Origin of the sequence: Stutzerimonas decontaminans, from assembly GCF_000661915.1 — a bacterium.
Lineage (GTDB): Bacteria > Pseudomonadota > Gammaproteobacteria > Pseudomonadales > Pseudomonadaceae > Stutzerimonas > Stutzerimonas decontaminans.
Genome location: NZ_CP007509.1, coordinates 3,216,716 through 3,271,956, shown reverse-complemented (window position 1 = coordinate 3,271,956; position 55,241 = coordinate 3,216,716). Strand labels below are relative to the sequence as shown.

General features: G+C 59.9%; 57 protein-coding genes, 4 tRNA genes and 3 pseudogenes (2 of these 64 running past the window's edge). 41 read left to right on the top strand and 23 right to left on the bottom strand.

Annotated features, from left to right (window positions below; all coding sequences use genetic code 11):
- Positions 1-373, bottom strand: partial view of a molybdate ABC transporter permease subunit gene (modB, locus tag UIB01_RS14950; RefSeq protein ID WP_038662114.1) — the 5' portion only. Its footprint begins 308 nt before the window's first position; only the first 373 of its 681 coding nucleotides appear in the window; its start codon is at positions 371-373; its stop codon lies beyond the left edge, outside the window.
- Positions 374-377: 4 nt separating this feature from the next.
- Positions 378-1,136: a molybdate ABC transporter substrate-binding protein gene (gene modA / locus UIB01_RS14945; protein WP_038662111.1), complete on the bottom strand. Its 759-nt coding sequence runs from the start codon at positions 1,134-1,136 to the stop codon at positions 378-380.
- Between the two features lie 147 nt (positions 1,137-1,283).
- Between modA and UIB01_RS14940 the strand changes: the two genes are divergently transcribed.
- Positions 1,284-1,832: a glutathione peroxidase gene (locus UIB01_RS14940; protein WP_038662108.1), complete on the top strand. Its 549-nt coding sequence runs from the start codon at positions 1,284-1,286 to the stop codon at positions 1,830-1,832.
- A gap of 45 nt (positions 1,833-1,877) precedes the next feature.
- On the opposite strand, the gene UIB01_RS14935 is transcribed toward UIB01_RS14940, so the two are convergent.
- A complete protein-coding gene (locus UIB01_RS14935) occupies positions 1,878-3,200 on the bottom strand; it encodes an OmpP1/FadL family transporter (RefSeq protein ID WP_038662105.1) in 1,323 nt (440 codons plus the stop codon).
- Positions 3,201-3,395: 195 nt separating this feature from the next.
- Complete coding sequence (locus tag UIB01_RS14930; protein WP_038662101.1) at positions 3,396-4,241, bottom strand: sulfurtransferase; 846 nt, start codon at positions 4,239-4,241, stop codon at positions 3,396-3,398.
- A gap of 140 nt (positions 4,242-4,381) precedes the next feature.
- On the opposite strand from UIB01_RS14930, the gene rnd reads away from it, so the two are divergent.
- The 12 genes from rnd (at position 4,382) to UIB01_RS14870 (ending at position 14,221) form a co-directional block, all read left to right on the top strand.
- Positions 4,382-5,506 carry a ribonuclease D gene (rnd, locus tag UIB01_RS14925; RefSeq protein ID WP_038662098.1) on the top strand — a complete coding sequence of 375 codons (1,125 nt, stop codon included), beginning with the start codon at positions 4,382-4,384 and terminating at the stop codon, positions 5,504-5,506.
- Positions 5,503-5,796: a YcgL domain-containing protein gene (locus tag UIB01_RS14920; protein WP_015277738.1), complete on the top strand. Its 294-nt coding sequence runs from the start codon at positions 5,503-5,505 to the stop codon at positions 5,794-5,796. The genes rnd and UIB01_RS14920 overlap by 4 nt, the downstream gene beginning before the upstream one ends.
- A 90-nt stretch (positions 5,797-5,886) precedes the next feature.
- Positions 5,887-6,294, top strand: a complete 408-nt coding sequence (locus tag UIB01_RS14915) for a hypothetical protein (RefSeq protein ID WP_038662096.1) — start codon at positions 5,887-5,889, stop codon at positions 6,292-6,294.
- Between the two features lie 113 nt (positions 6,295-6,407).
- The gene (locus UIB01_RS14910) at positions 6,408-6,857 is read left to right on the top strand and encodes a YcgN family cysteine cluster protein (RefSeq protein WP_038662093.1); all 450 of its coding nucleotides are present in this window, start codon (positions 6,408-6,410) and stop codon (positions 6,855-6,857) included.
- A gap of 71 nt (positions 6,858-6,928) precedes the next feature.
- A complete protein-coding gene (locus UIB01_RS14905; protein WP_038662090.1) occupies positions 6,929-8,149 on the top strand; it encodes a M61 metallopeptidase family protein in 1,221 nt (406 codons plus the stop codon).
- 53 nt (positions 8,150-8,202) lie between these two features.
- Positions 8,203-9,219, top strand: a complete 1,017-nt coding sequence (gene ltaE, locus UIB01_RS14900) for a low-specificity L-threonine aldolase (protein ID WP_038662087.1) — start codon at positions 8,203-8,205, stop codon at positions 9,217-9,219.
- 171 nt (positions 9,220-9,390) lie between these two features.
- The gene (alaS, locus tag UIB01_RS14895) at positions 9,391-12,015 is read left to right on the top strand and encodes an alanine--tRNA ligase (RefSeq protein WP_038662084.1); all 2,625 of its coding nucleotides are present in this window, start codon (positions 9,391-9,393) and stop codon (positions 12,013-12,015) included.
- Between the two features lie 115 nt (positions 12,016-12,130).
- Entirely contained in the window at positions 12,131-13,369 is a 1,239-nt protein-coding gene (locus UIB01_RS14890) for an aspartate kinase (RefSeq protein ID WP_038662081.1), read from the top strand.
- A 180-nt stretch (positions 13,370-13,549) separates the two neighbouring features.
- The gene (gene csrA, locus UIB01_RS14885) at positions 13,550-13,735 is read left to right on the top strand and encodes a carbon storage regulator CsrA (RefSeq protein ID WP_003283978.1); all 186 of its coding nucleotides are present in this window, start codon (positions 13,550-13,552) and stop codon (positions 13,733-13,735) included.
- Between the two features lie 61 nt (positions 13,736-13,796).
- Positions 13,797-13,887: transfer RNA gene (locus UIB01_RS14880), tRNA-Ser, on the top strand.
- Between the two features lie 109 nt (positions 13,888-13,996).
- Positions 13,997-14,073 (top strand) — tRNA-Arg (locus tag UIB01_RS14875).
- Between the two features lie 71 nt (positions 14,074-14,144).
- Positions 14,145-14,221, top strand: a tRNA-Arg gene (locus UIB01_RS14870).
- A gap of 50 nt (positions 14,222-14,271) precedes the next feature.
- On the opposite strand, the gene UIB01_RS14865 is transcribed toward UIB01_RS14870, so the two are convergent.
- Entirely contained in the window at positions 14,272-14,754 is a 483-nt protein-coding gene (locus UIB01_RS14865) for a DUF4124 domain-containing protein (RefSeq protein ID WP_038662078.1), read from the bottom strand.
- A gap of 333 nt (positions 14,755-15,087) precedes the next feature.
- Here UIB01_RS14865 and mgtE point away from each other — a divergent pair, with 333 nt between their 5' ends.
- From mgtE to UIB01_RS14845, 4 genes are all read left to right on the top strand, one after another.
- Complete coding sequence (gene mgtE, locus UIB01_RS14860) at positions 15,088-16,530, top strand: magnesium transporter (protein ID WP_038662075.1); 1,443 nt, start codon at positions 15,088-15,090, stop codon at positions 16,528-16,530.
- A gap of 141 nt (positions 16,531-16,671) precedes the next feature.
- Positions 16,672-16,914, top strand: coding sequence for an OadG family protein (locus UIB01_RS14855; RefSeq protein WP_038662072.1), 243 nt, complete (start codon positions 16,672-16,674; stop codon positions 16,912-16,914).
- 22 nt (positions 16,915-16,936) lie between these two features.
- On the top strand, positions 16,937-18,715 hold the full coding sequence (gene oadA, locus UIB01_RS14850) for a sodium-extruding oxaloacetate decarboxylase subunit alpha (protein WP_038662069.1): 1,779 nt from the start codon (positions 16,937-16,939) through the stop codon (positions 18,713-18,715).
- A gap of 10 nt (positions 18,716-18,725) precedes the next feature.
- Entirely contained in the window at positions 18,726-19,862 is a 1,137-nt protein-coding gene (locus UIB01_RS14845; RefSeq protein ID WP_038662066.1) for a sodium ion-translocating decarboxylase subunit beta, read from the top strand.
- Between the two features lie 335 nt (positions 19,863-20,197).
- On the opposite strand, the gene UIB01_RS14840 is transcribed toward UIB01_RS14845, so the two are convergent.
- The gene (locus UIB01_RS14840) at positions 20,198-20,524 is read right to left on the bottom strand and encodes an Arc family DNA-binding protein (RefSeq protein WP_038665818.1); all 327 of its coding nucleotides are present in this window, start codon (positions 20,522-20,524) and stop codon (positions 20,198-20,200) included.
- Between the two features lie 216 nt (positions 20,525-20,740).
- Positions 20,741-20,926, bottom strand: coding sequence for a PA3371 family protein (locus UIB01_RS23575; protein ID WP_038662065.1), 186 nt, complete (start codon positions 20,924-20,926; stop codon positions 20,741-20,743).
- 535 nt (positions 20,927-21,461) lie between these two features.
- Between UIB01_RS23575 and UIB01_RS14825 the strand changes: the two genes are divergently transcribed.
- A tRNA-Arg gene (locus UIB01_RS14825) sits at positions 21,462-21,538 on the top strand.
- A gap of 87 nt (positions 21,539-21,625) precedes the next feature.
- Here the strand turns inward: UIB01_RS14825 and UIB01_RS14820 are convergent.
- The 4 genes from UIB01_RS14820 to flgA form a co-directional block, all read right to left on the bottom strand.
- Complete coding sequence (locus UIB01_RS14820) at positions 21,626-22,372, bottom strand: flagellar brake protein (RefSeq protein WP_038662059.1); 747 nt, start codon at positions 22,370-22,372, stop codon at positions 21,626-21,628.
- 59 nt (positions 22,373-22,431) lie between these two features.
- Complete coding sequence (locus tag UIB01_RS14815; protein ID WP_038662056.1) at positions 22,432-22,902, bottom strand: flagella synthesis protein FlgN; 471 nt, start codon at positions 22,900-22,902, stop codon at positions 22,432-22,434.
- Between the two features lie 37 nt (positions 22,903-22,939).
- On the bottom strand, positions 22,940-23,269 hold the full coding sequence (gene flgM / locus UIB01_RS14810; RefSeq protein ID WP_038662053.1) for a flagellar biosynthesis anti-sigma factor FlgM: 330 nt from the start codon (positions 23,267-23,269) through the stop codon (positions 22,940-22,942).
- Positions 23,270-23,384: 115 nt separating this feature from the next.
- Complete coding sequence (gene flgA, locus UIB01_RS14805) at positions 23,385-24,125, bottom strand: flagellar basal body P-ring formation chaperone FlgA (protein ID WP_038662047.1); 741 nt, start codon at positions 24,123-24,125, stop codon at positions 23,385-23,387.
- An 88-nt stretch (positions 24,126-24,213) separates the two neighbouring features.
- On the opposite strand from flgA, the gene UIB01_RS14800 reads away from it, so the two are divergent.
- The 18 genes from UIB01_RS14800 (at position 24,214) to UIB01_RS14715 (ending at position 40,040) form a co-directional block, all read left to right on the top strand.
- The gene (locus UIB01_RS14800) at positions 24,214-25,146 is read left to right on the top strand and encodes a chemotaxis protein CheV (RefSeq protein WP_038662044.1); all 933 of its coding nucleotides are present in this window, start codon (positions 24,214-24,216) and stop codon (positions 25,144-25,146) included.
- Positions 25,136-26,005: a protein-glutamate O-methyltransferase CheR gene (gene cheR / locus UIB01_RS14795; RefSeq protein ID WP_373278828.1), complete on the top strand. Its 870-nt coding sequence runs from the start codon at positions 25,136-25,138 to the stop codon at positions 26,003-26,005. The genes UIB01_RS14800 and cheR overlap by 11 nt, the downstream gene beginning before the upstream one ends.
- A gap of 198 nt (positions 26,006-26,203) precedes the next feature.
- Positions 26,204-26,608: a flagellar basal body rod protein FlgB gene (flgB, locus tag UIB01_RS14790; RefSeq protein ID WP_038665812.1), complete on the top strand. Its 405-nt coding sequence runs from the start codon at positions 26,204-26,206 to the stop codon at positions 26,606-26,608.
- A gap of 10 nt (positions 26,609-26,618) precedes the next feature.
- Positions 26,619-27,062, top strand: a complete 444-nt coding sequence (flgC, locus tag UIB01_RS14785; RefSeq protein ID WP_013982229.1) for a flagellar basal body rod protein FlgC — start codon at positions 26,619-26,621, stop codon at positions 27,060-27,062.
- Positions 27,063-27,081: 19 nt separating this feature from the next.
- Positions 27,082-27,765, top strand: a complete 684-nt coding sequence (gene flgD / locus UIB01_RS14780; RefSeq protein ID WP_038662040.1) for a flagellar hook assembly protein FlgD — start codon at positions 27,082-27,084, stop codon at positions 27,763-27,765.
- A 32-nt stretch (positions 27,766-27,797) separates the two neighbouring features.
- A complete protein-coding gene (locus UIB01_RS14775) occupies positions 27,798-29,384 on the top strand; it encodes a flagellar hook protein FlgE (protein WP_038662037.1) in 1,587 nt (528 codons plus the stop codon).
- A 198-nt stretch (positions 29,385-29,582) separates the two neighbouring features.
- The gene (gene flgF / locus UIB01_RS14770; RefSeq protein WP_038662034.1) at positions 29,583-30,323 is read left to right on the top strand and encodes a flagellar basal-body rod protein FlgF; all 741 of its coding nucleotides are present in this window, start codon (positions 29,583-29,585) and stop codon (positions 30,321-30,323) included.
- 35 nt (positions 30,324-30,358) lie between these two features.
- Entirely contained in the window at positions 30,359-31,144 is a 786-nt protein-coding gene (gene flgG / locus UIB01_RS14765) for a flagellar basal-body rod protein FlgG (protein WP_038662032.1), read from the top strand.
- Positions 31,145-31,228: 84 nt separating this feature from the next.
- A complete protein-coding gene (gene flgH, locus UIB01_RS14760; protein WP_038662029.1) occupies positions 31,229-31,924 on the top strand; it encodes a flagellar basal body L-ring protein FlgH in 696 nt (231 codons plus the stop codon).
- Positions 31,925-31,938: 14 nt separating this feature from the next.
- Positions 31,939-33,039: a flagellar basal body P-ring protein FlgI gene (locus tag UIB01_RS14755; protein ID WP_015277711.1), complete on the top strand. Its 1,101-nt coding sequence runs from the start codon at positions 31,939-31,941 to the stop codon at positions 33,037-33,039.
- Between the two features lie 10 nt (positions 33,040-33,049).
- A complete protein-coding gene (flgJ, locus tag UIB01_RS14750; protein WP_038662026.1) occupies positions 33,050-34,222 on the top strand; it encodes a flagellar assembly peptidoglycan hydrolase FlgJ in 1,173 nt (390 codons plus the stop codon).
- Between the two features lie 3 nt (positions 34,223-34,225).
- The gene (gene flgK, locus UIB01_RS14745; protein WP_038662024.1) at positions 34,226-36,241 is read left to right on the top strand and encodes a flagellar hook-associated protein FlgK; all 2,016 of its coding nucleotides are present in this window, start codon (positions 34,226-34,228) and stop codon (positions 36,239-36,241) included.
- A gap of 12 nt (positions 36,242-36,253) precedes the next feature.
- Positions 36,254-37,483: a flagellar hook-associated protein FlgL gene (gene flgL / locus UIB01_RS14740; RefSeq protein WP_038662021.1), complete on the top strand. Its 1,230-nt coding sequence runs from the start codon at positions 36,254-36,256 to the stop codon at positions 37,481-37,483.
- A gap of 122 nt (positions 37,484-37,605) precedes the next feature.
- Complete coding sequence (locus UIB01_RS14735; protein WP_038662018.1) at positions 37,606-37,920, top strand: ComEA family DNA-binding protein; 315 nt, start codon at positions 37,606-37,608, stop codon at positions 37,918-37,920.
- 355 nt (positions 37,921-38,275) lie between these two features.
- Positions 38,276-38,716: a YkvA family protein gene (locus tag UIB01_RS14730; RefSeq protein ID WP_038662015.1), complete on the top strand. Its 441-nt coding sequence runs from the start codon at positions 38,276-38,278 to the stop codon at positions 38,714-38,716.
- Positions 38,717-38,881: 165 nt separating this feature from the next.
- Complete coding sequence (locus UIB01_RS14725) at positions 38,882-39,208, top strand: helix-turn-helix domain-containing protein (protein WP_038662011.1); 327 nt, start codon at positions 38,882-38,884, stop codon at positions 39,206-39,208.
- Complete coding sequence (locus UIB01_RS14720) at positions 39,205-39,573, top strand: hypothetical protein (RefSeq protein WP_038662008.1); 369 nt, start codon at positions 39,205-39,207, stop codon at positions 39,571-39,573. Before UIB01_RS14725 ends, UIB01_RS14720 begins: the two co-directional genes overlap by 4 nt.
- Positions 39,573-40,040 carry an SEL1-like repeat protein gene (locus UIB01_RS14715; protein ID WP_038662005.1) on the top strand — a complete coding sequence of 156 codons (468 nt, stop codon included), beginning with the start codon at positions 39,573-39,575 and terminating at the stop codon, positions 40,038-40,040. The genes UIB01_RS14720 and UIB01_RS14715 overlap by 1 nt, the downstream gene beginning before the upstream one ends.
- On the opposite strand, the pseudogene UIB01_RS23670 reads toward UIB01_RS14715, so the two are convergent.
- Positions 40,007-40,573, bottom strand: a pseudogene (locus UIB01_RS23670) (GGDEF domain-containing protein); the annotation flags it as partial. The gene UIB01_RS14715 and the pseudogene UIB01_RS23670 sit on opposite strands and share 34 nt — an antisense overlap.
- On the opposite strand from UIB01_RS23670, the pseudogene UIB01_RS23665 reads away from it, so the two are divergent.
- Positions 40,454-40,696, top strand: a pseudogene (locus tag UIB01_RS23665) (hypothetical protein); the annotation flags it as partial. The pseudogenes UIB01_RS23670 and UIB01_RS23665 sit on opposite strands and share 120 nt — an antisense overlap.
- Before the next feature lie 150 nt (positions 40,697-40,846).
- Here UIB01_RS23665 and UIB01_RS23660 read toward each other — a convergent pair.
- Positions 40,847-41,800: pseudogene (locus UIB01_RS23660) on the bottom strand (EAL domain-containing protein); the annotation flags it as partial.
- Between the two features lie 99 nt (positions 41,801-41,899).
- Positions 41,900-43,984 carry a carboxy terminal-processing peptidase gene (locus tag UIB01_RS14705; protein ID WP_038661999.1) on the bottom strand — a complete coding sequence of 695 codons (2,085 nt, stop codon included), beginning with the start codon at positions 43,982-43,984 and terminating at the stop codon, positions 41,900-41,902.
- Between the two features lie 173 nt (positions 43,985-44,157).
- On the opposite strand from UIB01_RS14705, the gene UIB01_RS14700 reads away from it, so the two are divergent.
- A complete protein-coding gene (locus UIB01_RS14700) occupies positions 44,158-45,120 on the top strand; it encodes an NAD(P)H-quinone oxidoreductase (RefSeq protein ID WP_038661997.1) in 963 nt (320 codons plus the stop codon).
- Between the two features lie 67 nt (positions 45,121-45,187).
- Here UIB01_RS14700 and UIB01_RS14695 read toward each other — a convergent pair whose 3' ends face one another.
- The 5 genes from UIB01_RS14695 to minC form a co-directional block, all read right to left on the bottom strand.
- The gene (locus UIB01_RS14695; protein WP_038661994.1) at positions 45,188-46,477 is read right to left on the bottom strand and encodes a M18 family aminopeptidase; all 1,290 of its coding nucleotides are present in this window, start codon (positions 46,475-46,477) and stop codon (positions 45,188-45,190) included.
- 122 nt (positions 46,478-46,599) lie between these two features.
- Positions 46,600-47,235, bottom strand: a complete 636-nt coding sequence (locus tag UIB01_RS14690) for an RluA family pseudouridine synthase (protein WP_038661991.1) — start codon at positions 47,233-47,235, stop codon at positions 46,600-46,602.
- Between the two features lie 62 nt (positions 47,236-47,297).
- A complete protein-coding gene (minE, locus tag UIB01_RS14685; RefSeq protein ID WP_003301267.1) occupies positions 47,298-47,555 on the bottom strand; it encodes a cell division topological specificity factor MinE in 258 nt (85 codons plus the stop codon).
- The gene (gene minD, locus UIB01_RS14680) at positions 47,552-48,367 is read right to left on the bottom strand and encodes a septum site-determining protein MinD (protein WP_038661986.1); all 816 of its coding nucleotides are present in this window, start codon (positions 48,365-48,367) and stop codon (positions 47,552-47,554) included. The genes minE and minD overlap by 4 nt, the downstream gene beginning before the upstream one ends.
- Positions 48,368-48,463: 96 nt before the next feature.
- A complete protein-coding gene (gene minC, locus UIB01_RS14675) occupies positions 48,464-49,189 on the bottom strand; it encodes a septum site-determining protein MinC (RefSeq protein WP_038661983.1) in 726 nt (241 codons plus the stop codon).
- 158 nt (positions 49,190-49,347) lie between these two features.
- On the opposite strand from minC, the gene UIB01_RS14670 reads away from it, so the two are divergent.
- Positions 49,348-50,295, top strand: coding sequence for a lipid A biosynthesis lauroyl acyltransferase (locus tag UIB01_RS14670; RefSeq protein ID WP_038661981.1), 948 nt, complete (start codon positions 49,348-49,350; stop codon positions 50,293-50,295).
- A 39-nt stretch (positions 50,296-50,334) separates the two neighbouring features.
- On the opposite strand, the gene UIB01_RS14665 is transcribed toward UIB01_RS14670, so the two are convergent.
- The 4 genes from UIB01_RS14665 to UIB01_RS14650 form a co-directional block, all read right to left on the bottom strand.
- Positions 50,335-51,177, bottom strand: a complete 843-nt coding sequence (locus UIB01_RS14665; RefSeq protein ID WP_038661978.1) for a pirin family protein — start codon at positions 51,175-51,177, stop codon at positions 50,335-50,337.
- A 94-nt stretch (positions 51,178-51,271) separates the two neighbouring features.
- A complete protein-coding gene (locus UIB01_RS14660) occupies positions 51,272-52,027 on the bottom strand; it encodes an MlaA family lipoprotein (RefSeq protein ID WP_038661975.1) in 756 nt (251 codons plus the stop codon).
- 4 nt (positions 52,028-52,031) lie between these two features.
- The gene (locus UIB01_RS14655) at positions 52,032-53,324 is read right to left on the bottom strand and encodes an alpha/beta fold hydrolase (RefSeq protein WP_038661972.1); all 1,293 of its coding nucleotides are present in this window, start codon (positions 53,322-53,324) and stop codon (positions 52,032-52,034) included.
- Positions 53,325-53,529: 205 nt separating this feature from the next.
- Positions 53,530-53,754, bottom strand: coding sequence for a DUF2061 domain-containing protein (locus UIB01_RS14650; protein ID WP_038661969.1), 225 nt, complete (start codon positions 53,752-53,754; stop codon positions 53,530-53,532).
- A 279-nt stretch (positions 53,755-54,033) separates the two neighbouring features.
- Between UIB01_RS14650 and UIB01_RS14645 the strand changes: the two genes are divergently transcribed.
- Together UIB01_RS14645 and UIB01_RS14640 are read left to right on the top strand one after the other, a co-directional pair.
- On the top strand, positions 54,034-54,348 hold the full coding sequence (locus UIB01_RS14645; RefSeq protein ID WP_015277690.1) for a DUF485 domain-containing protein: 315 nt from the start codon (positions 54,034-54,036) through the stop codon (positions 54,346-54,348).
- Positions 54,348-55,241 carry the 5' portion of a cation acetate symporter gene (locus UIB01_RS14640; RefSeq protein WP_038661964.1) on the top strand. The gene runs 762 nt beyond the window's last position, so the window shows 894 of its 1,656 coding nt (coding positions 1-894); its start codon is at positions 54,348-54,350; its stop codon lies off the right edge, out of view. Before UIB01_RS14645 ends, UIB01_RS14640 begins: the two co-directional genes overlap by 1 nt.

The window sequence follows — 55,241 nt, the reverse complement described above, 5'->3', positions numbered from 1 at the left end:
CTTCCAGGGGCCGCTCGCCAATGGCTTCGAAGGCATTTTGCAAGGGCTGCACCACGAACGGCAGCGAGTAGAACACCGAGCCGACCACCAATCCGGCAAAGGTGAAGGGCAGGGTGCCCAGACCAAGGCTCTGGGTGAACTGGCCGATGAAACCGTTGGGCCCCATGGCCACCAGCAGGTAGAAGCCGAGCACCGTCGGCGGCAGCACCAGCGGCAGCGCGACCACGGCCCCGATTGGGCCCTTCATGCGCGAAGGGGTGCGCGCCAGCCACCAGGCGATGGGTGTGCCGATCAGCAGCAGGATCAGCGTGGTCACGCTGGCCAGTTTGAAGGTCAGCCAGATTGCTGCCAGGTCGACGCTGTCCAGCGGCATGCGGCTACTCCAGCCCGTAGCCGTAGGACTGGATCAGCTCGCGGATCTGCGGCTGGGCCAGGTAAACCATCAAAGCCTTGGCAGCCGGATTGTCCTTGCCCTTGGTCAGCAGTACGGCGTCCTGACGAATCGGCGCGTGATAGTCGGTGGGCACGATCCAGCCGGAACCGGTGGTGATCTCGCCATCCTTCGCCACCTGAGACAGCGCAACGAACCCCAGTTGTGCGTTGCCGCTGGCGACGAACTGGTAGGTCTGGGCGATGTTTTCACCCTGCACCAATCGACCGCGGAGCGTTTCGGCAAGGCCGAGCTGCTCCAGTGTGGCCACGGCGGCAGCGCCATAGGGCGCGGTCTTCGGGTTGGCCACGGCGAGGTGACGGAAATCGCCGGCCTTCAGTTGCGCAGGGCCATCCTTGACCCACCTGGATACCGGCGACCACAGCACTAGCCGCCCTACGGCATAGGTGAAGCGGCTGCCGCGTACGGCCGCGCCTTCCTGCTCAAGCCGTTGCGGCGTGGTGTCATCCGCTGAAAGCAGCACCTCGAATGGCGCGCCATTGCGAATCTGCGCATAGAACTTGCCACTTGCGCCAAAGGCGAGGCGCGCCTGATGGCCGGTGTCGCGCTCGAAACGCACGGCAATTTCCTGCATTGGAGCAGTGAAATTGGAGGCGACCGCAACCTGAACCTGCTCGGCAAACGCATTGCCGACTGGCAGCAAAAGCAGCGCAACGGAGTAACGCAACAGTAGAGAAAGGGGCATACGGCCTCGTTTGGTGCAGAGCGGCTGGCCGCATCATATTGCAGTTTTACCAGACTGTGATTGACCGGACGCGCTTCGACACGCACAGGCATTGTCGTGACCAAGGCCGCGGGGTAGCGTGGTGGGCCCACGAGCGGAGAAACGGCCATGAATATCACTCGTCCACTGGCGGCACTGATGCTGGTCTTTGCCAGCGCCTCGGTAGTCGCTGCCGAATGCCCGGCGCTGTTGCAGCACGAGATGCCCAAGCTGCGTTCCAAGGAAACGGTCGATCTGTGCAGTGCTTTTCAAGGCAAGGCATTGGTGGTGGTCAACACTGCCAGCCATTGTGGGTTTACCGGGCAGTTCAAAGGTCTCGAAGCGCTGTATCAGCGTTACAAGGATGATGGGCTGGAGGTACTGGGCGTGCCGTCGGACGATTTTTTCCAAGAGGCCGATGATGAGGCCGAGACGGCCGAGGTCTGTTACGTGAACTATGGCGTGACTTTCACCATGACCCAGACCCAGCCGGTACGCGGGCGAGACGCTACGCCACTGTTTCGTGACCTGGCCGAACAGGCCGGAGCAGCGCCGCGCTGGAACTTCTACAAATACGTGGTCGACCGGCAGGGCCGCGTCGTCGCGCATTTTTCCAGCAAGGTGAAGCCGGATGATCCGCGGGTGATCGCGGCGGTGGAAAAGGCGTTGGCGCGCTAGAACGAAAAAGCCCCGGCGAACCGGGGCTTTTTTGTCATTGCTACGTTAGAAGCGGTAGCTCAGAGCTGCGCCGAAGCCGTGGGCGCGGTTCTTGAAGGTCGAATCGTAGTTCGCTTCAAGGGCGCCGCCCTGATAGGTGCGGCTACGGTTGATGTCCACTTCTTCCTCCCGCAGATAGGAGTAGGCCAGATCCACGGTGACGTCGTCACTTGGACTCCAGGCCAGGCCGAAGCTGATCGCGGTGCGGTCGCCAGTCGGAATGCGCGGCGAACGATGCAGGTTGTTGGTCGGGCTCTGGTCGAAAGCTAGGCCGGTACGCAGGGTCCACTCACGGTTCAGCTTGTAGGCTGCGCCGATGGCGTAAGACCAGGTGTCATGCCAATCCTGCTCTTCGACGATGGGCGCAAGGTTGCCTTGCAGCGGGCCAGGAATGCCGTCGTTTTCGATGATGATGGCTTCGAAGCGGCTCCAGCGTGTCCACATGGCACCGCCATACAACGTCCATTGGTCGTTGAGCTCATGAGTCAGCGAGACATCCACCGACTCCGGGGTGTCGAGATCGAGGGAGGCGTCGTATTTGCCGGCCGCTCCGGTCAGATCGAAGCTGCCCCCGGAAAGCTTGGTGTCACCCTCCAGTTTGTAGGCGACCTTGGAGTGGTAGGTGACACCCGCACGGGTTTGCGGGGTGAACTCGTAAAGGACACCGGCGTTGAAGCCCAGCGCCGTGTCATTACCGGTAACTTTCACACGCCCGTCGTTGGAGCCCAGCGGGCCGACAGGGTTTGGCGAAGTGCTTTGCAGTTCACCTTCGATACGGTTGATGGTCGGCCCGAAACCTACCGACAGCTTGTCGTTGAAACGGTAGCTGATAGTTGGTTGTACGGTGATCACGCTGACTTCGCTGTAGTCGCCGAAATAGCGTCCCTGGTAGCCGCTTTCATAATCGGTGACCAGGCCGAACGGGACATACACGCCCACACCAACAGCCCACTTGTCGTCGATCGGCTTGACGTAATAGCCCATCGGCACTGCGGTGAACGGAACCATGTCTCCGTCATTGCTACCGCTGTAGGGCACCGTATTGCCGCCCAGGGCCGGCCCAGAGAACGAACCCGAGTTGTTCTTTATATCCGTCTTCGCATGAATCGCTGCCATGCCGAAGCTGACTTCTTCGCGCTTCAGGCGGGACATGCCGGCCGGGTTGCCGAACAGGGTGGTGGCGTCGTCGGCGGAAGATGAGCGGCCCGCAAAAGAGGTGCCCATGCCGCTGATGCTTTGCTCGTTAAGGGCGAAACCGGCGGCCATGGCCTGGCTGGACAGGGCGCCTACGGCTACCGCGAGAGCGGTCTTCAACCATGTTGTTTTCATTGTTCTACTACTCCGGGATAAAAGCGGGTCGGAACCTAGCAACTTTCTCGGACAGGTAGCAAGACAATGAATTGCAATTTTTCGTAAAGATGGCGACTAACGGTTGTGAAAACAAATGTAACTTCGGAGAAAACTACTTGGGCGCTTTCTGACTCATTAGCCACGCTGCGCATCACGCGCAGCGTGGTCCGCATATCAGCCGCGCGGTCGGGTCGGATCAGTAATCCATTCGCTCCAGGACCCTGGATACAGCTTCGCCAGCGGGTATCTGGCCAGGCACAGCGCGAAGAGGTTGTGGCAGGCCGTGACGCCTGAGCCGCAATAGGCCACAGCGGCTTCAGGCGACCTGCTGCCGAATAGCAGAGCGAACCTCTGCTGTAGCTGTTCTGGCGAAAGGAAACAGCCAGTGTTGTCCAGGTTCTCGGTAAACGGTGCACAGAGCGCGCCGGGAATATGCCCGGCTACCGGGTCGATGGGCTCTACCTCGCCGAGGAATCGCGGTAGGGCGCGGGCGTCGAGCATCGTCAGCGTTGTGCTTTCCAGGTGATCCTGCAGCCAGGTTGCGTCTACAGTCATGCCGCTATCGGGCATTCCGGAAAAACTGCCGGGCTCGTTGGTCGGGATCGCGTCGTCCAGCGGCTGTCCGGCTTCCCGCCAGGCTTTCAATCCGCCGTCGAGCAGGTAGATGCCGTCGCGTTTACCCAGCCAAACCAACAGCCACCACGCCCGCGCAGCAAATGCGCCGGGCCCGTCGTCATAGAGCACCACGTCGCTGTGCTCATCGAGGCCGCACTGCTGCAGGCGTGTCAGCAACCGCTGTGGGTCGGGCAGGGGATGTCTGCCAGTCACGCCGGGGACCACCTCGTCGGACAAGTCCTTTTCCAGATCGGCGTAGTGGGCACCGGGGATGTGTCCTTGCTGATAACTGCGTTCTCCATAGGCCGGATCCTCCAGCGCGAAGCGGCAATCGAGGATCAGCAGGTCGGGCTCATCCAGACGCTGGGTAAGCTCGGTGGCGGTAATGAGTTGGGCGAGAGGCATCAAACGGCTCCGGAACGGTTGTCGGTCAACACTACCAGTGTGCGCGCCGGCCATGAATGCTCCGGCCGGTCGGGTGCTCGATATATACTGCGCGACTCGTTCGGCCGCGCGCCGGTCGTCAGCCGAATAAGGAGGGCCGTGTGGCCATCGAAACTCAATGGGTTCTGGATGATGAGCATCTGACCCGCCTATGCGCCGAATGGCGCCAGCTGCCTTATGTGGCAGTGGACACTGAATTCATGAGGGTCGATACCTTCTATCCCATTGCCGGGCTGGTGCAGGTTGGTGACGGGCGGCGCGCCTACCTGATCGACCCGCTGGCGGTGCGCGATTGGTCCGCGTTCGCCGCGTTGCTGCAAGACCCGGCGGTGGTGAAAGTGCTTCACGCGTGCAGCGAAGACCTCGAGGTGTTGCTGCGTCTGACCGGTAGCCTGCCGCTGCCGCTGTTCGACACTCAGCTGGCTGCCGGCTACCTGAACATCGGCTTCTCCATGGGCTACTCGCGGCTGGTGCAGGCCGTGCTTGGCATCGAGCTGCCCAAGGGTGAGACGCGCTCGGATTGGCTGCAGCGACCCTTGAACGACATGCAGGTGCGATACGCCGCCGAGGATGCGCAGCATCTGGCCGAGCTGTACGAGGCACTGTTGCCGAAGCTCTCCGACGACAAGCGGGCCTGGGTCTTGGAGGACGGGGCGGAGCTGGTGGCTAACCTGCAGCGCGAATCCGATCCGGAAGAGGCCTATCGTGAGGTGAAACAGGCCTGGCGACTGAAGCCTCAGCAGTTGGCCGTATTGAAGGTGCTCACCGCTTGGCGCGAGCGCCAGGCCCGAGCGCGCAACCAGCCGCGCAATCGTGTCCTGCGCGAGGCCAGTCTATGGCCGCTGGCGCGCACCCAGCCACGGGACCTGGTGACCCTCGCGCGCATAGAAGACATGCATCCGCGCACGGTACGTCAGGATGGCGAGGCGCTGCTGCAGATGATCAGCCGGGCGGCAGAAACCCCCGAGCAGGACTGGCCAGCGCCACTGCCGGAGCCTTTGCCGCTGGAAGTATCAGCCGTACTGAAAAAGCTGCGGGCGGTCGGTCAGCGCGAGGCGAATGCGCTTGATATCGCTCCGGAGCTGATGCTGCGCAAGAAAACCCTCGAAGCGTTGCTGAAAAGCGGATACCCCGATGGTCCCTATCAACTGCCCGATTCGCTCCGTGGCTGGCGCCGCGAACGGATGGGGCAGGCCCTGCTTGACGTTCTGGAAAAACGACCATGAAGCTGATCTGCTCCATCTACAAAAGCCCACGCAAGGACGGCATGTACCTCTATGTGGAAAAGCGCGATGCGCTCAAGCGCGTTCCCGAGGGGCTGATTGCCGCTTTCGGTGCGCCACAGCTGGCCTTCGAAATGGTGCTCACGCCCGAGCGCCAGCTGGCGCGCGAGGACATCACCAAGGTGCTCGCTAATATCAAGGAGCAGGGGTATCACCTGCAGATGCCGCCGGCCGAAGACGATTACATCGAGCACCTGCCCGAAGAGCTGCTGCGCATGAACGATCCGATGTAAATCCGCCACTGCCGGACTGACTAAAGACAAGGTTCAGCAAGCGGATCGGAACTACTCTCTTCTGACTGCACATGCATAAGGAGAAGGTTCATGAAAACGCGTTCTTTAATTGTCGGTTCCCTGCTGCTAGGTCTGGCGATGTCGGCCAGCGCCCAGCAAACGCCTGCGGACGACAACGCAGCCTGGCAGCAGCACTGGCAGCAGATGCAGGAGCATCGGCAGGCCTGGCAGTCGGCGAAGACGCCGCAGGAGCGGCAGAAGCTGCGCGACGAGCACTGGCAAAGCATGCAGTCCAGCATGGCGGCGATGGGTGGTTGCCCGATGGGTGGGCCGGGCTCCGGTATGGGCAAGCAAGGCGGCAAAGCGATGCCAGGCGCGATGGGGGGCGGCCGGATGATGGGCGCGCCGTCCAAGGAGATGCTGGACATGCGAATTCAGCACATGGAACAGATGCTCGAGCAAATGCGTAGCCATCGGCAGATGCTCGACAAGCAATAATCTGGGTATGGCCGTCCGCCGCCATGCGGGCGGCCGCCGCATCCGCCTGCCGGCTATTGGCCGGACCTCTGCCAGTGGCTAGACTTGCCGGTTTTATCGGTAGTGACAGTCAAATGGCGGCCAAAGTCGAACCCTTCTGGATGCGCAAAACTCTCGCCGAACTCGACGCTGTCGAATGGGAATCGCTGTGCGACGGCTGCGGTCTCTGTTGTCTGCAGAAGCTCGAGGACGAGGATGACGGCGCCGTGTATTACACGCGTATCGCCTGCAAGCTGCTCGACCTGAAGACTTGCCAGTGCAGCGACTATCCGAACCGGCGTGCGAGCGTGCCGGACTGCGTCCAGCTGAGCGCCTCCGATGCCGCTCAGTTCAAGTGGCTGCCGCCAACCTGTGCTTATCGCCTGGTGGCCGAGGGCAAGGATCTGCCGCTCTGGCATCATCTGGTCTGCGGTGACCGCGAAGCCGTTCATGTCGAGCGGATTTCCCAATCAGGCAGGATGCTCGCCGAGGGCAGCGTTGCCGAAGAAGACTGGGAAGATCACCTGATTTTTCGTGCCGGTTGAATCTAAGCCTCGTTTGCATCGTCTCAAGACGGGCACCCCCTCGCGTTTATCGATCCGTGGAGTTCTCTTCGATGCTTGCTCGACTGCTGTCGCTGTTTGCCCTAGTTCTTCTTGCCGGCGCACAGGCTCAGGCTGCCAAGTCGGTGGACCTGGACTACCACGTGCGCTTTCTCCCAGAGGAAGACCAGGCCGTAGTACAGCTGATCCTGGAGAAGGGCGAGGTGGTTCGTCGTCTGCAGTTCAGCCTGGGTGACGAGGGTTACTACAGCGATTTCGAGGCCGACGGCCAATGGCAGCAGGAAACACCGGAGCAGGGCACCTGGCAACCCGCTCCGGGGAAGGCGCGCCTCAGCTATCGCGTGCGCATCAGCCACCCGCGTGACAACGGGCGCTTCGATGCGCGGATGACCAGTGACTGGGCGTTGTTCCGTGGCGATGATCTGGTGCCGCCGGCGCGGCTCGATCAAGTGGACGGCACGAAGCTGGTATCGCGAATCACCTTCGAGCTGCCCGAGGGCTGGAAGAGCATCGAAACCGGCTGGCCGCGCATCGGCAAGAACCGCTTTCGCGTGGACAACCCTGAGCGCCTGTTCGATCGCCCGACTGGCTGGATGCTGGCGGGCAAACTGGGCACCCGCCGCGCCAAGCTGGGCGAAACCGATGTCACCGTCGCTGCGCCGGTCGGTGAGGGCGTACGCCGGATGGATATCCTGACCATGCTCACCTTCGTCTGGCCTCAGGTGCAGAGTGTCTTTCCCCGCGACCCGGCCAAGCTGCTCATCGTCGGCGCCGGCGATCCCATGTGGCGCGGCGGGCTGTCCGGACCAAATTCCCTCTACATGCATGCCGATCGCCCATTGGTCAGCGAGAACGGCACCAGCTCGCTGGTGCATGAGCTGGTGCATGTGTTCAGCCGCATCAAGGACACCGATCGCAGCGACTGGATCAGCGAGGGCCTGGCGGAGTATTACGCCATTGAGTTGGTGCGACGCGCCGGTGGCATGAGTGAGGACCGCTACCAGGCGGTGCGCGAGCATCTGACCAAATGGAGTCGCAAGGTCGACAGTCTGCGTACCGAGAACTCCACTGGACCGGTGACTGCGCGCGCCGTACTGCTGTTGCAGGAGCTGGATAAAGAGATCCGCCAGCGTAGCAAGAGCCGTTATTCGCTCGATGATGTGAGTCGTGGACTGATGCGCATGGATGCGGTCAGCACCGATGACTTCATCGCCATGACCGAAACGCTGCTGGGCGGTGGTTCGAAAGTGCTCAACACGCGCCTGCTGCGCTAGTCGCGGTGCCCGCTTCGCTGCTGGTCTGATCCGCTTGTAGAAGAGGTAGCTTCATGAACGACATCGATCTACGCAGCGATACCGTGACCCAGCCCACCGCTGCGATGCGCGAGGCGATGCTCAGCGCCGAGACCGGCGATGATGTCTACGGTGAAGATCCGACGGTGAGTCGTCTTGAGCGGCAGCTGGCGGGGGATCTCGGCTTCAGCGCTGCAATGTTCGTGCCGTCCGGCACCATGAGCAACCTGCTGGCGCTGATGGCGCACTGCGAGCGTGGCGACGAATATATCGTTGGGCAGCAAGCGCATACTTATAAGTACGAGGGCGGCGGCGCCGCGGTGCTCGGCTCGATCCAGCCCCAGCCGATCGAAATGGAAACCGACGGAACGCTGGATCTGGCGCGCGTCGAGGCAGCGATCAAGCCGGACAATTTCCACTTCGCCCGCAGCCGTTTGCTGACGCTGGAAAACACCATGCAGGGCAAGGTGCTGCCGCTCGACTATTTGGCCGCTGCGCGCGAGTTCACCCGCCAGCGCGACCTGGCGTTGCATCTGGATGGGGCGCGGTTGTTCAACGCTGCAGTGAAGCTAGGTTGCGATGCGCGTGAAATCACCCGGCATTTCGATTCGGTGTCCGTCTGCCTGTCCAAGGGCCTCGGCGCGCCAGTCGGCTCGGTGCTGTGCGGCAGTGAGGCGTTCATCGCCAGGGCTCGGCGCCTGCGCAAGATGGTCGGCGGCGGCATGCGTCAGGCCGGAGTTCTCGCCGCTGCTGGCTTGTACGCGCTTGAGCACAACATCGAACGATTGGCCGAAGACCATCGGCGTGCCAGTTGGCTGGGCAAAGAGCTGGCAGCGCTCGGCTTTGCCGTAGAGCCGGTCCAGACCAACATGGTCTACCTTGATCTCGGGGCTCAAGCCACGGCGCTGGCAACCTTCTGCGCGCAGCGGGGCATCCGCCTGGCGCCTGCGGCGCGGCTGCGGCTGGTCACCCATTTGGATGTGCACGATGAGCATGTGCCTCGGGTGGTCGGCGCGTTCGCCGAATTTGCCGAAAACATGCGTCGTAACTGACGTCGAATTGCTTGATTCAATCGCCTTTATCCCCTATACCCGGCGCGCAGGCCCGATATAATGCGGCCCTTTGCCGGCTATCCGTTTGGGTAGTTGCGAACCGGCTTTCGGTGGTCCCGCCTCGCCGTGTCGTTTTGCAGCCGTTCGGCCGCAGTCCTCTGGAAGAAATCTATGAAAAGCGCAGAAATCCGTGAAGCCTTCCTCCGCTTCTTCGAAGAGAAGGGCCACACACGCGTGGCCTCCAGTTCGCTGATTCCGGCGAACGACCCGACCCTGCTGTTCACCAACGCCGGCATGAACCAGTTCAAGGACTGCTTCCTCGGCCTGGAGAAGCGCGCCTACACGCGCGCCACCACCAGCCAGAAGTGCGTGCGTGCCGGCGGCAAGCACAACGACCTGGAAAACGTCGGATACACCGCGCGTCACCACACCTTCTTCGAGATGCTCGGCAACTTCAGTTTCGGCGACTATTTCAAGCGCGACGCCATCACCTACGCCTGGGAGTTCCTCACTTCCGAGAAGTGGCTGAACCTGCCCAAGGAAAAACTCTGGGTCACTGTCTATGCCAGTGACGACGAGGCCTACGACATCTGGACGAAGGAAGTCGGCGTGCCGGCTGAGCGCATGGTGCGTATTGGTGACAACAAGGGCGCGCCTTACGCGTCGGACAATTTCTGGGCGATGGGTGACACCGGTCCGTGCGGCCCGTGCACCGAGATCTTCTTCGACCACGGCGAACACATCTGGGGCGGTCCGCCCGGCTCGCCGGAGGAAGATGGCGATCGCTACATCGAGATCTGGAACAACGTGTTCATGCAGTTCAATCGCACCGCCGATGGCGTCATGCATCCGCTACCGGCGCCGAGCGTCGACACCGGCATGGGCCTGGAGCGCATCAGCGCGGTCCTGCAGCACGTCAACTCGAACTATGAAATCGACCTGTTCCAGAGCCTGCTCAACGCGGCGGCAGATGCCATTGGCTGCGCCAACGAAGGCCAGGCTTCGCTGAAGGTGGTCGCTGACCATATCCGCTCCTGCGGCTTCCTCATCGCCGATGGCGTGACACCGTCCAACGAAGGCCGCGGCTACGTGCTGCGCCGTATCGTTCGCCGCGCTTGCCGTCACGGCAACAAGCTGGGCGCTAAGGGCAGCTTCTTCCACCGCATCGTCGCCGCACTCGTTGCCGAGATGGGCGAGGCCTTCCCTGAGCTCAAGCAGCAGCAGGCGCACATCGAGCGCGTGCTGAAAAACGAAGAAGAGCAGTTCGCCAAGACCCTGGAGCAGGGTCTGAAGATCCTCGAACAGGATCTGGCAGGGCTCACCGGCAGCGTCATACCCGGCGATGTGGTGTTCAAGCTTTATGACACCTACGGCTTTCCGGTCGATCTGACCGGTGATATCGCCCGCGAGCGCAATCTGACCCTCGACGAAGACGGCTTCGAGCGTGAAATGCAGGCCCAGCGCGAGCGTGCGCGCTCTGCCAGCGCCTTCGGCATGGATTACAACAGCCTGGTCAAGGTGGAGGGTGAAACCCGCTTCATCGGTTATCAGGGCACGTCGGGCAGCGGCAAGGTCCTGGCGCTGTTCAAGGAAGGCATGGTGGTCGACAGCCTGAGCGCTGGTGAAGAGGGCGTCGTGGTGCTCGATCAGACGCCCTTCTATGCCGAATCCGGCGGCCAGATCGGCGACTGTGGCTATCTGGCGACTGAGGGCTTGCGTTTCGATGTCCGCGATACCAGCAAGGCTGGCAGTGCATTCCTGCATCACGGCATCGTCGACAGCGGCACGCTGCGCGTAGGTGCGGATGTCGAGGCTACGGTCGACGCCTCGGTGCGCCAGGCTACCGCGCTCAACCACTCGGCAACTCACTTGCTGCACGCAGCGCTGCGGGAGATTCTCGGCGAGCATGTGAGCCAGAAGGGTTCGCTGGTGGACAGCCAGCGCCTGCGTTTCGACTTCAGTCACTTCGAGGCGATCAAGCCCGAACAGCTGCGTGCGCTGGAAGATCGTGTCAACGCCGAGATTCGCCGCAATTCCGCGGTGGAGATTGAGGAAACCGATATCGATACCGCTAAGGCCAAGGGTGCGATGGCGTTGTTTGGCGAAAAGTACGGCGACTCCGTACGGGTCCTGACCATGGGCGGCGGCTTTTCGGTCGAGTTGTGCGGCGGTACTCACGTGAACCGGACTGGCGACATCGGCCTGTTCAAGATCACCAGTGAAGGCGGCGTGGCTGCTGGGGTGCGTCGTATCGAGGCGGTCACTGGAGCGCCTGCGCTGGCCTACCTCAATGCTGCCGAGGAACAGCTAAAAGAAGCGGCGAACCTGGTCAAGGGTAGCCGTGACAATCTGCTGGACAAGCTCGGTGGCATCCTTGAGCGCAATCGCCAGCTGGAGAAGGAGCTCGAGCAGCTCAAGGCGAAAGCCGCCAGCGCTGCAGGTAACGACCTTGCAGGCTCTGCGGTCGAGGTGAAGGGCGTGCGCGTGCTCGCCGCACGTCAGGACGGGCTGGACGGCAAGGCTTTGCTGGCGCTGGTTGATCAGCTGAAGAACAAGCTGGGCAGCGCGGTCATACTCTTGGGCGGCGTTCAGGACGACAAGGTGGTGCTGGTCGCGGGCGTAACCCAGGACCTGACCGCTCGTTTGAAGGCTGGCGACCTGATGAAGCAGGCCGCAGCCATGGTGGGCGGGAAAGGCGGCGGCCGTCCAGATATGGCACAAGGCGGCGGCAGCGAGCCGTCCAAGCTCGACGAAGTGCTGGCGTTGGCCCTTCCGTTCGCCGAGCAGGGGCTTTGAACTGAACTGCATCAGATAGTGGTCAAGCGCGCCAGCATTGGCTGGTGATAGGCGTTTGGTAGTTTTTGGCGTTGTATGTTTAATGATCGCCCGTTCGGGCTTTAGGCGGCTAACAATGGCTTTGATCGTACAGAAGTTTGGGGGCACCTCGGTCGGCACCGTCGAGCGGATCGAGCAGGTGGCCGAGAAGGTCAAAAGGTTCCGCGAGGGTGGCGACGATATCGTCGTGGTCGTCTCGGCGATGAGCGGCGAAACCAACCGCCTGATCGATCTGGCCAAGCAGATCAGTGAGCAGCCGGTGCCGCGCGAGCTGGACGTCATGGTGTCCACGGGCGAGCAGGTGACCATCGCCCTGCTGGCCATGGCGCTGATCAAGCGCGGCGTTCCGGCAGTGTCCTACACTGGCAACCAGGTTCGTATTGTTACCGACAGCGCGCATACCAAGGCGCGAATCCTGCAGATCGATGCCCAACGCATCCAGCAAGATATAAAAGCTGGGCGCGTTGTCGTGGTCGCCGGCTTCCAGGGCGTGGACGAGAAGGGCAATATCACTACCTTGGGTCGTGGCGGCTCCGACACGACCGGCGTTGCGCTGGCCGCGGCGTTGAAGGCCGATGAGTGCCAAATCTATACCGATGTGGACGGCGTTTACACCACCGACCCCAGAGTAGTGGCGAAGGCTCAGCGACTGGACAAGATCACCTTTGAGGAGATGCTGGAAATGGCCAGCCTCGGCTCCAAGGTGCTGCAGATTCGCGCGGTTGAATTCGCCGGAAAATACAGCGTCCCGCTGCGGGTGTTGCACAGCTTTCAGGAGGGTCCGGGTACCCTCATTACCCTTGATGAAGAGGAATCCATGGAACAGCCCATCATTTCCGGCATCGCTTTCAACCGCGACGAGGCCAAGCTGACCATCCGTGGGGTGCCGGACACGCCCGGTGTGGCGTTCAAGATACTCGGGCCGATCAGCGCCGCGAACGTTGAAGTGGACATGATCGTGCAGAACGTCGCGCACGATAACACCACAGACTTCACCTTCACTGTGCATCGCAATGACTACAACAATGCGTTGCAGGTATTGCAGGGCATTGCATCGGAGATGGGCGCGCGTGAGGTCATCGGCGACACGGATATCGCCAAAGTCTCCATTGTGGGTGTAGGCATGCGCTCGCACGCCGGCGTAGCCAGCCGAATGTTCGAGGCTTTGGCCAAGGAAAATATCAACATCCAGATGATTTCCACGTCGGAAATCAAAGTGTCCGTCGTCATCGAGGAGAAGTATCTCGAACTTGCCGTCCGCGCTTTGCATACTGCATTCGAACTCGATGCGCCCGCCGGCAATACTGCGGAATGAATCGCAGAAGGCGCGCTAGTCCGCGCCTTCTGTCGTATTGGGTCGTGACAAAAGGAACTTTAGGTTCATGCGCACGGGTCAATAGCTGGTGAAAGGCTCTAGCTTCAATGTTTTACGGACATTTTCCGTATTTATCTTTGCAGACTGTTTACTGAACTGAATCCGTTTAAGGAGAAAGGAATGCTGATTCTGACTCGCCGGGTTGGAGAAACCCTGATGGTGGGTGACGATGTGACTGTCACCGTGTTGGGTGTGAAAGGAAACCAAGTACGTATCGGCGTCAACGCGCCCAAGGAGGTGGCGGTGCATCGCGAGGAGATTTACCAACGGATCCAGAAAGAGAAGGATCAGGAACCAAGCCACTAATTTTTCTGTGATTTTTGGTTTGCAAACGGGGTAAAGATGGGTATGATGCGCCCCGTGTTGCGGAGAGGTGGCCGAGTGGCCGAAGGCGCTCCCCTGCTAAGGGAGTACACCTCAAAAGGGTGTCGGGGGTTCGAATCCCCCCTTCTCCGCCATTTTGTGTTCTAGGGTTTTGGTTCTCGCGACAGCCTGCCTTCATATAGAAGGCGCATCGGCAAAGTGCTTGACCGTCGATCTCAACTCCCTATAATGCGCACGCTCAGCGCACTCATAGCTCAGCTGGATAGAGTACTCGGCTACGAACCGAGCGGTCGGAGGTTCGAATCCTCCTGAGTGCGCCATATTTTGAATGATTCGCAGTGATGAGGATCGTTCAAGTAACCAGCAGTGATCTGGTCTACCAAGCGCTTACGCACTCATAGCTCAGCTGGATAGAGTACTCGGCTACGAACCGAGCGGTCGGAGGTTCGAATCCTCCTGAGTGCGCCAACAAAGAAGAGGGCCTGCAGCAATGCAGGCCCTTTTTCGTTTTAGCGCTGTTAGCGTCTGCCCAGCACGCAGCCGTGCTCATCGAAGGTCACGGTGCGCACCTGGCCGCTACTATCACGAAAGCGCAGGCGGTCTCGGCCATTGTTGCTGGTTACGCTCTCTGGCCGGCCTAGCGCGCTTTCCACATCGCTACGCGTCATGCCGGCGCGGATCTGTTTGCGGATGATTGCGCTGCGCCGATCGCTGCCGGTGACCCTATTGCCGCAGCCATCCTCCTTCTCCGCGACGATGGCCAGTGTGTCATGTGCCTTACGGTTGGCGTCACTGCCGATGCGAGGGCGTGCCATCGGTACCGCCTTTCCCGATCCGGGTGTCGGGCTGGTGGCGGATTGGCGGTGTTGGCTTTGTTCTTCAGGGCATCCTTGCTGGCTGAACGTGACGTGGCCGGATTGATCAGTGCAGCGAAATACGCTTGCAGGAAGTGCCGGTGTTGCAGCCAGCAGAAGGCTTGCGCCAAGAAATAGTGCTCTCATGTTCGTCCTCCATGATTGAACAGTACGTCGCTCAGGCTACCCAATAAGAGCTGCCGCCACATTTCGTGTCTCGTCGCAGCGTGAAAGCGTCGACAGAATTCCGGCTTGCGATGACTGTCGTTGTTTGCGTTGAGCAGGAGTCTTCTCTGATTGCGTTGCCTGAGTGCGTAGCGTCGGGAGTGCGATGTTATTATTGCGGCATCTGCCCCTAGGGTCTGTGGAACAGCTTTCCTATGGACTTACCCAGTAGTCGTTCAAATTCTCAGTTTGCCAGTCACATCCTGATTGATTGATTTCCCCTGGCGCGGTCCCCGGCTGGGGGTGGAGTGCGCCATGACAGAAGTAGAAGCAAAAAAGCCACAAGAGACTCTGCAGGACCGCCTGGCGCAGGTGGTCGAGTTATTGCAACGCCACCGCCTTGGTGAGGACGGCGAGCATCGCCAAGAAGACCAGCGGGCCGAGCCGGGTGAAGTCCGCGATCCAGGGCAAATCCTCGTAGAGCTGCAGCGCAAGCTGGATGAGTTACACCCCGCAGACGTCGCCCATATCCTTGAGGCATTGCCGCTTGATGAGCGACTGACTGTCTGGCAGTTGGTCAAGGCCGAGCGTGACGGCGACATCCTGCTCGAGGTGTCGGACGCGGTTCGGGAAACGCTGATCGCCGACATGGACGATCACGAGCTGCTCGCCGCCGCCAAGGAAATGGATGCGGATGAACTGGCTGACCTGGCGCCGGAACTACCACGCGACGTCGTCCATGAGCTGATGGAAACCCTCGATGCTCAGCAGCGCGAGCGGGTCCGTTCGGCTCTGTCTTACGAGGAGGATCAGGTTGGTGCACTGATGGACTTCGAGATGGTAACCATTCGCGAAGACGTCAGCCTGGAAGTAGTGCTTCGTTATCTTCGCCGACTAAAGGAGCTGCCCGGTCATACCGACAAGCTGTTCGTAGTCGATTACGACGGCGTGCTCAAGGGTGTGCTGCCGATCAAGCGGCTACTGGTAAATGATCCGGAGAAACAGGTTGCGGAGGTCATGGCCAGCGATCCGGTGACCTTTCACCCGGACGAAGACGCCTACGACGCCGCGCAGGCGTTCGAGCGTTACGATCTGGTATCCACGCCAGTAGTTGACAAGAGCGGCAAGCTCATCGGCCGTCTGACTATCGATGAGATGGTCGACCTGATCCGCGAAGAAAGCGAAACCGAAGTGCTCAACATGGCCGGTCTGCGCGAGGAAGAAGACATCTTCGCCTCGGTCTGGAAGTCCGTTCGCAACCGTTGGGCCTGGTTGGCAGTCAACCTAGTTACTGCGTTCATCGCCTCGCGAGTGATCGGGTTGTTCGATGGCTCCATCGAGAAGCTGGTAGCTCTGGCAGCCCTGATGCCAATTGTCGCAGGCATTGGCGGCAACTCGGGCAACCAGACTATTACCATGATCGTGAGGGCGATGGCGCTTGATCAGGTCGGCACCGGCAATACTGCACGATTGCTGCGCAAGGAAGTTGGGGTCGGCCTGGTTAATGGCCTGGTCTGGGGTGGAGTCATCGGCGCAGTGGCCTACTGGCTGTATGACAGCTGGTCTCTAGGTGTGGTGATGACTGCAGCGATGACGCTGAATCTGTTACTTGCTGCTCTTATGGGCGTGCTCATTCCGATGACTCTGGCGCGGCTTGGACGTGATCCGGCGATGGGCGCCAGTGTGATGATCACCGCCATGACCGATAGTGGTGGTTTCTTCATTTTCCTCGGGTTGGCGACCATTTTTCTGCTGTAGCTGCCCTTTTCGCGCCTTATTGGGGTTTGCCTTGTTTCGCTGTTTCGGGCTAAGGTTCGGCCGTTTCGTGTGTCGCGAAACGTGTCCGAACTAACGCAGCGAATAACAAGCAGCTCGAGCTGCTGACAAGGGAACTCCCAAATGACCCCCAGCCAACTCCTGCTCGAAGGCGTCGAACTCATGCTGTTCGGCATTGGTTTCGTCTTCGCCTTCCTCGTTCTGTTGATCCTTTGTATTCGCCTGATGTCCTACCTGACCGGTCGCTTCGTGAGTGAATCGGCGCCTCGGGCGGCCACTGCCCCGGCGGTGAGCCCTGAGGCAGATGCGGATATTCTTGCAGCCATCCAGGCCGCGATTCATCAACACCGCGCACGCCGCGGTTGACCCTGGAAAGGGAGTTCCTTCGATGACAGTTGCTAAACAGCCGCTCGGCATAACCGATGTGGTGCTACGTGACGCGCACCAGTCCATCCTTGCCACTCGTGTTCGCCTGGAAGACATGCTGCCGATTGCGGCGAAGCTCGATCAGGTTGGCTTCTGGTCGGTAGAGAGCTGGGGTGGTGCGACCTTCGATGCCTGTATCCGCTATCTGGGGGAGGACCCCTGGGAGCGTATCCGCGAGCTCAAGAAAGCCATGCCCAATACTCGCCAACAGATGCTGCTGCGCGGGCAGAATTTGCTGGGGTATCGCCACTACGCTGACGATGTTGTGGAGAAGTTCGTCGAGCGAGCGGCTGTCAATGGCGTCGATGTGTTCCGCGTCTTCGATGCAATGAACGATCCACGCAATCTGGAAACCGCCCTACGCGCTGTCAAGCAGCAAGGCAAGCATGCGCAAGGCACTATTTCCTATACCACCAGTCCGGTGCACACGTTGGAAATGTGGGTTGATCTGGCCAAACAGATCGAAGACATGGGCGCCGATTCTGTCGCGATCAAGGATATGGCGGGAATTCTCACGCCGTACATGGCTTTCGAGCTCGTGTCGCGTTTGAAGAGCAGTCTCGCTATTCCGATCCACATGCAGTGTCACGCGACGGCGGGCCTGTCCACGGCTGCGATTCTAAAGGCCGTGGAAGCTGGTATCGACAATGTCGATACGGCCATCTCGTCACTTTCGATGACTTATGGCCATTCGCCGACCGAATCGGTGGTCGCAATTTTCCAAGGCACTGAACGTGATACCGGTCTGAACCTGGAGCTGCTTGAGGAAATTGCTGCGTACTTCCGAGAGGTGCGCAAGAAATATGCGAAGTTCGAGGGGACCCTGCGGGGCGTGGACTCTCGAATCCTGGTCGCCCAGGTTCCAGGTGGCATGCTGACCAACATGGAGGGACAGCTAAAAGAGCAGGGCGCCCTCGACAAGTTCGACGATGTTCTTGCGGAGATTCCACGGGTTCGTGAGGACCTGGGCTTCATTCCGCTGGTGACCCCGACTTCGCAGATCGTCGGTACCCAGGCAGTCATCAACGTGCTGACCGGTGAGCGCTACAAGTCAATCACCAAGGAAACGGCTGGCGTGCTCAAGGGGGAGTATGGCGCTGCACCTGCACCTTTCAATTCGGCGCTGCAAGCGCGCGTATTGGACGGCGCCGAGGTGATCACGTGTCGCCCCGCCGACCTGCTGCAGCCGGAGATGGATAGGCTGACTGCTGAGCTGAAAGGGCTCGCCCAGGAAAAGGGCATTACCCTTGCTGCGGACTCGATTGATGATGTCCTCACCTACGCACTGTTTCCCCAGATCGGTCTGAAGTTCCTTGAGAATCGTGGAAACCCCGCTGCGTTCGAGCCTGCGCCCAATGGCAACGATCTGCCTCCGCGCGCCCCGGGCAAGCCCGAGGTCTACACGGTAGATGTCAACGGCAAGTCCTTTGTCGTGCAGGTTTCCGATGGCGGCGATATCGAGGGGATCAAGCCTCTCGGTTCCGCCCCGACAGGTGTCGCTAATGCCGCTGCGGTTCCTCCCTCCGGTGGCGAGCCGCAGGGGGCGCCTTTAGCTGGAAATATCTTCAAGGTGCTTGTGCAGCCGGGGCAGCTGGTTCAGGAGGGCGACCTGGTGATCATCCTCGAAGCCATGAAGATGGAGACTGAGATTCGGGCTTTCAGAGCCGGCACGGTTGCTTCGGTGAACGTAAAGGTTGGCGATGCGGTTTCGGTCGGCGACAGCTTGTTGAGCATCGCCTAAGGGGAGTCGCATGGATAAGTTGCTCAAGCTGTGGCAGGGGACGGGTCTTTATCATCTAGAGCCAGGGCAGGCACTGATGATTCTGGTCTGCCTAGGATTGATTTACCTGGCAATCCGCAAAGGATTCGAGCCGTTGCTTTTGATACCGATTGGGTTCGGCGGAATCTTGGCCAACATCCCCGTGGCCAACATGGGCGAGGGCGCCGGGATCCTCCATCTGTTCTATGAGGTGGGGCTGCCGACCAGCGTTTTCCCGTTGCTGATCTTCATGGGCGTTGGCGCCATGACCGACTTCGGTCCGATGCTTGCCAATCCGAAGACCCTGTTGCTCGGTGCCGCTGCACAGTTCGGTATCTTTGCGACCCTGCTTGGCGCGTTGGCGCTTACTGCTGCGGGGATTCCGGGTATGGAGTTCACGCTGCGCGAAGCAGCATCGATCGCCATCATCGGCGGGGCAGATGGTCCAACTTCCATCTTTGTGACATCTAAGCTGGCGCCAGAGCTTCTGGGGCCGATTGCGGTGGCCGCCTATTCCTACATGGCACTCGTGCCGCTGATCCAGCCGCCGATAATGCGCGCGCTGACCACGAAGGAAGAGCGAGCCATTGTCATGACGCAGTTGCGTCACGTCAGTCATGTCGAAAAGATCATCTTCCCCTTGGTGCTCTGCCTTCTGGTCGGCCTGCTACTGCCGGATGCGGCTCCGTTGGTTGGGATGTTTGCGTTCGGCAACCTGTTGCGTGAGTGCGGAGTGGTAGACCGCTTGGCTGATACCTCTCGCAACGCTCTGATCAACATCGTTACCATCGCGCTTGGGTTGACCGTGGGGTCCAAGCTTTCTGCCGAGGCTTTTTTGCAGATCAAGACGCTCGGCATTCTCGTTCTGGGAATGGTTGCGTTCTGCGGTGGTACCGCGGCGGGTATCTTTATGGCGAAGGTTATGAACCGCTTCAGTGAGAACAAGATCAATCCGTTGATCGGTTCTGCTGGTGTCTCGGCTGTGCCGATGGCTGCGCGCGTGTCGAACAAGGTGGGGTTGGAGGCGAACCCTCAGAACTTCCTGCTTATGCATGCAATGGGGCCAAACGTGGCAGGCGTCATTGGCTCAGCCGTGGCGGCCGGGGTGCTGCTCAACTTCGTTGGCTGAGCTAGCATGCCGATCATCCAGGCGGCTCGTCGAGTGCGCCTGGAGATGCATCTGCCTAATCTCCACTATCCTCTTATTCGCTCTTCAGCAAAGCTGTGGAGCGTTCTGTCAGCGCGTGCTGGTTGATTGTTGCGCCCCCAGCGAGCGTTTGCCGGCAATGCGCTATGCAGCAATTGTGATTTAGTTGGGCGGGAGAGGGAGCGACGGCTTTGTTCGCCTAGGGAGGAGTTCAGGCGAAATGAGCGCTAGGGCGTTTGGAGAGGTGGTAAGCGGCAATATTGGGGCGCAGAAGAAGAGTGTGCGAGGTACGGCTCGCCGTACCTCGCACATGCGTATCAGTTCTCTTCTTTGCTCAGCTCTGTGTCTTGGGCAATCAGGGCGATTAGCGCATTTTGCTGGCGGTGGGCCAGTTGCCGGAAGCGTTGCAAAAGCTCCCTTTCATGCAGAGAAAGCTCAGGGCTGTCCAAGCGCATGCTGAGGTCGTCATCCAATGCACCCTCCTGCAGGAGGCTCTGTTCCAGCCTGGCGATGATTTCAGAGTTCATGCTGCGATGGTGGTTGCGAGCCACCTCAGCGATGCGCTCGCGCATGCCGTCGGGAAGGCGAACCACGAATTTGTCAGCCGTGCGGCTGGAATAAACTGCCTGTTTCATAGGGCGCATAATTAACCGGTTTGTCAGGTGGGCGTGCTGGCGTATTGCCGGGGTGGTCACCGGTCTGACAACCAACAGTACGTGCTGTTCCGTCTTGCACCGAAAAATATGTAGACGGCTTGGTGGCGCCAATTGTACGACGATCTGCCGATTAGTAAAGGCGTGGTGCTATCAGTATGCCTCTATTGTGACGCAGTCCATCCCTCGTATGTAAATCAGCTCGTGCTAGCGAAGCACTGGGTCAAATTTGATCCGGCGGCCGATTAGCATGGCAAGGATGAACAGCGTGCCAAAAATACCTACTCCGGCTTTGCTCGCTTGGATAAGTCCGCTCATTTCGTGAGGGGTTAGAAAGACGCCGTACACGCATACAGCGGTCATTGCTAGACAGGTAAGTGCGTACTTAGACATGGTTACATCTCCTTCGCGGAACAATTCGCGCGTCAGCTAATCCTTAGAAAACCCAGCGTTGAGGCTGTGAGACAGTGTTGGTTTCGCTGCCGCTGAGCGTGATGATCCGAGTACTGTCGTGGGTAACGGTGCGCTGCAGAGAAACCTGGGGGTTCGTTTCGAATTGTGGCGGCGTAGTCTGGTTTGCTGATATTTGCAATGCGGCAAATGCCACGAGTGCGAACCCTGAGCTGAGAAGATAAACCGGCTTTGTCATGAGGCGTCATCCTTCGCGTCACGTTAAGTTTAGGTTCTTCTTTGCAGTAGGTATGCCAATCGAGATTCTAGGTAAACTGCTTTTAAATCAATGAGTTAGCTTATTTATCAGTAGGCCGATGCGTGCGCTTTGCAAGGCAGGGCAAAAGTATTCGTGCAATATGCACGGGTATGGAGGGTCGCGAGATTGGGGTTAGCCAGTCTGTGCTACAAATGCGTTGTTGGAAGGCGTCAGGCATGACAAACGGCGCTTGGCTCGTTAAGATTCGGCGCGCAATTTGTCCCAGTAGCTCAATTGGATAGAGCATCCCCCTCCTAAGGGGAAGGTTGGAGGTTCGACCCCTCTCTGGGACGCCATATCTCAATGGGTGCGGTCGGCCGACTACTGCGCCTTTATGCGTTGAGGGCGGAAGTGGCGGCGCTCTTTTGCGGGTGCGCTTGTTGCTAGCCGAAGGGGGTTTCGGCGCTCTCGCGGCGGGCATCGCGCTGCAGCTGATACACCAGGCGTTCGATCTGGCGTTGCGTAAGCCCGCTGAGCCGATGAAAGCGCAATCCGCATAGGGAAGTATCAAGCTTCTCGTCGATAACCAAGTGGCGCAGCTCAACCGCAGTTTCAATCGCCCCCATCGGTAGTCTCGCTGAAAGCTCGTAAACCTGTCCGGTCTGGAGGCTGGTTTGCTGATTGCCCTTGATGCTTAGTTTGCAGCCCGTGGCTGAAATATCGAGCAGTCTGCCTTCTAGCTTTTTGCGCAGCGCTGCGCCGCCAAGCTGGGCTGCGACAACAGGCTCCTTGAGCTGTGCGCGATAAGCATTGCGACGTTGATGGTAGGTCAGTTCTGCTGGCGTAGGTATCCAGTAACAGCGAGCGCCATCTATTTCGCCGACGTGCACAGGTTGATCATTCGACCAGGAGACTCGGGCGCCTTCATAGAAGCCCTCGACGTGAAAGGCTTCGCTCTGTAGCAGAAAGCGTTCCCCGTCATTTGGAATCAGCTCATCGAGCGCAATCCAGCCGGTTTCGCGATTCATTTCAACCAGAAAGCTCTGGTAGCGCTGACTTCGCTCATGAAACCGAAGGGTGAGAGGGGTGTTGTTTTCGATGAGCGGCCGCAGGTTGGCGTATATCTCCAGTGGCGCCGTCAGGACTTTCGGAGGCTGGGGGCCGTCCTCGTCCAGAAATAGGCTAGACACGATCCGGTGTCCCCTGGCGCATTGTCATCACCATCGTGTTGCGTCCTAGTAGCGTTGATTCAGGCTTGGCTCAAAGGCCGCTGCTGCTTGTTCCGGGAAGCCCCGCCGCGATTGTCGTACAAGCTGGGAGCTTCCTCTTTCCCCTGAAGAATGCCCAGCATACTTCCGAGCGCGCTCTGGTTGGCTCGGATCAATCGGCCATTTCGCTCATTGGCGCTGCGGCAGCTCTCTAGTTCGGCTTCAAGTAACTGAGCCTTTTCCAGAATGGCGGGGCCGTCGGTCGATTTGCTAGCGGCTTGTTCCAGCCCTGAGCGGTCTGCGCTGAGCTGCTGGTCACGCAGCCATTGGCTTCGCTGCGCTCCGTGCTGGCCAAGCAATGCGAGCAGAGGCTGCTTCTTGGTGAGTATCACTTCCAGATCCGCCAGATTGCGATCGCTCAGCGCCTTGAACTCTTTGTCGATTAACTCAAGGAGCTCGCGGGCCATGCCGATATCATCGGTCAGCTGCTCAAGCAGGGCGGTATCGTTCATTTGAGGCTCTGGGCATACTCGCGAATGGGATTCAGGCTCAGCGTTGCGTTTCGAACGCCAATAGCTTGGCTGCAACTCGTTCGCTGTCGACCTGATAAGAGCCGTCAGCAATCGCCTGCTTCAGCTTGGCCACTCGCTCCAGGTCGACCGCGGGCTGCTCGTTGAGCTTGTCGGTCGCCTGTTGCAGGCGCTGGGCTTCAGGACTTAGCTGTACGGTGTCGCCGGTGCCGGCATTAACGGTGCCGGTTTTCGGAGCGCTGCTGGCGAGTTCTGCTTGGGTGCCAGCTGTGCGTTCGTTACTTTGCACACTGGTGCGCCCGTTAGGGGCGTTCAGTGGGCTGTTCGGTCGATTGAAGTCGATGACCATGATGCAAACCTCGAAGGAATCAGGACGCTTGCCATGTGTTCGGCAACAATGGATCAAACTTTAGCTTTTTTTTCGGCGTGGCACACCGAAAAAAAGCGCCGCGCACGTCCAGCAGCTACATCGCGACTTCAACCTGGCCTGGTCCTGTGACCCGGGCCTTGACGATGCGGCCCGAACGCTGGTTCTTCACGGGAATCTGCTTGCCTGGGACGCCATCTGACATGGCCTCGCCAGGCATCCGGACGCTTATCGATCCGCTTCTGGCGGTAATGATGACCTGATCGCCCTTGCGTACAACCTTGGCCAATTCCATCTGGTTCGGCGTAATGACCTGGTCCGGTTGTGTCGGGCGAGTCAGCTTGTTGCCCAGCACCTCCTCCAGTCGCGTTAGGTAGCCCTGATTGAGGTTGGATACGTCCCGCTCGGCAAGGCTTACGTCCGCGGCGCTCAGCACCGTATCGCGTAGCAACGACCGGTTGGCGACGACCACCTCGCGGTAGAGCCTAACCTGCGCGGGGACGAAGACTGACCATGGACTGCTGCCCTCGCAACTGACCCGTACCGTGACGCGCCCCATCGGTGGAGCGGAGTTGCCAAGGCTGGCCGCGAGCAGTTGGTCACACTGATTCAGGCGGAGTCTTGGGTCCAGTCGGCTGACAACGATCTCATGGCGCGCATCAATGTTGCTGCGGCTCAAATAGTCTTTCACTGTCTCCTCAAGAAACTGCTCGGTCACGTCGATAAGCTGTTCAGGATGTGACATGGTTGACGCATGGGTGAAAGAGCTCATCGCGCACAGCGCTGCTAGCAGCAAACAACTGCACAGCTTTTGGCGACCGCGCCGGAAAATGGTCATATGGACGTTCATATCCCAATCAAAGCAAGGGGCGTGCCGCGTCGTGTCGTCTGGCCCCGAACGTCTGCAAGCAGAGAGGAAGACTGGCATGGCCGGTGTATTGGATTCGGTTAACCAGCGTACCCAATTGGTGGGGCAGAACCGCCTGGAGTTGCTGCTGTTTCGTCTCGAAGGCGACCAGCTTTATGGGATCAATGTGTTCAAGGTTCGCGAAGTACTGCAGTGCCCTCGTCTGACCGTTATGCCGAAGTGCGGTCGGGTGGTGCGGGGGGTTGCGAGCATTCGTGGCACCACGTTACCGATCCTCGATCTATCGCTTGCAACAGGCAAGTCGGCGCTTATGGATCTGCAGAACTCCTTTGCGGTGATTACCGAGTACAACAACCGGACGCTGGGTTTTCTGGTGAGTTCGGTCGAAAGAATCGTCAATTTGAACTGGGAGGCGATACTGCCGCCGCCAAAGGGGGCGGGGCGTGATCATTACCTCACCGCCGTGACCCACATCGACAACAAGCTCGTCGAGATCATCGATGTGGAGAAGGTCCTGGCGGAAGTGGCGCCCACCTCGGAGGAGGTTTCTTCGGGGGTGGTCGATGCCGACACTCGAGCCAAGGCGCTCTCCTGTCGCGTTCTGATCGTCGATGACTCATCGGTGGCGCGTAAGCAGATCACTCGCTGTCTGGAAAATATAGGCATCGAGGTCGTCAAGTTGAACGACGGGCGCGAAGCGCTGAACTATCTGAAGCGGATGGCAGACGAAGGCAAGAGCCCGGCAGAAGAGTTTTTGATGATGATTTCCGATATTGAAATGCCGGAAATGGATGGCTATACCCTGACAACCGAGGTGCGACACGATCCGCGAATGCACGGTATGCATATACTTCTGCATACTTCCCTTTCCGGCGTGTTCAACCAGAACATGGTGAAGCGGGCAGGCGCGGATGATTTCCTCGCCAAGTTCCAGCCTGATGATCTCGCTGCCCGCGTGGCCGAGCGGATCAGGCAGGCGGATGCAAACTGAGGCTAGCTCCTCTCATGATGGTGAGGCTTTATTGGTGTCAGTCGATCTGGATTTCGAGCAGTTCCGGGTATTTCTTGAAAAGACGTGCGGCATTCTCCTGGGTAGTAACAAGCAGTATCTGGTTTCCAGCCGCCTGAACAAGCTGATGGAACAGCAGGGAATCAAGACGCTGGGCGACTTGGTGCGAAAAATCCAGGCGCAGCCGCGTGGGGGGTTGCGAGAGCTGGTCGTCGATGCGATGACGACCAACGAAACTCTCTGGTTTCGTGATACTTACCCGTTCGAAGTGCTGAAAAGTCGCGTTTTACCGGAGATGCTCAAGGCAGGGTCCGGACAGCGCCTGCGGATCTGGTCGGCTGCCTGCTCGTCGGGGCAGGAGCCCTACTCGCTGTCGATGGCGATCGACGAATACGAACGCAGCAATCCGAGCCAGGCAAAGACCGGTGTGCAGATCGTTGCCACAGAGCTTTCGGGCGCGATGCTTGCGGCCTGCAAAGCCGCCGAATACGACAGCTTGGCAATAGCTCGTGGTTTGTCCAGCGACCGTTTGCAGCGCTATTTCGATGTGAAGGCTCCGGGGCGTTGGGCGGTAAAACCGGCGATTCGTTCGCGGGTCGAGTTCAAGGTTCAGAACCTTTTGGACAGCTACGCGGCGCTGGGCAAGTTCGACATCGTGTTCTGCCGGAACGTGCTGATCTATTTCTCCGCTGATGTGAAGAAGGACATCCTCAAGCGTATTCACGCGACGCTGCGTCCGGGGGGGTATCTCTTTTTAGGAGCATCCGAAGCTCTTAACGGGCTTCCCGAGCTATACCAGATGGTCCAGTGCAGCCCAGGCATCATCTACAAGGCGAAATGATCAGCGCTGCCTCTAGCGGCAGAAAACCGTCATGCAAGATGGCGGTTGTGGCAGGAAAGCGGTAAAGGCTTGCCGCTTTTGACGCTCCATCCTCAGTCGTTTCTGCTATAACCTTTGTAAATCAATACCTTGTGCCTGATGGCATGGCCTTTGCTGGGGTTTGCGCAAGCAGACTTGTATCCGGCAGAGGTCCAGATCATGAGCATCAGTTTCGACAAGGCATTGGGTATCCATGAGAAGGCGCTTGGCTTTCGCTCGCAGCGTGCCGAGGTGCTGGCCAACAACATAGCCAATGCCGATACGCCTAACTACAAGGCGCGGGATCTGGACTTCAGCAGTGTGCTGGCCGAGCAGTCGGCGCGCAGTCAGGGCGGTTTCGGCGTGACACGGACCAGTGACAGGCATATCGCCGCCGAAGGGTTGGAGATCGCCGATGCATCCCTGCGCTTCCGAACGCCCGCACACCCGTCGCTTGATCAGAACACCGTCGATCTGCAGATCGAACAATCCAACTATGCGAAGAACGCCGTGGACTTCCAGGCGAGCTTCACCCTGCTCAACAGCAAGTTCAGGGGGCTGATGAGCGCCCTGCGCGGCGAATAAGGAGTAGCCCATGTCTCTTAGCAGCGTATTCAACATTGCCGGCAGCGGCATGAGTGCCCAAAGCACCCGCCTGAACACCATATCCAGCAACATCGCGAACGCCGAAACCGTATCGTCCAGCGTGGATCAGACGTACCGCGCGCGCCATCCGGTATTTGCCACCGTCTTTCAACAAGCCAATGGTCAACCCGATCAATCGCTATTCGCAGGGCAGGATCAGGCCGGGGTGGGCGTCCAGGTGTTGGGTGTAGTGGAGGATCAGAGCGAGCTTCAGGCGCGTTACGAGCCCAACCACCCGGCAGCGGATGAAGCAGGTTACGTCTACTACCCGAACGTCAACGTGGTGGAAGAGATGGCAGACATGATTTCAGCCAGTCGCGCGTTCCAGACCAATGCCGAGCTGATGAATACGGCCAAGACCATGTTGCAGAAAGTGCTGACGCTGGGTCAGTGATTCATACGAGAACGCATTCATGAGCACTACAAACGGCGTCGGTGGCACCAGCTCGATACTCGACCAGTATCAGTTCGGTGAGAACCGTGAGGTGAAGGGCAACGACCTTGGCAAGAATGAATTTCTTGAGCTCCTGGTCGCTCAGCTGAACAACCAGAACCCGCTAGAACCGCAGGAGAATGGCGAGTTCATCGGCCAGCTGGCGCAGTTCAGTACGGTTGAGGGCGTTGAAAAGCTGAACTCGAGCATGCAGACCATCCTGTCCGGGTATCAGTCGTCCCAGGCGTTGCAGGCGTCCTCGCTGGTTGGCCGCAAGGTGATCGTGCCGACTGACAAGGCGGTGGTGGATACCAGCGAAACGTTCAAGGCCAGCCTTGTGCTGCCAACCTCGAGCAGCAATGTGTTCGTGAATATCTACGACAGCACTGGCGCCGCGGTTGGCCGCGTCAACATGGGGCAGCAGGAAGCCGGGAATATTTCGTTCATGTGGGATGGCAAGGATTCCAGCGGCAATGTCTTGCCGCCGGGCACCTATCGCTTCGAGGCCCAGGCTACCTATCAAGGGGAAACCAAGGGTCTGTACACCTTGCTGCCGGCTAACGTCGACAGCGTCACGCTTGGGCAGAACGGCGGGGAGCTGATGCTCAACCTTGCCGGTATCGGCAGCATCGGCCTTTCCCAAGTCCAGATCATCGGACAATAACCGCCGCACACTCTCGGCAAAGGAGCGATTCAATGTCCTTCAATATCGGTCTTAGCGGCCTGCGTGCCGCGAGCAAGGATCTCAACGTCACCGGCAACAACATCGCCAACGCCGGCACTGTGGGCTTCAAGCAGTCGCGCGCGGAGTTTTCCGATGTATATGCGGCTTCCGTGCTCGGCACGGGCAAAAACCCACAGGGCAGCGGCGTGCTGATGTCCAATATTTCCCAGCAGTTCAATCAGGGGAATATCAACTACACACAGAACGCGCTGGATCTGGCCATTAACGGCAATGGTTTCTTTCAGGTCAGTAACAATGGCGCAGTAAGTTATACCCGCGCCGGTTATTTTGGCACTGATCGCGAAGGTTTCCTGGTCGACAACTTCGGCTACAAGCTGCAGGGTTTCCCGGTGGATGGGAACGGCAATCTGCAGAATGGTGTAGTTGGTGATTTGCAAATTCAGACTACCAATCAGTCGCCGAAGGCGACCAGCCAGATCAACACCGCTTTCAATCTGAACTCGACGCAGAAGGCTCCGGTTACCTGGCAGTCCGCCTATGACGCTTCGCTGCAGCCAGCCTATGACGCCGCCTATAACACCTCGCTTACCACTGCAGGGCAGGCTGCATATGACGCGGAGTTCGCGCTGAGCGGTGACCCAGCGCTTGCTGAAGATGCACGCGCTGCCGCACTCGTCGACACAACAAATATTACCAATGCGCAGGCCGCGGGAAATGCTGCCAAGGCGCTGCCGGCCAATCAGGCTGCAGCCCTGACTGCCGCTAATGGGACGTTTAACCCCGCCGATCCTACGACTTACAACAGTTCTACTTCGCTGAACATTTACGACTCGCAGGGTAATGCACACGTCATGACGCAGTATTTCGTCAAGACCGGTGCCAATACCTGGGATATGAAAGTGCTCATCGATGGCCGCAATCCGGCCGATCCTGCACAGGAGCCGCCTCAGCCTTACGTCATGGGGCTGACATTTAGCGCTTCCGGTGCGCTGACGGGTATCGATAACGGTGGTTCTGGTTTGTTCAGCGTTTCACCTGATCTGAAAGTTACGCTGAACTCCGCGACCGGCAATCCTCCCGCTGGTGGCTGGATTCCTGCCATTTCCAACGGGGCAACCCCTGCCACTTGGTCCGCCAATGGGGCACTGGCCAATCCAGGCGGCATTGCGCTCGATTTCTCGAAGTCCTCGCAGTACGCCAGCGCCTTTGCCGTCAACAGCGTCGCGCAGGATGGTTACACCACTGGCGAATTGGCGGGACTTGAGATCGATGACACCGGTGTGATCTTCGCCCGTTACACCAACGGCCAGTCGAAGGTGCAGGGGCAGATCATCCTGGCGAACTTCGCTAACGTCCAGGGCCTGACGCCGGTGGGCAAGACCCAGTGGGTTCAGTCTTTCGAGTCTGGCGAGCCGGTTGTCGGCACGCCAGGTTCTGGCACGCTCGGTGCTCTGCAGGCTGGGGCTTTGGAAGACTCCAACGTCGAGTTGTCGGACCAGCTGGTCAACCTGATCGTTGCGCAGCGCAACTACCAGGCCAATGCCAAGACCATCGAGACCGAAAGCGCTATTACCCAGACGATCATCAATTTGCGGTGATAGTCGTGGCAGCGGATGATTGCCGCTGACGGCAGTATTCCGCCGCTCTCGCCAGAGAAGGCCCTTCGGGGCCTTCTTGCTTTCTGTAAAAGCCTGATGAATCAACAGGTTGAAGGGCGTTGCTGGGAGTGGCATGCGCCTTGCATTTTTGCTTATTAACAGAACCGCAAGTGTCAAACTCGCGTCTCGGAGATGTTGATGGACAAGATGCTCTACGTGGCCATGACCGGGGCCAGCCAAAATGCGCGGGCACAGCAGGCCCATGCCAACAATCTGGCGAACATTTCGACTACCGGGTTTCGCCGGGATTTTGAGCAAGCCCGCTCTATGCAGGTGTTTGGCGATAGCCATCCGGCGCGGGTTTATGCGATGTCCGAGCGGCCCGGCACGGATTTCACGTCCGGTACACTGCAGGAAACAGGTCGTGACCTGGATGTAGCCGTCGAGGGTGAAGGATGGATCGCGGTGCAGGCGCCGGATGGCAGTGAGGCGTATGTCCGTACGGGCAGCCTGAATATTGACGTGCTGGGCATGTTGCGCACCGCCGACGGCATGCCTGTGATGGGTAACGGCGGGCCGATTGCTATCCCGCCCGAGGAGAAGATCGACGTCGGTCATGACGGCACCATCAGCATCCGGGCCCTGGGTGAAAATCCGAACATTGTGGTCACGGTGGATCGGATCAAGTTGGTCAATCCCGATCCGAAGCAGCTGGAAAAGGGTACGGATGGCTTGATTCGCCTGAAAGATGGCCAGCCCGTCGAGCCGGACGCAAACGTACGAGTCGTTTCGGGATTTCTTGAGGCGAGCAACGTCAACGCGGTATCCGAAATGACTTCCATCCTGGCGCTGTCCCGCCAGTTCGAACTGCACGTAAAGATGATGCGCACCGCCGAAGATGATGCGGCTGCCATGGCGCGCGTACTGCAACTCAGCTAATAGCGTGGCGCCGGCGGCGCACGAGGAGAAAGCTCATGCTTCCAGCACTTTGGGTCAGCAAGACCGGACTGTCCGCTCAGGATATGAACCTGACGACCATTTCCAACAACCTGGCCAACGTTTCTACTACCGGCTTCAAGCGTGACCGTGCCGAATTCCAGGATCTGCTGTATCAGATCCGTCGCCAGCCCGGTGGCCAATCCAGCCAGGACAGCGAACTGCCGTCCGGCTTGCAGCTGGGTACCGGTGTGCGCGTGACCGGAACCCAGAAGATTTTTACCGCCGGTAGTCTGCAGACCACCGAGCAGCCGCTGGACATGGCGATCAATGGCCGCGGTTTCTTCCAGGTGCTACTGCCGGACGGTACGGTTTCCTACACCCGCGACGGTAGCTTCCACCTGAGCTCCGACGGCCAGCTGGTCACCTCCAACGGTTACGCATTGGAGCCGGCCATCGTGGTTCCGCCGGAAACTCAGACATTCACTGTCGGCGAGGACGGTACCGTTTCGGTGACCACCGTGGGCAATCCTCAGCCGCAGATCATCGGCAACCTGCAGACGGCCGACTTCATCAACCCGGCAGGTCTGCAGGCGATGGGCAACAACCTGTTCCTGGAGACCGCTGCAAGCGGCGCGCCGCAGGTCAGTACGCCAGGGCTGAACGGCCTGGGTACGGTGCTGCAGAACACCCTGGAGAACTCCAACGTCAGCGTCGTTGAGGAACTGGTGAACATGATCACCACCCAGCGCGCCTACGAGATGAATTCCAAGGTCATTTCCACCGCCGACCAGATGCTGTCGTTTGTCACGCAGCAGCTCTGATCGCGCGTTCGCCGTTGTATACGGGCACGCACGCCTCGTGCTGCTCGCAGTAGTTTCGATGGCCTGTCATGGCTTGAGGTGTTTATGAGCCGTTTGCTGATTGTTGTGTCGATGTCGTCTGCCCTGGCGCTGGTCGGATGTGTTGCCCCTGCGCCGAAACCGAACGACCCGTACTACGCTCCGGTGCTGCCGCGCACGCCGTTGCCGGCGGCGCAGAACAACGGCGCGATCTATCAGGCAGGCTTCGAAACCAACCTGTACGACGACCGCAAGGCTCATCGGGTCGGCGACATCATTACCATCACCCTCAACGAGCGGACTCAGGCCAGCAAGAACGCGACCTCCAAGCTCTCGAAGGACAGCAGTGCGAACATCGGTCTCGGCTCGCTGTTCGGCGGGGCGGTTTCGATGGCGAACCCGCTGACGGGTAATTCGATGAATCTGGGCGCCGAGTACGAGGCGTCGCGCGACACTTCCGGCTCTGGCCAGGCAGGGCAGAGCAACAGCCTGTCCGGCTCCATCACCGTCACCATTTCCGAAGTGCTGCCTAACGGCATCCTCGCCGTGCGCGGTGAGAAGTGGATGACGCTCAATACCGGCGACGAACTGGTGCGCATTGCGGGCCTGGTGCGCGCGGACGATATCTCCACCGACAACACCGTTCCGTCAACACGCATTGCCGATGCACGTATCACCTATTCGGGCACCGGCGCCTTTGCCGATGCGAGCCAGCCGGGCTGGCTCGACCGATTCTTCCTTAGCCCGATGTGGCCCTTCTGACCGGAGCTGATGTCATGTGGAAAAAACTGCTTCTGCTCGCGGGCTTGCTCACGCTTTGCGCTGGCGCGCAGGCCGAGCGTCTGAAGGATGTCGCGACCATCCATGGTGTACGGAGCAACCAGCTGATCGGTTACGGCCTGGTTGTCGGTTTGAACGGTAGCGGTGACCAGACCACTCAGACGCCGTTCACCGTGCAGACCTTCAACAACATGCTGGCTCAGTTCGGGATCAAGGTGCCGGCCGGCGGCAATATCCAGTTGAAGAACGTCGCGGCGGTGTCCATCCATGCCGAATTGCCGCCGTTCGCCAAGCCTGGTCAGACCATCGACATCACCGTTTCGTCCATCGGTAACGCCAAGAGCCTGCGCGGCGGTAGCTTGTTGATGGCGCCATTGAAAGGTATCGACGGCAACGTCTACGCCATCGCCCAAGGCAACCTGGTGGTAGGGGGCTTCGATGCAGGTGGCGCGGATGGCTCGCGAATTACCGTCAACTCGCCGTCGGCCGGCCGCATTCCCGGTGGCGCGACCGTCGAGCGCCCGGTGCCGAGTGGCTTCAATCAAGGCAACACGCTGACCCTGAATCTCAATCGCCCGGACTTCACCACCGCCAAGAACATCGTCGACCAGATCAATGACCTGCTCGGCCCAGGTGTGGCGCAAGCGCTCGATGGTGGCTCGATCAGCGTCACCGCGCCGCTGGACCCTAGCCAGCGCGTGGATTACCTGTCGATCCTGGAAAACCTCGAGGTCGAGGTCGGCCAGGCAGTGGCCAAGGTCATCATCAACTCGCGTACTGGCACCATCGTGATCGGCCAGAACGTACGGGTTCAGCCTGCCGCCGTCACCCATGGCAGTCTGACCGTGACCATCACCGAAGAGCCGCAGGTTAGCCAGCCGGAACCCTTCTCGGATGGGCAGACAGTGGTCGTGCCCAACTCGAAGGTCAAAGCCGAGCAGGAAGCCAAGCCGATGTTCAAGTTCGGCCCGGGCACCACGCTGGATGAAATCGTCCGGGCGGTGAATCAGGTGGGCGCTGCGCCCAGCGACCTGATGGCCATTCTCGAAGCGTTGAAGCAGGCCGGCGCGCTGCAAGCCGACCTGATCGTGATCTAAGGGTAGCGATATGGAAAATCGTCTCGGTAGCGGAGCGCGTGGTCTCGATAGCGGCAGCTACACCGACCTCAATCGTCTCAGCCAGCTCAAGGTCGGCAAAGACCGCGACGGCGAGGAGAACGTGCGCAAAGTTGCGCAGGAATTCGAATCGTTGTTCCTCAACGAGATGCTCAAGTCGATGCGTGCGGCTACCGAGGTGCTGGCCAAGGATAATCCGCTGAACAGCCAGGCCAGCAAGCAGTATCAGGACATGTACGACCAGCAGCTGTCGGTCAGCCTGTCCAAGGAAGGTGGCGGCATAGGGCTGGCGGATGTGCTGGTGCGCCAGCTGAGCAAGCAGACCGAAACGGTGACGCGCAACAATCCATTCGCTCAGGTTGCGCAGACGGAAGGCTCGGCCTGGCCGAGCAAACCGGCAGCTGGCGTCGAATCTGCTCGAGATGATTCAAGGCTGTTGAATCAGCGCAGGCTTGCATTGCCTGGGAAGCTTAGCGAACAACAGGTTGCCAACGTGTCAGCGACAGCGGTTGCGCCAGCTGGCGATGCCATGCAGCCATTGGTCGACGTGGATTGGAAACCGGCCACCGCGTTCGTGCCGCCCGCAGACAAGCCGCTGACGGTAAACGGTGTCGAGAAAAGTGCTCCGAACGCACCGAGCAAGACGCGTTTCAGTTCCTCGCAGGAGTTCATCGCCACCATGCTGCCCATGGCCGAGAAGGCTGCCGAGCGCCTTGGGATCGAACCACGCTTCCTGGTCGCGCAGGCCGCACTGGAAACCGGCTGGGGTAAGTCCATGATTCGGCAGAAGGACGGCAGCAACAGCCATAACCTGTTCGGCATCAAGGCGACCGGTTGGAAAGGCGCGTCCGCCACCGTGACGACCACCGAATACGTCAATGGCAAGGCGACCCGCGAGAAGGCGGGCTTTCGCGCGTACGATTCATTCGAGCAGAGCTTCGACGACTTCGTCAGCTTGCTGGAGAACAACGACCGCTACCGGACCGCGATCCAGGTAGCGAGCAACACTGGCGACTCGGAGCGTTTCGTCAAAGAATTGCAGAAAGCCGGGTATGCCACCGATCCGCAATATGCCCGCAAGATCAGCCAGATCGCGCGCAAGATGCAGACCTATCAGACCGTTGCCGACGCGAATTCGGTGCCCGCGATGCGGACCAGAGGCTAAACCATGGCTGACCTATTGAGCATTGGCCTTTCCGGCCTGGCTGCCAGCAAGACCCAGCTGTCCATCACTGGCCACAACATCTCCAACGTCAACACACCTGGCTACAGTCGCCAGGATGCGACCCAGGCCACCCGGTCTCCCCAGTTCAGTGGCGCGGGCTATATCGGCTCGGGAACCACGCTGGTGGAGATTCGCCGCAGCTATAGCGAATTCCTCACCAGCCAGCTGCGTAGTAGTACTTCGCTGAGCGCTGATGTGGAGGCCTACAAGAGCCAGATCAATCAGCTCGATTCATTGCTGGCCGGCTCCACTACCGGTATTACGCCCTCGCTGCAGAAGTTCTTCTCGGCTTTGCAGACCGCTGCCGAGGACCCGGCGAACATCCCAGCGCGCCAGCTGGTACTGGCCGAGGCCGAGGGGTTGGCACGGCGTTTCAACACGGTGTATGACCGGCTCTCCGAGCAGAACAATTTCACCAACAAGCAGATGTCCGCGGTCACCGACCAGGTAAACCGGCTGGCTGGCAGTATCGGTAGCCTGAACGAGGCGATTGCCATTGCGGCGGCCAACGGCAAACAGCCAAACGATCTGCTCGATGCTCGTGATGAGGCCGTGCGCCAGTTGTCGGGTTACATCGGGGTGACCGTGGTTCCGCAGGATGACAGCAGCTTCAATATCTTCATCGGTAGCGGCCAACCTCTGGTGGTAGGCAGCACGGTGGCGCGTCTCGAAGTGGTGCCGGGGCAGGGTGATCCGAACCGCCATGAGGTGCAGTTCATCAGCGGCGGATCTCGGCAGGGCATCACTTCGCAGATTACCGGCGGCGAGTTGGGCGGGTTGATCCGTTATCGCGAGGAAGTGCTGGACTCCACCATGAACTCGCTTGGTCGCCTGGCGCTTGCGGTGAGCGATCAGGTCAATACGCAACTGGGGCAGGGGCTGGATCTCAAGGGACAAGTCGGTTCGGCTTTGTTTGGTGACTACAACGATCCTGCGCTGGCCAAGTTGCGTGTCAACGCGTTTGCGGGCAACAGCAATGCGCAGCCGGTACTGAACATCACCAATACCAGCCAGCTCAGCACCAGTGACTACCTGATGGAATATGACGGTAGTAGTTACAAGGTACGGCGCCTGAGCGATAACCAGTTGATGACAGCCACGGAAAATCCGGCCGGTACGCTGTCGATCACCGACAAGGACGGCCGCAACCAGGGATTTCAGATCGTGCTGGGCAATCCGCCGCCGGCCCCTGGCGACAAGTTCAGCCTCCAGCCGACCCGGCGTGGTGCTTCTGATATCAAGGCGACGCTGGATCAGGCCGATCAGCTGGCGTTTGCAGCGCCGGTGCGTGCGCAGAGCACGTTGCAAAACAGCGGGACAGGAGTGATTGGCCAGCCCAATCTGCTGTCCGGGCCATCGCCCATCGATGCGGCTGCGCTATCAGCGGCGTTCGAAGGGTTGACGCTGACTTATGATGGCAACGGGCTGACCCTTCCGACACCTGCGCCGGCGGGGCTTGCGCTGTCACCCGCCAGCATCACCGCCGGGCAGACCAATACGCTGAACCTGACGCTTACTACGGGCACGGCGCCCAATGTCCAGCAATACAGTTTCGAGTTCACCGTAAGCGGCAGGCCCGAGGCGAACGATACCTTCTCGTTCAACTTCAACCAGAGCGGCGTCTCCGACAACCGCAACGCCTTGAAGCTGGTCGATCTGCAGACGAAGCAGACCGTAGGCGTGACCCCTGGTGTCGCGGGTTCGGGCTTCAGCTTCACCGATGGCTATGGCGAATTGGTCGAGCGCGTCGGCACCTTGACCGCCCAGGCACGAATGGACAGCGAAGCGACTGGCGCGATTCTCAAGCAAGCCACCGACAACCGCGATTCGCTATCGGCTGTGAACCTGGATGAAGAGGCAGCAAACCTGATCAAGTTCGAGCAGTACTACAACGCTTCAGCTCAGATCATTCAAGTTGCGCGCTCCTTGTTCGATACATTGATCAGCTCCTTCAGGTAACAGGCCCGTCATATGCGCATTTCTACCGTGCAAGCGTTCAATAACGGCGTGGCTGGGTTGCAGCGCAATTACGCCAACGCGACCCGTACGCAAGAACAGATCAGCACTGGCAACCGCATTCTCACGCCGGCAGACGATCCGGTCGCTTCGGTGCGCCTGCTGCAGCTAGAGCAGCAACAGAACGTGTTGAGCCAGTACAACTCCAACCTGACTGCCGCGAAGAACAGCCTCACGCAGGAGGAGGTCACGCTCAATTCGGTAAATACGGTTTTACAGCGAGTGCGAGAGCTGGCGGTGCAGGCGGGTAATGGAGGCTTGAGCGCTGAGGACCGCAAGTCGATTGCTGCCGAGCTTACCGAGCGTGAGGACGAGCTGCTGTCGCTGATGAACACCCGTAACGCCCGTGGCGAGTACCTGTTTTCGGGTTTTCAGGGAAAGACCCAGCCGTTTGTGCGCGATGGCGCTGGCAGCTATAGCTACCAAGGTGATGAGGGTCAGCGGAAGCTGCAGATCGCTAGCTCGCTGAACATTGCGATTAGCGACAACGGAAAAAATGTCTTCGAAAACGTAGTCAATGCCGGGCGTCTCTCCGTGGATGGCGCCCAGGCTCTTGGTTTTCCAGTTTCTGCGCCATTGGTGAGTGACGAAGTCGCTTTCGCCAAATACAGCGGCATTCGAGTAGCGTTCGATCCGGTGGTGGAGGGCAGGTACGAGGTTTTCGGTGTTCCTAAGGATGGAGGTGCCGAAATCTCGCTCGGCGTAAGCAATCTGGACAGCAATGCTGAAACGGATGACAAGCTGGTCTTCGGGGGCGTGACGCTTTTCGTCGGTGGACAGCCGCCGCTGGGCTCGGAGATTGTGGTGCAGGCAAAGACGCCGGTAGCGGAGAAGCAGGGCATCCTCGACACCATTGCCAACCTGCGCGTTGCGCTGGAAAACCCCGCTTCATCCAATGCAACCATCCGGGATGGGGTGGCAGTAGCGCTTACCAATCTGGATCACGGCATGATCAGCGTAGACGCTGCTCGCGGTAACATCGGTGCGCGTCTGAACGTAATCGAGACGACGCAGACCGATAACGAGGACGTGGCGTTGGTGAACAAGTCTGTCCAGGCCGAGCTGCGCGAACTTGATTACGCCGAAGCCCTTTCCAGATTGTCGTTCCAGACCATCATTCTTGAAGCGGCGCAGCAGAGCTACGTCAAAATCAGTGGCCTGAACCTGTTCAACGCCATGCGCTGAGGAGTTTGACGAGGTTTGCAAAAATGCACTGTCGTTTTTGACATCGGCAGGCAGGCGGCTAGATTGGCTGACGCGGAGCAGGAAGTCCCGCGTAGAACATTTCCCCGGATAAGGATATCTCCATGAACAAAGCTTTTCTCGCCGCTGCAGCGTTCGCCGTGTTTGCCAGCGTTTCCTTCGGCGCTCATGCCGCCACTCAAACACAGCCCGCACCTGCTCCGGTTGCAGTCGTCTCTCAGGCGTCGGTGAACCTCAATACCGCTGACGCCGCCACGCTTACCCGTGAACTCAAAGGCATCGGCGCAACCAAGGCAAAGGCAATCGTCGATTACCGCGAAGAGCATGGCCCGTTCAGTTCGGTAGACGAGCTGCTTGAAGTAAAAGGTATCGGCTCGGCCACCCTGGAAAAAATCCGAGGCCAGCTCAGCTTGCAGTAAAAGTTGCAGCGCAGAGGCCGGTCGCAATGACTGGCCTCTTGTTCGTCCATTAGGCCGAACGCCCCGTGCAATCACCAGTCAAAGTGCTCGTAAAGCCATTGACAATCCACGGTTATGCACATTCGGAATTAGCAACAGCTGTTTCTCACCTCAGCATTGAGTCGTGGTTTTCGTCTTCTCCTAAGTTGCTGATTTGAAAGGGTTTGCCTGGCTGGATAAAAAAGCGTCGATCTGTAGATCAGCCCCGTAGATAGGGCATTTGGAGCAGTCATCCAGAAACTGTTCACAAGGTTATCCACAGGTTCGGTGGATAACATTCCCAATGTCACGGATGACGCAGGCTAGAGGGTGATTGATGAAGGCTCCCTGGAATTTCCTGAAATATCTCCCGCTTGCCCAGCGCTTGATAAAGCGGGGGAAAATTCCTGCGTTGCTGCTCGCGGTGGCGCGCAAGTCATCGTCGAAGCGAGGATTGCTCAAAGGCTTGCGGGAGGATCTGATGCTGCTACAAGCTCTTTGTGTGGCTTGGTGGCGTGGCGAGTATCGGGCCATCAGCCCAAATGCGCTGATAGCGATCGTCGCGGGCCTGCTGTATTTCCTGTCCCCCCTCGATGCGATTCCCGATTGGCTGCCCGGGCTAGGATTTGTTGATGATCTGGCTGTGTTGGGCTGGGTAATGCGCAAATGGTCCGGAGAGTTGGACGCGTTCAGAGCCTGGAAGCAGTCGCAATCAGCCGACCGCCAGGCCGCGCTTCTCCAGTTGCCTGCGCTGGACGAACCCAAGGCAGATGGCTAGCCGGGGCAACACCGGCAAACGTGCACTGCGCGTCCGCTGGTCGGTGCCGCTCGTACTTTTGCGGTGCCGGTCCCGATTCGCTGTTGCCTGCGGCAGGTTGGTAGCGTCAAGGAGGCGCGAGGGCTGTTAAGATTCCGCCTCTGATCGACGCCAGAGGAAATACGGATGAATGTACAGGTCATCATGCGTGACGGCTCGCCGGAGTACGCCGTTCTGCCATGGGACGAGTACCAGGCACTCCTCAGTGCGGTAGGAGTGCAGCCAGCTGCACGAGCTCCATCTGTCCCGGATGCGCTGCCGCGCCCTTCATTGAGCCAAATGGCCCCTTTGCGCGAGAACAAGGGGCTTTCCCTGGAAGCGCTGGCGCGCGCGGTCGGTATCAGTCCTGCTTATCTGGGGTTGATCGAGGCAGGTGAGCGCGAGCCCGATGCTGCGATTCGCCGCGCGCTGGCACGTGCATTGGAAATCGCCGGTTGGGAGGGGGACGCTTGACGTCAGTATCCATTAGCCGCCAGCACTGGCAGGCGTTGCTCGGTGAGCTAGATGCCGCACGTCGCCAGCGGCATTTGGTGACCTATCGTGCCCTTGTCGAGCGCCTTCAACTGCCAACCCCTGCGATGCAGACCCTGACCGCTGCGCTGGAGCATCTCGCGGCGATTGACGCCCGGTCGGAGCGTCCGTTGCGCAGCGCCTTGGTCATCAGTCAGGGCGCTAGCCGTCTGCCTCGAACGGGCTTTTTCGAGTGTGCTGCCCGACTGGGACGCTTCTCGGGAGCGGCGGACGGTACTGCCGCTGCGTCCTGGCATGCCGGCGAAGTGGCGCGGGTTTTCGAGTTTGAATATCCGGAGGAAGGCTGATGTTGTGGAGACTGCGCGCGAGGCTCGGTTATTTTGCGGCCCGCAAGTTGATGACATCTCGCTACGCTGTCCAGCAACCGAAACTCTGGCGTTGGATGGAAGGCCAGTTTGCGCGCATGGCCGCCATGGGAGACGTAGGTGCGCAGAGTTTCTACGGCCATATTCTGTATTTTCGCGGGCGTGGCTACGGTGCCAAGCAGGAGGGCGTCCGCTTGTTGCGGCTAGCGGCCAAGGCCGGTGATGTCAAAGCAGCTTACCAGATGGGTGTCGTCAGCCTGAGCGAAGAAGCGTCTCACGGACCGGATGGCAACGAGGCGGCTCGCTGGTGGTCCCAGGCTGCCGAAGCGGGGCACCCGCTGGCAGCTGTTCGTCTCGAGCAGCTGTATCGCGCGGGAGGTTACGGCCTAGTCGCCGATTCGCTCCAGGCAGACCGCTACAAGGAAAAGGCAGCGCAGCTGGGGGTATAAGCCTTCGGCGGTTCGCCTGCATCGATCAGATGAAAGCTCGGGCCGCTTACCTGTTTCGCGTGACGTTTGGCTTCCGACGCCAGGGCGGCGAGTCTGCCTGCGTCTAAGCGGTCGGTGTGCTCTGGGCGAACACTGACAACCCCAATGGACAGTGATAACAAGGCATAGCGCTGTTCTCGTCCGTCCCGGCTGGAGGAGAAAAAGCACTCGGCCTCTAGGTGTTCTCGCTGGTAGAACGCTCTACTGCGGAGCATGAAATCATGCTGCAGCTGGTCGATGCGCTGCTCCCAGTCATGGCCGCTCAGCACCAGCATGAAGTCATCACCGCCTATATGACCGACGAAATCCACCCGCGGGTCGACCCGGTCATTCAGGCATTGAGCGAGACACAGCAGCACTTCGTCACCTTTGCCATAGCCGTAGAGGTCGTTGAACGGCTTGAAGTTGTCGATATCGACGTAGCAGACCAGCGCCTGGCGTCGCTGCAGCAGCAGGCGTGTCAGGCATTGCTGTATCGGCACGTTCCCAGGCAGCAGCGTCAGTGGATTGGCATGGCGCGCTTGCTGGATCTTCAGCTCGGTTATCAGCCTAAGAACGTCGATGACGCGGCCGACGCCATGATAGCTGCCCGCCTGGGTGATAACGAAATCTTCCTCTATTCGCTGACGAGCTCGACTCGTCAGCAGGCGACTGACTTGCTGCAGCGACTGTTCGAGTTCGACGGCAAGAAAGTTGGTGCTCATCAGTCGACTGACCGGCTTGCGCGCGAGCAGATCCGTGGCGTAGGGCTTGAGCAGCGCATCGGAGATGAGATTGCGGTGGATGATCCCGACCGGCCGCGCGTCGTCGTCCACGACCGCGATCGAGTTCAGATTGGGTTGCAGGCGAAACGCTTCGAGCAACTCGGCGACCGGGCGCTCTGCCGACATCGCGGGTTGCCGGATGAGCAGCGCGGACAGGGTGCCGGGCTCTTCGACGAAGCTATTCTGCTGGGCCTTCGCTGAAGGCAGGATCTCTTCAATATCCAGCGCAGGCAACTCCTGCGGCCGTCCGAGCAGATAGCCTTGCACCAGATCGATACCCATGCCGGCCAGCACCGCCAGCTCCTCTTGCAGCTCGATACCCTCTGCGATGACCTGGGTACGTGAGGCGCGGGCGATCTTCAGGATGGACTCGACGAATTCGCGCTTCACCGGATCGAGATGAATGCCGTCGATGAAATAGCGGTCGATCTTCACATAGTCTGGTCGCAGCTCGGACCATAGGCGCAGGCTTGAATAACCGGCACCAAGGTCGTCGAGTGCGATGCTGAAGCCCATCGAGCGGTAGTGATGAAGGGCTTTATCCAGCAGTTCGAGATCGTCGGCCGGTGCCTGTTCGGTGAGTTCGATGACAACGTTGTCCGCGGAAATGCCATAGGCGTGCAGCAGCTCCAGCGTGCGCCCAGGCTTGTGGGTTGCATCAAGCAGGGTTTCCGGTGAGGCATTCAGGAACAGTTTGCCGCGCAGCGCCACCTGGCTGTAACGCCGGCACGCAGTCTCGCGGCAGGTCATCTCCAGTTCGTTGAGGCGGCCAGCGTGGCGTGCGGTGGCGAGGAGGTTGATCGGCGAATGCAGGGGACCGTTGGAAGGCCCGCGGCTGAGTGCCTCGTAACCGAGTATGCGCCGCTCCGAGAGCGAGACGATGGGTTGGAACAAGGTAGTGATGTCGCCGTGAGCAAGGATGTATCCCAGCGTGCTCAACTGCTCGGTGACTGTCATGGAGGTCTCTGGGCGTGAAATAAAAAGGCCGCAGCGCGGCCCTTTCATTTCACGATGCAGCGATGTCAATTTGATGACATCGCTACTTTCTTCAACACATCAGTGCTTGGCCATTGCCGAACTCAAGCCCAGATAATCCAGCAGAATGCGCCCGCTTTCGGAGAGGTACGCATCGTCTTCCGGCTTGGGCTTGTCCGCGTCAATATGCGGCGTCGTTTCGTCTTCCTTCTCCAGTTTGGCCAGCGGCTGCTCGCCTTTGGCCAGGCGTAGTGCGTTCTCCAGTGCCAGCTGGCGCTTCTCGATGTCTGCCTGCTGGGCGCGGCGTTTATCCTCATTGAGACTGACAGTGGTGTCGTGCATCAGCTCCTGAGCAAGCGCCAGGCGGTCGCGGGTGAAGACGAAATCCGGGTTCTCGCCGGTGCGTGCCTCATGGCGCGCCTTGAGCTCAGCCAGGAACGGCTTGAACGGATTCATATCCGGGTTGATGGCTGCCCGGATGCTGTCCCACGGTAGGGCTTCGGGAAGTGCACTTTCGCCAATTTCCTTGGTATCGACATCGGCAGGGTAGGTGATATCGGGTATTACGCCCTGGTGCTGGGTGCTCTGCCCGGATACGCGATAGAACTTGGCCAGTGTGAGCTTCAGTTCACCGTGGTTGAGTGGCTGGATAGTCTGCACGGTGCCCTTGCCGAAGGTCTGGCCGCCGAGGATCAGTGCACGGTGATAGTCCTGCATGGCGCCAGCAAAGATTTCCGAAGCGGATGCCGACAGGCGATTAACCAGGACAGCCAGCGGCCCCTTGTAATAGGCGCCGGTCTGTTCGTCGGCGAGTACGTCCACGCGGCCATCGCTGTTGCGCACGAGAACGGTCGGGCCTTGATCGATGAACAAGCCAGTGAGTTCGGTCGCCTCTTGCAGCGAGCCGCCGCCGTTATTGCGCAAGTCGATGACCACGCCGTCGACTTTTTCGGCTTCCAGCTCGGAGAGCAGCTTCTTCACATCGCGAGTGGTGCTCTTGTAGTTCTGGTCTCCGGCGCGCAGGGCCTTGAAGTCCAGGTAGAACGCAGGAACCTCGATCACTCCGAGCTTGAAGCTCTGACCCTGATGTTCAAGGTTCAGCACCGACTTCTTCGCGGCCTGCTCCTCCAACTTCACCGCTTCGCGAGTAATGGCGACGACCTTGCTGCTCTGATCATTCGGCGCATTGCTCGCCGGGATGACTTCCAGGTGAACGACGGAGCCTTTCGGGCCGCGGATCAGTTTGACCACTTCATCCAGACGCCAGCCGATGACATCGACCATTTCGTCGTTGGCCTGACCAACCCCGATGATCTTGTCCGCTGGCGCCAGCTGCTTGCTTTTCTCGGCCGGGCCGGCTGGAACCAGACGCACGATCTTGACGTGCTCGTTGTCACTCTGCAGCACTGCACCGATGCCTTCGAGCGACAGGCTCATATTGATGTCAAAGTTCTCCGCGTTGTCCGGAGACAGATACTGGGTATGCGGATCGTAGGACTGGGCGAACGCGTTGATGTAAGTCTGGAACACGTCCTCGCCGCGCGTCTGATTCAGGCGCGCCAGCTGGTTCTTGTAACGCTTGGTCAGCAGCTCCTCGATGGCCTTGGGTTCCTTACCGGCGAGCTTCAGGCGCAGCACCTCATCCTTGACGCGCTTACGCCAAAGGTCGTCGAGTTCGGCCATGTTCCTGGCCCATGCGGCTTTCTCGCGATCGATCAGCAGCTCTTCATCAATAGTGAAGTCGAAGCTGTCGACGCCCTTGCCAAGCAGGCCAAGCGCGTAATTGAGGCGATTCTGCAACCGCTCCAGATGGCGCTTGTAGATGGCAAAGCCTGGCTCGAGATTTCCGCCTTTGAGGAAGTCGTCGAACTGGTTGCGCCACTTGCCGAACTCTTCGAGGTCGGATGCCAGGAAGTAGCTGCGCGAAGGGTCGAGCATCTGGATATAGCTGTCGAAGATCTTCGCCGAGCGCGCGTCATTCAATGGCGGTTTGTTGTAGTGATGGCGCTTGAGCAGTTCGACGACGTTCAGGCTGGCGATCACTTGGTCCCGATCGGGTTGCAGGTAGTCCCAGTTCTCCGGCGTGCTCACGGCTTTGGCCATGGCCAGCGAGGCGTGAAGTCCGAAAAGGACGGCGAGAATGGTGCAGGTCAGCGTACGTTTCATGGCTTGGGGGCGACGTAAGGCAAGGGAATAACGCATATTAGGCCATCTAAAGTAGGCGCCGGTTCGGTTTCCGTCCGGCGGTGGAAAGCACAAGCCCGATGGTGAAGGTGGTCAAAGAAGGCCAGCGAGCGATCAGTTGGGTGGGCAGAGATAGGAACCACTATGGAGGCAGCATGAAGGCATTGCAAGGTATCGAGGGGCATCTGGATTGGGCCGAGCGCCCGGCTCCGGCGTGCGGCGAGGGAGAAGTCCGTATCCGCGTCGCTGCCGCTGGGCTTAACCGCGCGGACCTGCTGCAACGCGCCGGACATTATCCGCCGCCAGCCGGGGTGACCGACACCTTGGGGCTGGAATGCGCAGGTGTGGTAGCCGAGGTTAACGGGCGCAGCCGCTGGAAGGTGGGGGATCGCGTATGCACGCTGCTCGCCGGGGGTGGTATGGCTGAGGAGGTGGTGGTCGACGCCCGCCATGCGTTGCCGGTCCCGGAGGGCATGGCGCTGCATGAGGCTGCGGTGATCCCCGAGGTTTACGCCACGGCCTGGCTGAATCTCTATCGGCTTGGCGCGCTACTGGCCGGCGACAAGGTGCTGCTGCATGCCGGTGCCAGCGGCGTTGGCTCGGCGGCGATCCAGCTCTGCAAGGCGTTCGGTAATCCCTGTTGGGTCAGCGTCGGTTCGGCGGAGCGGTTGGCGTACTGCGAATCGCTGGGTGCTCAGGGTGGTGTGCTACGTGGCGACTCGCTCGAAGCGCTGCGCGATTTCGGCCCGTTCGACATGATCTTGGACCCGGTGGGTGCCAAATACGCTGCGCTTAACATGCAGCTGCTGGCGATGGATGGGCGCTGGGTGATGATCGGTCTGATGGGCGGCCGCAAGGCCGAGATGGATCTCGCCGGGCTGCTGGCCAAACGCATCCAGCTGATAGGCTCGACTTTGCGCAGCCGTGATGCCGACTACAAGGCAGGGCTGCTGGCGGAAATGGAGGAGAAGGTCTGGCCGCTATTCACTCAGGGCAAGCTTTCGCCGCGTCTGGAGCGAACCTTCGCCATCGGAGACGCAGAGGCGGCGTTTGCCGCGCTCGCTAGCAATACCGTTTCCGGAAAGGTAGCGTTGGTGATAGACAGTGCGCTTTCCTGATCACGCACTCCTAGGCGGACCAGTGCATCGCTGTGAGTAGGCAGGGCCTGCCCACAGCGTGATCAAGTCAGGGCAGTTGGCTGCTGTTGTAGAAGGCAGTCAGCACCTTGACCAGATGCGCCAGATCCTGGCTCCCGGCGAGCTCTCGAATCGAATGCATGGCGAAGGTCGGCAGGCCGATATCGACGGTTCGTACGCCCAGCTGGCTGGCCGTTATCGGGCCGATGGTCGAACCGCAGCCCATATCGCTGCGGGTGACGAAGCTCTGCACCGGCACTTCGTTTTCCAGACAGAGATGGCGGAAGTAGCCCGCGGTTTCGCTGTTGGTGGCGTAGCGCTGATTGTTGTTGACCTTGATCACCGGGCCGGCATTGAGCTTCGGGCCGTGGTTGCCATCGTGCTTGTCGGGGTAGTTGGGATGCACGGCATGGGCGTTGTCGGCAGAGATCAGCAGCGAATGGCTGATCGCACGCTGGAAGTCATCCCCATCTGGCAGCAGACGGCGCAATACCTGTTCCAGGAAGGGGCCGTCCGCACCGCATAGCGAGGTGGAGCCAACTTCCTCGTGATCGGTGCAGACCAGCACGCAGCTATGTTCGGGCTCGGTGTTCAGCAAGGCCTGCAACCCGGCGAAGCAGGAGAGCAGGTTGTCCAGGCGTGCGCCGGCGATGAAGTCACCATGCAAGCCGATCACAGCGGCAGCCTGGGTGTCGTAGAAGCTCAGCTCGAAGTCCAGTACCACGTCGGCGACCAGACCATGCTCGCGCCCGAGCTGATCAGCCAGTAATGCGCGGAAGTCCGGGCTTTCCTGGCTGGCGATCTGCGCGAGGATCGGCGGCAGCTCGTTCTGGGCGTTGATGGCCCAGCCCTGATTGGCTTCCCGGTTCAGGTGAATCGCTAGGTTCGGAATCGTCGCGATTGGCAGCTTGAAATCGATCAGCTGGCTTTCGATGCGGCCATCTCGGCTGTACGTGACGCGCCCGGCCAGCGACAGGTCGCGGTCGAACCAAGGCGCAAGCAGGGCCCCTCCATATACCTCCACACCGAGTTGCCAAAAGCCCTGGCGCTGCAGCTCCGGCTGCGGTTTCACCCGCAGGCATGGGCTGTCGGTGTGCGCGCCGACCAGGCGCAAGCCGTGCTCGACGAGCGGTTTGCTGCCGAGCTGAAAGGCAATGATGGCCGAGTCGTTGCGGGTGACGTAGTAACGCCCGCCGGCTTCGGTATGCCAGGCCTCGCGCTCGTCCAGCGCACGGTAGCCGGCGGCCTGTAGCGCCTGGGCGAGGTTCTCGGTGGCATGGAAAGGGGTAGGGGACGCCTGCAGATATTCAATCAGGCCTTGGTTGAGAGCTTTGCGCATTTCGGACTCCGGACTGCCAGGTCACGAAGTCTATAGCATTCGACACCGGCGAATAAGCGCGCCGGCAACTGCCTCGCGCTTTGGAGTGAGCGCGCGGCAGGTGGGGCAGATGTGGCCACTACCTAGAACGGCGCCGGGCACTCGAAGCGCAGGCGCTCGCTGGTTTGCGGATGCGTCAGCGCTAGCATGCTTGCATGCAGGCACAGGCGTTCATGCGCTTGCAGCGCCTGTTCATGTGCGTACAGGCGATCGCCGAGCAGCGGATGACCGATCGACAGCATATGGACTCGCAGCTGGTGGGAGCGGCCGGTGATGGGCGTCAGCTCGACGCGGCTGTAGTCGCCACAGCGTTCGAGCACGCGCCAGAAGGTCAGTGCGTGCTTGCCCAGCTCGTGATCGACGACGTGGCGAGGTTTGGTCGGCGGATCGTAGCGCAGCGGCAGGTCGATGCTGCCGCTGTCCTGCTCCGGCTGGCCCCAGCACAGCGCGGTATAGGCCTTTTCCGTTTCACGATCATGGAACTGACGGGACAGCTCACGGTGCGTATCAGCGTCGCGGGCGAGCACGATTAGCCCGGAGGTTTCCCAGTCCAGGCGATGCACGATGCGGGCCTCGGGATAGCCGTTTTCCTGCAGGCGGGTCACTAGACAGTCACGGTTGTCTTCGGCGCGGCCCGGTACGGAAAGCAGCAGGGTCGGCTTGTTGATGACTAGCAGGGCGGCGTCCTGATGGACGATCTCGATAGCGCTTAGAGGCATTCGCTTTTTCCACAAACGAAGACGGCGACCCGTGGGCCGCCGTTTCTGTACGCCGGTTTCGCTCAGCGATCCGGCAGGGTGATATTGAGTTCCAGGATCGAGCAGCTGCCCTGATCCTCAAGTGCAACCTGGACCTGATCGCTGTCGATGTTGACGTACTTGCGGATCACCTCGACCAGTTCCTTCTGCAGGGCCGGCAGGTAATCCGGCTCGGTGCGCTGGCCGCGCTCATGGGCAACGATGATCTGCAGGCGCTCTTTGGCGATCGCCGCTGGAGTTTCCTTCTTCTTGCGTTCACGGAAGAAGTCGAAGAGGTTCATTCTCGGCCTCCGAAAAGTCGTTGCAGGAAGCCTGGCTTTTTGACGTCGAGGAAGCGGTGCACAACTTCCTTGCCGAGCAGGCGGTCGACGGCATCGCTGTACGCCTGGCCGGCATCGCTCTGGTCATCGAGAATCACCGGAATGCCCTGGTTGGAAGCCTTGAGCACAGCCTGCGATTCGGGGATCACGCCGAGCAGGCGGATGGAAAGGATCTCCTCGACGTCCTCGACACCGAGCATTTCGCCCTTGGTGACGCGCTCCGGGTTGTAGCGGGTCAGCAGCAGATGTTCCTTGATCGGCTCCTCGCCGCTTTCGGCACGACGGGACTTGCTTGCCAGCAGGCCAAGCATGCGATCGGAGTCACGTACCGAAGATACTTCCGGGTTGGTGACGACGATGGCCTCGTCGGCGAAATACATGGCCAGGTGCGCGCCTTTTTCAATACCAGCCGGCGAGTCGCAGATGACGTATTCGAAGTTCTTGCTCAGTTCATCGATGACCTTGCCGACACCTTCCTGGGTCAGCGCGTCCTTGTCGCGGGTCTGGCTGGCAGCCAGCACGAAAAGGTTCTCCAGGCGCTTGTCTTTGATCAGAGCCTGGGTCAGGGATGCATCGCCATTGATGACGTTGACGAAGTCATAAACCACCCGGCGCTCGCAGCCCATGATCAAGTCGAGGTTCCTCAGACCGACGTCGAAATCGACGATGACGGTCTTGTGGCCGCGCAGAGCGAGGCCGGTACCGATGGCGGCGCTGGTGGTGGTTTTACCAACGCCACCTTTGCCGGAAGTGACTACGATGATCTTGGCCAAGGTGATTCACCCTAAAAATTGAAAAAATCGGGACCTTCCGCCGGTTTCAGCGTCAGGATTGCCCGTTTGGTCCTTGAAAATTCGCGGCAGTATCCGTTAAAGGCGGGTGATGTTCAACACGTCGCCAGAGAGGCTGATTTGCACTGCTTCAGCCCAGAGAGGTTCGCGTCGCAGGTCCTCGGCGACCTTGTACTGGCCAGCGATGGATACCATCTCTGCGGCGAGCTGCTGACAGAAAATCCGTGCAGTGGTGTCGCCCTTGATGCCTGCCAGGGCGCGACCGCGAAGCGGACCGTAGACATGGATGTTGCCATCGGCGAGAAGTTCCGCACCCGGACTGACTGGAGCCAGAACGATCAAATCTCCGCCCTGGGCATAGACCTGCTGGCCGCCGCGGATGGGGGTGGTAACGACGCGGGTTGGGCGATAGACCGGCTCAGCAGGCTTCGGTGGGGCTTTCGAGCCCAGATCGACCTTGCGTTCACGTGCGCCGGAAGGCGGCAGGACGGGGAGATCAAGCGCCGCCGCCGCTTCGAGATGCACAGGTTCGCTGGCGCGCAGGGCCAGCGTGCGCAGACGATGCTTGCGGCACAGGCTGACCAGCGCGGCGATGTCGATTTCACGGGCTGATTCCGGCAGCTTGTCCAGCGCCAGCACCAAGGGGGTGTTATTGAAGAAGTCCGGTGCCTGCTCGACCTTGGCTGCGAGTTGTTCGTCGAGACGCTCGATATCGTTGCTGGCAAGTTCCAACACCGTGATGGCGAGCATGCTGCCCTTGAGCTGGAAGGCTGGGGACTGATCGGTGAAGTCGGCTTGGCTCATGGTCTGTCTGCTGCGGTAAATGGCGAGGACTTATAGCGGGGCGCGCCGCCGCCTGCAACCCGCGGGCAGCCCGCGAAGTGATCGCCGGCGCGCTTGGACAGGGTCATTGCCGGCGTTTGCCGCTAGAATGCGTCGCTTCATCGGTTGTCGAGCTATTCATGGATCGTCCTCAGTTTCGTGCGTACTTCCTGCATCCGCGCTTCTGGCCGCTATGGCTGGGGTTGGGGTTGCTGTGGCTGCTGGTTCAGTTGCCTTATCCGCTACTGCTTAAACTGGGGCGTGGTCTCGGCGCGCTGATGTACCGTTTCGCCGGCTCGCGGCGTTACATCGCACAACGCAATCTTGAGCTGTGTTTTCCTGAGCTCAGTCAGCAGCAGCGTGAACGGCTCTTACGTGAAAACTTTGCCTCCAACGGCATCGCCTTCTTCGAGATGGCGATGAGCTGGTGGTGGCCGCAGGCGCGGCTGCAGCGTCTGGCCCGCATCGAGGGTCTCGAGCATCTGCAGCAGGCCCAGGCTGCAGGGCAGGGGGTGATCCTGATGGCGCTGCATTTCACCACGCTGGAGATCGGTGCGGCGCTGCTCGGTCAACGGCATACCATCGATGGCATGTATCGCGAGCACAAGAATCCGGTGTTCGACTTCGTTCAGCGCCGCGGGCGCGAGCGGCATAACCTTGATGCCAGCGCTATCGAGCGCGAGGACGTTCGGGCGATGCTCAAGGTGCTGCGTGCCGGACGAGCGATCTGGTACGCGCCGGATCAGGACTATGGGAGCAAGCAAAGCCTGTTCGTACCGCTGTTCGGCATCCAGGCCGCCACCGTCACTGCCACGACCAAGTTTGCCCGGCTAGGCAGGGCGAGGGTGGTGCCGTTCACTCAGGAGCGCCTGGCAGATGGCTCGGGATATCGACTGGTGATCCATCCGCCGCTTGAGGACTTTCCGGGAGAGAGTGAAGAGGCGGATTGTCTGCGGATCAATCAATGGGTCGAGGAGGCGGTGAGCGCATTGCCGGAGCAATATCTATGGGCGCACCGCCGCTTCAAGACACGACCGGCTGGTGAGCCCGGTCTGTACCGGAAGCGGAACAAGCGCTCGGCCACCTAGCAGGCTGGTGGTTGGTGCCAGACGATTGGCAACCGAGCTTCAGGCCAACGCCCCATCACGAAAATCCCGCAGCGCCTGCTCGATTTCCTCGCGGCTGTTCATCACGAACGGCCCGTACTGCACGATCGGCTCGCCGAGTGGCCGACCCGCCAGGAGGATCAGCCGTGCGCCGCGTTCGCTGTGCAACCGCACCTGGCCTTGCTCGGACATTCGTACCAGCTGGCCTTTGCTGGCTGCTTGATCGCCCACCCGTAGTACACCCTCATAGACGTAGAGCAACAACCGATGTCCGTCCGGAATCAGCGGCGACAGCGTGCTGCCTGCGGGCAAGTGCAGATCGAACAGTTGGGGCTCGGTATCGGGCCGCTGGACGATGCCCTGTTGCTCGGCGTCACCCACCTTCAAGGTTCCGGCAATGACCTTGGCCTGCACCCCGCCTGGCAGCACCACCTGCGGGATCTCGGTTGGGGCGAAATCCCGGTAGCCTGGATCGCCGAGTTTGGCGTGGGCGGGCAGGTTCAGCCACAGCTGGAAGCCGCGCATGGTGCCTTCCTGCTGTTCCGGCATCTCGCTGTGGATGACGCCGCGCGCTGCGGTCATCCACTGCACGCCGCCGCTTTCCAGTAGCCCGACATTGCCCATGTGGTCCTCGTGGCGCATGCGCCCTTCGAGCATGTAGGTGATGGTTTCAAAGCCGCGATGCGGGTGCGGAGGAAAGCCGGCGATGTACTCGTCCGGATCGTTCGAGCCGAATTCGTCGAGCATCAGAAACGGGTCGAATCGTTCCGGTGCGGCGCCGCCGAACACGCGGGTCAGACTGACGCCTGCGCCATCGGAGGTGGGCCGGCCGGTGGTGATGGAAAGGATCTGCCGTTGGGACATGATGAATGCCTCCCTGAATTGAATGGGACCAGGATAGGCGCGTTATTTCGATCAAAGGTTGCGAATTATCGCTGTATAAAATCGAATCGGTAGATTATTCCTCGACCAGCAGGTCCCGTGCGCGGCTGTAGACATAACGCACTTTCTCGTACTCGAACGGGGAGTTGAGCTGACCATAGCGGAAGCTGGTGACGTGCCGCGCATTGACGGCGCGCAGCGCGGTCAGGCTCAGTTCACCGCCGGTGGTTTCGGAATACTGCAGAAAATCGATTTGACTCTCGACGGCGAAATCCGCAACGCGGCCGGTGGCGTCGCGCAGATTGGATGGGCCCAGTGCCGGAATGATCAGATAGGGGCCCTGCGGGACGCCCCAATAGCCAAGCGTCTGCCCGAAGTCTTCGCTCTGCCGTGCCAGACCCATGCGGGTCGCCGGGTCCCATACGCCGCCGACGCCGAGAATGGTATTGAAAAGAAAGCGCGCCGTGGCGTTCGCTGCACGCTGGCCCTTGAACTGAGCGAGGCTGTTAAACAGCGTTGGCACTTCGCCGAGGTTGCTGAAGAAGTTGCTTACGCCAGTGCGCACCGGCTGCGGCGTGACATAGCGATAGCCTCGCACTACCGGCAGCATCACCCACTGATCGAGCCGGTAGTTGAAATGGTAGATGCGTCGGTTGATCGGCTCGAACGGGTCGTAGACGTCCAGCGCCTGGAAGGTGGCGCGCTCGAACTCACGCTGGTCCAGCCCGGGGTTGAACTCCAGGTTGCGCAATGGATGGGTAAAGCCATCGTCGTCGACCGCCGGAGTTTCGGCGAAGGCCAGGCCACTGGCCAGTAGTAGCGGCAGCAGCATTCCTTTAGCCACGGAAGAACTCCAGCATGTGTTGAGCATTGACACGGTAGTTGAGGTTGCCGCAGTGGCCGCCTCGCGGATAGAGGGTCAGGCGCTCACCAAAGGTGCGGCGCAGAAAGCCGATATCGCCCGCGCCGAGGATCACGTCATCGGCGTTATGCATCACTGCGATCTTCGGGCTTTGGCGCAGGTAGTCCTCAAGGGCGTACAGGCTGACCTGCTGGATCAGCTGCGTCAGGCTGCCGCCGTCGTACTGCGCGCGCCACATCGGAATCAGCTGTTCGGTGATATAGCAGTCGAAGTCGCATAGCAGGGCGCGCTTGAAGAACGGCTCGAGGCGGGTGCCCTGGTTGATGGGATAGTCCTGCGGCACGATCAGCCCGCGACGGTTGATGAGGTCGGAGGTAAAGGTGATGTCAGCGGCGGAGAAGCGGAATACCGAGCCGATCAACATCGCCATTTGCTCGTCGCTGAGCTTCAATGTCGATTGCTGGAAGTCGTAGAGCATTGCCTCGTCAAGGTCGATGTAGCCCCGTTGCTGGTAGTAGCGGGTGAGCTTCTCCAGTATCACCTCATAGAAAGTAGTGTTGTTGTCGATCCCTTCGACGCGGGTCTGTACCAGTTTGTCCAGGTTGCCGACCGAGGTGTAGACGTTGACCGGCGGGTTGAGCAGCAACACGCGCTTGAAGTCGAAGCTGCGCCGCGTTTCATCAAGCTGACTGACGAACGCCGCGTTCAGCGCGCCGAGGCTATAGCCGGTGAGGTGAAATTCGGTAACGGGCAATTTGTGTTGTTGTGCACGAACGGCCTGCATGACGCGGTACATATCCTTGGCGTCGTCGCTGCTGATCCCTGGGGTCGCATAGCGCGAGGCGGCGGACATGAAGTCGTAGCTGGTTGGTGAGGACAACTGTACGACGTGATAGCCGGCGCCGTAGAACAGGCGCTTCAGCGCCTCCGTTTTGCCGGCGGAGTAGTGCGCGCCTGTCCCGGAGATGATGAACATCAGCGGCGCCGGGCCGCGCTGGCGGGCTAGCCGATAGCGAAATTGTTTCACCGGCCAGAAGTTGTCCGGCAGCGTGAATTCCCGCTCGGGGCGCAAGCGTAGGCTGTAATCGGCCTGATCGATATCGTCATCGGTCGGTACTTCGGCGCGTAGCTCGATGGGAGTACCGGCGATCGTGGCTTCGAAGGGATTGGACAGTGGGAAACCGTACGCTTCGACAGTCAGGTCGGCGGCGTGGACAGGTGCAACGACCAGGGCGAGCAGGGCGGTCAGGCGCAACAACAGCTGCATGGTGCTTCTCCGTAAACAGGCCGGGTTGGCCTGTGGCAGGGCAGCGGCGGCGTCCCGCGCTACCCGTCCCAATAGAACTGCATCGGCCGCACAACGCAAGCCAACTTAACTTTGGCAGCACCGCTGCGGATTCGATCCCTGCGCAGGTCTAGAAATGACGACGGCTCGACAGTCGCTGTCGAGCCGTCGCCACCCTGATGCGGTGTCAGGATTGATGGTGCAGCCAGGCATGTTTGGGAATGGGTGCTTCGCGCGCGGGGCTGCGTTCGAAGCGCTGCCAGACCTTTTCATGGAAGTAGAACGCCACTGAATTGCACAGCGGTTCGACGGCAGCGACCAGGCCACCGATGGCGATGCTGCCGGTCAGCGCGTAGGTGACCGAGAAGGCAATGCAGAAGTGCATCAGGGTGAACGTCACGGTCTTCAGCATGGCCTGTCTCCTTGCGCGATCGAGAATTGTTCTCGCGTTTCGCACAGTGTGGTTGCGTGCCAGCAATGTCTGAAATCAACGTTCTGCATCTGCGGCATAGCGCCACACTATTTGTATTTGGAATTGTTGCAATGCCCCGGATTGCGTGGCTTGAAGGCTCTATTGCGGGCTTTCTCGAGGGCGGCATTCAGACCAAAGTCGGGTGGCGTCGGCATTGCCCGGCCCTAAAGTAGCCGCCCTGCTCCCACCAGGGGGTAGTGACCGTGGAGACAGATTCCAATGAACAATGAAAATGTTTACCGGCAGATCTATGCCAACCCGCGTTTCCAAGAGCTGGTCGCCAAGCGCGGGCGTTTCGCCTGGCTGCTGTCGGCCGTCATGCTCGGCGCCTACCTGGCGTTCATCCTGCTAATTGCCTTCGAGCCGCAAATCCTCGGTGTTCCGCTTTCTGCCGACACCGTGACGACCTGGGGCATCCCGGTGGGCGTCGGCGTGATCTTCATGGCCTTCATCCTGACCGGTGTCTATGTGCAGCGTGCCAACGGTGAGTTCGATCGCATCAACCAGGAAATCCTCAACGAGGCACAGCAATAATGATCCTGCGTTTTCTGATGACTGCCCTGCTGTTGGCAGTCTCGCCTGCACTGCTCGCCGATGCCATTACCGGCGAGGTCGAGAAGCAGGCCACCAATTACACCGCCATCATCATGTTCGTGGTGTTCATCGTCTTCACCATGGGTATCACCAAGTGGGCGGCCAAGCGCAACACCTCCACGGCTGACTACTACACCGCCGGTGGCAGCATCACCGGCTTCCAGAACGGCCTGGCGATCGCCGGTGACTTCATGTCGGCAGCGTCCTTCCTCGGCATTTCCGCGCTGGTCTATACCAGCGGCTATGACGGTCTGATCTACTCCATCGGCTTCCTCGTCGGCTGGCCGATCATCCTCTTCCTGATGGCTGAACGCCTGCGCAACCTGGGCAAGTTCACCTTCTCCGACGTGGCGTCCTATCGCCTTGGGCAGACGCAGATCCGTTTGCTCTCGGCGTTCGGTTCGCTGATCGTCGTGGCCTTCTACCTGATCGCGCAGATGGTCGGTGCCGGCAAGCTGATCCAGCTGCTGTTCGGCCTGGACTACTACGTCGCCGTGGTGCTGGTCGGTGTGCTGATGGTCATGTACGTGCTGTTCGGCGGCATGCTGGCGACCACCTGGGTGCAGATCATCAAGGCGGTGCTGCTGCTGTCCGGCGCCAGCTTCATGGCCATCATGGTGATGAAGAGCGTCGGCTTCGATTTCGGCAGCCTGTTCGCCGAAGCGGTGAAGATTCACGAGAAGGGTGCGCAGATCATGAGCCCGGGCGGCCTGGTCTCCGATCCCATCTCGGCGATCTCCCTCGGCCTGGCGCTGATGTTCGGTACCGCCGGCCTGCCGCACATCCTGATGCGCTTCTTCACCGTCTCCGACGCAAAGGAAGCGCGCAAGAGC

Coding starts and splice junctions, on each gene's coding strand:
- modA (WP_038662111.1), bottom strand. CDS start 1,136: ATGCCCCTTTCTCTACTGTTGCGTTACTCCGTTGCGCTGCTTTTGCTG.
- UIB01_RS14940 (WP_038662108.1), top strand. CDS start 1,284: ATGAATATCACTCGTCCACTGGCGGCACTGATGCTGGTCTTTGCCAGC.
- UIB01_RS14935 (WP_038662105.1), bottom strand. CDS start 3,200: ATGAAAACAACATGGTTGAAGACCGCTCTCGCGGTAGCCGTAGGCGCC.
- UIB01_RS14930 (WP_038662101.1), bottom strand. CDS start 4,241: ATGCCTCTCGCCCAACTCATTACCGCCACCGAGCTTACCCAGCGTCTG.
- UIB01_RS14920 (WP_015277738.1), top strand. CDS start 5,503: ATGAAGCTGATCTGCTCCATCTACAAAAGCCCACGCAAGGACGGCATG.
- UIB01_RS14915 (WP_038662096.1), top strand. CDS start 5,887: ATGAAAACGCGTTCTTTAATTGTCGGTTCCCTGCTGCTAGGTCTGGCG.
- UIB01_RS14910 (WP_038662093.1), top strand. CDS start 6,408: ATGGCGGCCAAAGTCGAACCCTTCTGGATGCGCAAAACTCTCGCCGAA.
- UIB01_RS14905 (WP_038662090.1), top strand. CDS start 6,929: ATGCTTGCTCGACTGCTGTCGCTGTTTGCCCTAGTTCTTCTTGCCGGC.
- ltaE (WP_038662087.1), top strand. CDS start 8,203: ATGAACGACATCGATCTACGCAGCGATACCGTGACCCAGCCCACCGCT.
- alaS (WP_038662084.1), top strand. CDS start 9,391: ATGAAAAGCGCAGAAATCCGTGAAGCCTTCCTCCGCTTCTTCGAAGAG.
- UIB01_RS14890 (WP_038662081.1), top strand. CDS start 12,131: ATGGCTTTGATCGTACAGAAGTTTGGGGGCACCTCGGTCGGCACCGTC.
- csrA (WP_003283978.1), top strand. CDS start 13,550: ATGCTGATTCTGACTCGCCGGGTTGGAGAAACCCTGATGGTGGGTGAC.
- UIB01_RS14865 (WP_038662078.1), bottom strand. CDS start 14,754: ATGAGAGCACTATTTCTTGGCGCAAGCCTTCTGCTGGCTGCAACACCG.
- mgtE (WP_038662075.1), top strand. CDS start 15,088: ATGACAGAAGTAGAAGCAAAAAAGCCACAAGAGACTCTGCAGGACCGC.
- UIB01_RS14855 (WP_038662072.1), top strand. CDS start 16,672: ATGACCCCCAGCCAACTCCTGCTCGAAGGCGTCGAACTCATGCTGTTC.
- oadA (WP_038662069.1), top strand. CDS start 16,937: ATGACAGTTGCTAAACAGCCGCTCGGCATAACCGATGTGGTGCTACGT.
- UIB01_RS14845 (WP_038662066.1), top strand. CDS start 18,726: ATGGATAAGTTGCTCAAGCTGTGGCAGGGGACGGGTCTTTATCATCTA.
- UIB01_RS14840 (WP_038665818.1), bottom strand. CDS start 20,524: ATGCGCCCTATGAAACAGGCAGTTTATTCCAGCCGCACGGCTGACAAA.
- UIB01_RS23575 (WP_038662065.1), bottom strand. CDS start 20,926: ATGTCTAAGTACGCACTTACCTGTCTAGCAATGACCGCTGTATGCGTG.
- UIB01_RS14815 (WP_038662056.1), bottom strand. CDS start 22,902: ATGAACGATACCGCCCTGCTTGAGCAGCTGACCGATGATATCGGCATG.
- flgM (WP_038662053.1), bottom strand. CDS start 23,269: ATGGTCATCGACTTCAATCGACCGAACAGCCCACTGAACGCCCCTAAC.
- flgA (WP_038662047.1), bottom strand. CDS start 24,125: ATGACCATTTTCCGGCGCGGTCGCCAAAAGCTGTGCAGTTGTTTGCTG.
- UIB01_RS14800 (WP_038662044.1), top strand. CDS start 24,214: ATGGCCGGTGTATTGGATTCGGTTAACCAGCGTACCCAATTGGTGGGG.
- cheR (WP_373278828.1), top strand. CDS start 25,136: ATGCAAACTGAGGCTAGCTCCTCTCATGATGGTGAGGCTTTATTGGTG.
- flgB (WP_038665812.1), top strand. CDS start 26,204: ATGAGCATCAGTTTCGACAAGGCATTGGGTATCCATGAGAAGGCGCTT.
- flgC (WP_013982229.1), top strand. CDS start 26,619: ATGTCTCTTAGCAGCGTATTCAACATTGCCGGCAGCGGCATGAGTGCC.
- flgD (WP_038662040.1), top strand. CDS start 27,082: ATGAGCACTACAAACGGCGTCGGTGGCACCAGCTCGATACTCGACCAG.
- UIB01_RS14775 (WP_038662037.1), top strand. CDS start 27,798: ATGTCCTTCAATATCGGTCTTAGCGGCCTGCGTGCCGCGAGCAAGGAT.
- flgF (WP_038662034.1), top strand. CDS start 29,583: ATGGACAAGATGCTCTACGTGGCCATGACCGGGGCCAGCCAAAATGCG.
- flgG (WP_038662032.1), top strand. CDS start 30,359: ATGCTTCCAGCACTTTGGGTCAGCAAGACCGGACTGTCCGCTCAGGAT.
- flgH (WP_038662029.1), top strand. CDS start 31,229: ATGAGCCGTTTGCTGATTGTTGTGTCGATGTCGTCTGCCCTGGCGCTG.
- UIB01_RS14755 (WP_015277711.1), top strand. CDS start 31,939: ATGTGGAAAAAACTGCTTCTGCTCGCGGGCTTGCTCACGCTTTGCGCT.
- flgJ (WP_038662026.1), top strand. CDS start 33,050: ATGGAAAATCGTCTCGGTAGCGGAGCGCGTGGTCTCGATAGCGGCAGC.
- flgK (WP_038662024.1), top strand. CDS start 34,226: ATGGCTGACCTATTGAGCATTGGCCTTTCCGGCCTGGCTGCCAGCAAG.
- flgL (WP_038662021.1), top strand. CDS start 36,254: ATGCGCATTTCTACCGTGCAAGCGTTCAATAACGGCGTGGCTGGGTTG.
- UIB01_RS14735 (WP_038662018.1), top strand. CDS start 37,606: ATGAACAAAGCTTTTCTCGCCGCTGCAGCGTTCGCCGTGTTTGCCAGC.
- UIB01_RS14730 (WP_038662015.1), top strand. CDS start 38,276: ATGAAGGCTCCCTGGAATTTCCTGAAATATCTCCCGCTTGCCCAGCGC.
- UIB01_RS14725 (WP_038662011.1), top strand. CDS start 38,882: ATGAATGTACAGGTCATCATGCGTGACGGCTCGCCGGAGTACGCCGTT.
- UIB01_RS14715 (WP_038662005.1), top strand. CDS start 39,573: ATGTTGTGGAGACTGCGCGCGAGGCTCGGTTATTTTGCGGCCCGCAAG.
- UIB01_RS14705 (WP_038661999.1), bottom strand. CDS start 43,984: ATGAAACGTACGCTGACCTGCACCATTCTCGCCGTCCTTTTCGGACTT.
- UIB01_RS14700 (WP_038661997.1), top strand. CDS start 44,158: ATGAAGGCATTGCAAGGTATCGAGGGGCATCTGGATTGGGCCGAGCGC.
- UIB01_RS14695 (WP_038661994.1), bottom strand. CDS start 46,477: ATGCGCAAAGCTCTCAACCAAGGCCTGATTGAATATCTGCAGGCGTCC.
- UIB01_RS14690 (WP_038661991.1), bottom strand. CDS start 47,235: ATGCCTCTAAGCGCTATCGAGATCGTCCATCAGGACGCCGCCCTGCTA.
- minE (WP_003301267.1), bottom strand. CDS start 47,555: ATGAACCTCTTCGACTTCTTCCGTGAACGCAAGAAGAAGGAAACTCCA.
- minC (WP_038661983.1), bottom strand. CDS start 49,189: ATGAGCCAAGCCGACTTCACCGATCAGTCCCCAGCCTTCCAGCTCAAG.
- UIB01_RS14670 (WP_038661981.1), top strand. CDS start 49,348: ATGGATCGTCCTCAGTTTCGTGCGTACTTCCTGCATCCGCGCTTCTGG.
- UIB01_RS14665 (WP_038661978.1), bottom strand. CDS start 51,177: ATGTCCCAACGGCAGATCCTTTCCATCACCACCGGCCGGCCCACCTCC.
- UIB01_RS14660 (WP_038661975.1), bottom strand. CDS start 52,027: ATGCTGCTGCCGCTACTACTGGCCAGTGGCCTGGCCTTCGCCGAAACT.
- UIB01_RS14655 (WP_038661972.1), bottom strand. CDS start 53,324: ATGCAGCTGTTGTTGCGCCTGACCGCCCTGCTCGCCCTGGTCGTTGCA.
- UIB01_RS14650 (WP_038661969.1), bottom strand. CDS start 53,754: ATGCTGAAGACCGTGACGTTCACCCTGATGCACTTCTGCATTGCCTTC.
- UIB01_RS14645 (WP_015277690.1), top strand. CDS start 54,034: ATGAACAATGAAAATGTTTACCGGCAGATCTATGCCAACCCGCGTTTC.